40 protein-coding genes (1 of these 40 running past the window's edge) are annotated in these 57,671 nt (G+C 36.3%); 16 read left to right on the forward strand and 24 right to left on the reverse strand.

The window, feature by feature from the left end; genetic code table 11:
* Positions 1 to 138: 138 nt before the first annotated feature.
* Complete coding sequence (locus tag HHU12_RS15870) at positions 139 to 2,373, forward strand: TonB-dependent receptor plug domain-containing protein (protein ID WP_169657732.1); 2,235 nt, start codon at positions 139 to 141, stop codon at positions 2,371 to 2,373.
* Positions 2,370 to 3,182: a hypothetical protein gene (locus HHU12_RS15875; protein ID WP_169657733.1), complete on the forward strand. Its 813-nt coding sequence runs from the start codon at positions 2,370 to 2,372 to the stop codon at positions 3,180 to 3,182. Before HHU12_RS15870 ends, HHU12_RS15875 begins: the two co-directional genes overlap by 4 nt.
* A 2-nt stretch (positions 3,183 to 3,184) precedes the next feature.
* On the opposite strand, the gene HHU12_RS15880 is transcribed toward HHU12_RS15875, so the two are convergent.
* Both HHU12_RS15880 and HHU12_RS15885 read right to left on the reverse strand, forming a co-directional pair.
* Entirely contained in the window at positions 3,185 to 3,400 is a 216-nt protein-coding gene (locus HHU12_RS15880) for a hypothetical protein (protein ID WP_169657734.1), read from the reverse strand.
* The gene (locus HHU12_RS15885) at positions 3,397 to 3,588 is read right to left on the reverse strand and encodes a DUF6132 family protein (protein ID WP_169657735.1); all 192 of its coding nucleotides are present in this window, start codon (positions 3,586 to 3,588) and stop codon (positions 3,397 to 3,399) included. Before HHU12_RS15885 ends, HHU12_RS15880 begins: the two co-directional genes overlap by 4 nt.
* A 77-nt stretch (positions 3,589 to 3,665) precedes the next feature.
* Between HHU12_RS15885 and HHU12_RS15890 the strand changes: the two genes are divergently transcribed.
* Positions 3,666 to 4,640: a helix-turn-helix transcriptional regulator gene (locus tag HHU12_RS15890; RefSeq protein WP_169657736.1), complete on the forward strand. Its 975-nt coding sequence runs from the start codon at positions 3,666 to 3,668 to the stop codon at positions 4,638 to 4,640.
* Positions 4,641 to 5,231: 591 nt separating this feature from the next.
* Here the strand turns inward: HHU12_RS15890 and HHU12_RS15895 are convergent.
* A complete protein-coding gene (locus tag HHU12_RS15895; protein ID WP_169657737.1) occupies positions 5,232 to 6,032 on the reverse strand; it encodes a hypothetical protein in 801 nt (266 codons plus the stop codon).
* Positions 6,033 to 6,627: 595 nt separating this feature from the next.
* On the opposite strand from HHU12_RS15895, the gene HHU12_RS15900 reads away from it, so the two are divergent.
* A complete protein-coding gene (locus HHU12_RS15900; protein ID WP_205959896.1) occupies positions 6,628 to 7,917 on the forward strand; it encodes an alpha-L-fucosidase in 1,290 nt (429 codons plus the stop codon).
* Positions 7,918 to 8,076: 159 nt separating this feature from the next.
* Positions 8,077 to 8,565, forward strand: a complete 489-nt coding sequence (locus tag HHU12_RS15905; RefSeq protein ID WP_169657739.1) for a DUF6174 domain-containing protein — start codon at positions 8,077 to 8,079, stop codon at positions 8,563 to 8,565.
* Positions 8,566 to 8,658: 93 nt separating this feature from the next.
* Here HHU12_RS15905 and HHU12_RS15910 read toward each other — a convergent pair whose 3' ends face one another.
* A complete protein-coding gene (locus HHU12_RS15910; RefSeq protein ID WP_169657740.1) occupies positions 8,659 to 10,713 on the reverse strand; it encodes a M13 family metallopeptidase in 2,055 nt (684 codons plus the stop codon).
* 266 nt (positions 10,714 to 10,979) lie between these two features.
* Between HHU12_RS15910 and HHU12_RS15915 the strand changes: the two genes are divergently transcribed.
* From HHU12_RS15915 to HHU12_RS15935, 5 genes are all read left to right on the forward strand, one after another.
* Entirely contained in the window at positions 10,980 to 12,554 is a 1,575-nt protein-coding gene (locus tag HHU12_RS15915) for a SulP family inorganic anion transporter (protein WP_169657741.1), read from the forward strand.
* 553 nt (positions 12,555 to 13,107) lie between these two features.
* Positions 13,108 to 14,745, forward strand: a complete 1,638-nt coding sequence (locus HHU12_RS15920; protein WP_169657742.1) for a DUF6377 domain-containing protein — start codon at positions 13,108 to 13,110, stop codon at positions 14,743 to 14,745.
* A gap of 198 nt (positions 14,746 to 14,943) precedes the next feature.
* Positions 14,944 to 17,085, forward strand: coding sequence for a glycoside hydrolase family 97 protein (locus HHU12_RS15925; RefSeq protein WP_205959897.1), 2,142 nt, complete (start codon positions 14,944 to 14,946; stop codon positions 17,083 to 17,085).
* Between the two features lie 202 nt (positions 17,086 to 17,287).
* Positions 17,288 to 18,418, forward strand: coding sequence for a BamA/TamA family outer membrane protein (locus HHU12_RS15930; RefSeq protein WP_169657744.1), 1,131 nt, complete (start codon positions 17,288 to 17,290; stop codon positions 18,416 to 18,418).
* A 252-nt stretch (positions 18,419 to 18,670) separates the two neighbouring features.
* Positions 18,671 to 19,072 carry a hypothetical protein gene (locus HHU12_RS15935; RefSeq protein ID WP_169657745.1) on the forward strand — a complete coding sequence of 134 codons (402 nt, stop codon included), beginning with the start codon at positions 18,671 to 18,673 and terminating at the stop codon, positions 19,070 to 19,072.
* A gap of 205 nt (positions 19,073 to 19,277) precedes the next feature.
* On the opposite strand, the gene HHU12_RS15940 is transcribed toward HHU12_RS15935, so the two are convergent.
* The 5 genes from HHU12_RS15940 to glgP all read right to left on the reverse strand — a co-directional run bounded on the left by HHU12_RS15940 (position 19,278) and on the right by glgP (position 27,441).
* Positions 19,278 to 21,881 (reverse strand): two-component regulator propeller domain-containing protein, encoded by a 2,604-nt coding sequence (locus HHU12_RS15940; RefSeq protein WP_169657746.1) that lies wholly within the window; start codon positions 21,879 to 21,881, stop codon positions 19,278 to 19,280.
* A 580-nt stretch (positions 21,882 to 22,461) separates the two neighbouring features.
* Positions 22,462 to 23,514: a family 16 glycosylhydrolase gene (locus tag HHU12_RS15945; RefSeq protein WP_169657747.1), complete on the reverse strand. Its 1,053-nt coding sequence runs from the start codon at positions 23,512 to 23,514 to the stop codon at positions 22,462 to 22,464.
* Between the two features lie 489 nt (positions 23,515 to 24,003).
* Complete coding sequence (locus HHU12_RS15950) at positions 24,004 to 24,981, reverse strand: Ig-like domain-containing protein (RefSeq protein WP_169657748.1); 978 nt, start codon at positions 24,979 to 24,981, stop codon at positions 24,004 to 24,006.
* A 344-nt stretch (positions 24,982 to 25,325) separates the two neighbouring features.
* Complete coding sequence (locus tag HHU12_RS15955; protein ID WP_169657749.1) at positions 25,326 to 25,673, reverse strand: hypothetical protein; 348 nt, start codon at positions 25,671 to 25,673, stop codon at positions 25,326 to 25,328.
* A gap of 109 nt (positions 25,674 to 25,782) precedes the next feature.
* Positions 25,783 to 27,441 (reverse strand): alpha-glucan family phosphorylase, encoded by a 1,659-nt coding sequence (gene glgP / locus HHU12_RS15960; protein WP_169657750.1) that lies wholly within the window; start codon positions 27,439 to 27,441, stop codon positions 25,783 to 25,785.
* Between the two features lie 1,000 nt (positions 27,442 to 28,441).
* On the opposite strand from glgP, the gene HHU12_RS15965 reads away from it, so the two are divergent.
* Together HHU12_RS15965 and HHU12_RS15970 are read left to right on the forward strand one after the other, a co-directional pair.
* Positions 28,442 to 31,474: a PD-(D/E)XK nuclease family protein gene (locus HHU12_RS15965; RefSeq protein ID WP_169657751.1), complete on the forward strand. Its 3,033-nt coding sequence runs from the start codon at positions 28,442 to 28,444 to the stop codon at positions 31,472 to 31,474.
* A gap of 102 nt (positions 31,475 to 31,576) precedes the next feature.
* The gene (locus HHU12_RS15970; RefSeq protein WP_169657752.1) at positions 31,577 to 32,833 is read left to right on the forward strand and encodes a tol-pal system protein YbgF; all 1,257 of its coding nucleotides are present in this window, start codon (positions 31,577 to 31,579) and stop codon (positions 32,831 to 32,833) included.
* A gap of 174 nt (positions 32,834 to 33,007) precedes the next feature.
* Here HHU12_RS15970 and HHU12_RS15975 read toward each other — a convergent pair whose 3' ends face one another.
* From HHU12_RS15975 to HHU12_RS16010, 8 genes are all read right to left on the reverse strand, one after another.
* Positions 33,008 to 33,775, reverse strand: coding sequence for a LytR/AlgR family response regulator transcription factor (locus HHU12_RS15975; RefSeq protein WP_169657753.1), 768 nt, complete (start codon positions 33,773 to 33,775; stop codon positions 33,008 to 33,010).
* A gap of 12 nt (positions 33,776 to 33,787) precedes the next feature.
* On the reverse strand, positions 33,788 to 34,822 hold the full coding sequence (locus tag HHU12_RS15980; RefSeq protein ID WP_082795944.1) for a sensor histidine kinase: 1,035 nt from the start codon (positions 34,820 to 34,822) through the stop codon (positions 33,788 to 33,790).
* A 100-nt stretch (positions 34,823 to 34,922) separates the two neighbouring features.
* Entirely contained in the window at positions 34,923 to 36,248 is a 1,326-nt protein-coding gene (locus HHU12_RS15985; RefSeq protein ID WP_169657754.1) for a TolC family protein, read from the reverse strand.
* Between the two features lie 13 nt (positions 36,249 to 36,261).
* Complete coding sequence (locus HHU12_RS15990) at positions 36,262 to 39,297, reverse strand: efflux RND transporter permease subunit (RefSeq protein ID WP_169657755.1); 3,036 nt, start codon at positions 39,295 to 39,297, stop codon at positions 36,262 to 36,264.
* Positions 39,297 to 40,352 carry an efflux RND transporter periplasmic adaptor subunit gene (locus HHU12_RS15995; protein ID WP_169657756.1) on the reverse strand — a complete coding sequence of 352 codons (1,056 nt, stop codon included), beginning with the start codon at positions 40,350 to 40,352 and terminating at the stop codon, positions 39,297 to 39,299. Before HHU12_RS15995 ends, HHU12_RS15990 begins: the two co-directional genes overlap by 1 nt.
* Before the next feature lie 357 nt (positions 40,353 to 40,709).
* Positions 40,710 to 41,510 (reverse strand): polyphosphate kinase 2, encoded by an 801-nt coding sequence (gene ppk2 / locus HHU12_RS16000; protein WP_169657757.1) that lies wholly within the window; start codon positions 41,508 to 41,510, stop codon positions 40,710 to 40,712.
* Positions 41,511 to 41,580: 70 nt separating this feature from the next.
* A complete protein-coding gene (locus HHU12_RS16005; protein WP_169657758.1) occupies positions 41,581 to 42,228 on the reverse strand; it encodes a ribonuclease H1 domain-containing protein in 648 nt (215 codons plus the stop codon).
* A gap of 450 nt (positions 42,229 to 42,678) precedes the next feature.
* A complete protein-coding gene (locus tag HHU12_RS16010; RefSeq protein WP_169657759.1) occupies positions 42,679 to 43,197 on the reverse strand; it encodes a GNAT family N-acetyltransferase in 519 nt (172 codons plus the stop codon).
* A 211-nt stretch (positions 43,198 to 43,408) separates the two neighbouring features.
* On the opposite strand from HHU12_RS16010, the gene HHU12_RS16015 reads away from it, so the two are divergent.
* Positions 43,409 to 43,555: a hypothetical protein gene (locus HHU12_RS16015; RefSeq protein WP_169657760.1), complete on the forward strand. Its 147-nt coding sequence runs from the start codon at positions 43,409 to 43,411 to the stop codon at positions 43,553 to 43,555.
* Positions 43,556 to 43,766: 211 nt separating this feature from the next.
* Here the strand turns inward: HHU12_RS16015 and HHU12_RS16020 are convergent, their stop codons facing one another.
* A complete protein-coding gene (locus tag HHU12_RS16020; RefSeq protein ID WP_169657761.1) occupies positions 43,767 to 44,390 on the reverse strand; it encodes a response regulator transcription factor in 624 nt (207 codons plus the stop codon).
* 200 nt (positions 44,391 to 44,590) lie between these two features.
* Positions 44,591 to 47,554 carry a sensor histidine kinase gene (locus tag HHU12_RS16025; protein WP_205959898.1) on the reverse strand — a complete coding sequence of 988 codons (2,964 nt, stop codon included), beginning with the start codon at positions 47,552 to 47,554 and terminating at the stop codon, positions 44,591 to 44,593.
* Positions 47,555 to 47,908: 354 nt separating this feature from the next.
* Here HHU12_RS16025 and HHU12_RS16030 point away from each other — a divergent pair, with 354 nt between their 5' ends.
* The gene (locus tag HHU12_RS16030; RefSeq protein WP_169657763.1) at positions 47,909 to 49,228 is read left to right on the forward strand and encodes an MFS transporter; all 1,320 of its coding nucleotides are present in this window, start codon (positions 47,909 to 47,911) and stop codon (positions 49,226 to 49,228) included.
* A 110-nt stretch (positions 49,229 to 49,338) separates the two neighbouring features.
* Here the strand turns inward: HHU12_RS16030 and HHU12_RS16035 are convergent, their stop codons facing one another.
* Positions 49,339 to 50,967, reverse strand: coding sequence for a M43 family zinc metalloprotease (locus tag HHU12_RS16035; protein WP_169657764.1), 1,629 nt, complete (start codon positions 50,965 to 50,967; stop codon positions 49,339 to 49,341).
* A gap of 132 nt (positions 50,968 to 51,099) precedes the next feature.
* On the opposite strand from HHU12_RS16035, the gene pyrH reads away from it, so the two are divergent.
* Together pyrH and frr are read left to right on the forward strand one after the other, a co-directional pair.
* The gene (gene pyrH / locus HHU12_RS16040; protein ID WP_169657765.1) at positions 51,100 to 51,807 is read left to right on the forward strand and encodes a UMP kinase; all 708 of its coding nucleotides are present in this window, start codon (positions 51,100 to 51,102) and stop codon (positions 51,805 to 51,807) included.
* 84 nt (positions 51,808 to 51,891) lie between these two features.
* Positions 51,892 to 52,455 carry a ribosome recycling factor gene (gene frr, locus HHU12_RS16045; protein WP_062618432.1) on the forward strand — a complete coding sequence of 188 codons (564 nt, stop codon included), beginning with the start codon at positions 51,892 to 51,894 and terminating at the stop codon, positions 52,453 to 52,455.
* Positions 52,456 to 52,580: 125 nt separating this feature from the next.
* Here frr and HHU12_RS16050 read toward each other — a convergent pair whose 3' ends face one another.
* The 4 genes in view from HHU12_RS16050 to HHU12_RS16065 are tightly spaced (at most 32 nt apart) and all read right to left on the reverse strand, a layout consistent with a single transcriptional unit that may run on beyond the window.
* Complete coding sequence (locus tag HHU12_RS16050; RefSeq protein ID WP_169657766.1) at positions 52,581 to 52,919, reverse strand: DUF2149 domain-containing protein; 339 nt, start codon at positions 52,917 to 52,919, stop codon at positions 52,581 to 52,583.
* Positions 52,888 to 53,493, reverse strand: a complete 606-nt coding sequence (locus tag HHU12_RS16055) for a MotA/TolQ/ExbB proton channel family protein (protein ID WP_169657767.1) — start codon at positions 53,491 to 53,493, stop codon at positions 52,888 to 52,890. The genes HHU12_RS16050 and HHU12_RS16055 overlap by 32 nt, the downstream gene beginning before the upstream one ends.
* Positions 53,477 to 54,109, reverse strand: a complete 633-nt coding sequence (locus tag HHU12_RS16060; protein ID WP_169657768.1) for a hypothetical protein — start codon at positions 54,107 to 54,109, stop codon at positions 53,477 to 53,479. Before HHU12_RS16060 ends, HHU12_RS16055 begins: the two co-directional genes overlap by 17 nt.
* Positions 54,110 to 54,141: 32 nt before the next feature.
* Positions 54,142 to 57,671, reverse strand: partial view of a cobaltochelatase subunit CobN gene (locus HHU12_RS16065; protein ID WP_169657769.1) — the 3' portion only. 682 nt of this gene lie beyond the right edge of the window; the window shows 3,530 of its 4,212 coding nt (coding positions 683-4,212); its start codon lies beyond the right edge, outside the window; the stop codon is at positions 54,142 to 54,144.

The following is a 57,671-nucleotide window of genomic DNA, read 5'->3' on the forward strand; positions in this document are numbered from 1 at the left end:
GAAAAACATTACTATAAATGTGGTAATTTTAGTAACGGATGTAGCTAGATCAACCTAAAATAGCCATCACCAAAATAATTTATATTTTTCATTTTACAGAGAGAGTAGGACATGCTCTCTCTGTATTTTTTTATCTGAATGCGTTTCTTCCCGATTACAATCTTATTCCTCTTTTATGTTCATTTTATTGCGGGACAGACGAAAGTGATCATAAAAGACAAAAAAAACTTACAGCCCATTCAGCATGTAACAGCGATATCTTACAGCCAAAAATTAATAGGAGAAAGTGATCCAAATGGAATATTGATATTAGATTCTTCTATTTTGAGAGATACTTTATTTCTTACCCATTGGGATTATAAAACTTTGCCTATTTTACTTTCTTCTGATTCCACAGTATATCTTATTTCGAAGACGGATACTTTGGAAGTGGTGGCAATAGAAGGTAAAGCAATAGAAGAACAAAAAGCCATACAGTTCACAAGAAATGAAATTGTGAATCTCTCTCCCTCTTTTCTATCTTCCTTTAATTTAGAACGCAATCTTCAAGTACTTCCTGGAGTGACAGTGACCAATGATACACAGTCTGGCTTATATGTAAGAGGTTCTCACAGAGGAGAAAGCAGGGTTTTGTTCAATAATATACCTCAGTATTCTTCCAATCACCTTTTTGGTTTAGCAAGCAACTATCAAGAGGATCTATTAGGAAAAATAGCTTTTCATAAGGGGTATTTTCCCTCCTCAATGTACAATGGAATAATGAGCTTCCTTACCGTAGATGTGGATGATCAAATTCCTGAAAAAACATCTTTGAAATTAGGGTTGGGGACATTGAGTTCTGAAATCTATTCGAAAGTAAGAATCAATGAAAGTACAAAAATAGATGTTGGTTATCGTAGAGCGTACTTAGATTGGATAGGCGGTTATTATAATGATATACAGAATGAAGACTTGATTCCAATTTACACCTTTGATGATTTTAGTGTCAATGCCGTTAAAAAGCTCAATAAAAATGATAAACTAAATCTCACTTATATTTCATCTTATGATAATATAAAATCAACTCTTAACAAGAACTTGATAAATAGTGAATGGTTTGCTCAGACTGTAGCGATGAATTACCTTAAATTAACCAAGTTCGGAGTGTTTGAGTTTTATGCCGGATTGAATGCAAATCAGTTTAGTTTTCAGCATTCTCATGAAGCAGATAATGATAAAACTTCAGCAGATAATGATTTGAATAGTTATATAGCTGGGACAAAATTCTTCAGAGATATTAATGAGAATTTGAAAATAGAATCTGCAATAGAATATCAACAAGTGAGGGGGAAAGTAAAGAACTACTGGGAATTGCCTTCTAGTAAAAAAAGGGAGTTTGAAAATGATATTTCATCTGTACATCAACACAATTTTTCAACACATTTTTACTATCAAATAAGCTCGCTTTTGAATGTGGATGGAGGTGTAAATTTGAATTATTATACCAGAGATCAATTTCAGGACTTACAGCTAGCTCCTCGATTATCTTTTAATTTTACGACAGAAAATCACCTCATCAATCTATCTTATACTAAGAGTTTTCAGAACATTCATTATCTGCCTTATATCGGTTTTGATATGCCAATTGATATGTGGGATTGGACCAATGAAAATATTGCCCCTTTGTCATCAGATAACCTTCAGTTAGATTATAGTGTCACTCTTTTACCGGAGGTGAAATTAACGGCGGGCATTTTTTATACCTATAAAAAGAATGTGATTGATTATAAAGATGGGGCTGAGTATTTGTATAACGATTGGGATAATGAGCAGATTACCCAAGGAATTGAGCACATCAAAGGAGGGGAAATTGAGTTGAATTCTTCTTTTTTCAATCTTCCATTGAGAGCATCTTATACTTATCTTGATGCAGAAAGAAGTAACCCGGAGCTTTATAATGGAGCACCTTATCAAAACGCTTATTCTCCAAAGCATCAGTTTACCTTTGCTGTCAACAAAAAGCTCACGCAAAGACTTTCTTTCAATTGTAATTGGTATTATTCCACTGGACAAAGAATTACAATCCCAACATCATTTATCTTATCAACTCCTTCAAATCAGACGGGTACAACGGTCATTCCAGTTTATCAAGAAAGGAACAATTTTGAATTGCCGGCAAGCCATAGGATGGATGTAAGTGCTAATTATTTGATTCCAGTACGTTCCAATCAATTACACCTGACATTAAGTATCTTCAATGTCTATAATAATAAAAATGCCTATTTTGTTTCTTTTGAGAAAGTCACCAGAGAAAACGAACCGTCCCTTATACAAGGGAGGAAAAAAGCATTAATACCATTTCTGCCATCTTTTAAAATCACTTATCAATTATGAAATTAAATATATGGATAGTGCTGTTACTTCTTTTGGGGTGCAGTGCTGAGGAGGAATGGATAAATATTCCGTCTAACAGTGAACGTTTTTTCTCGGTCGAGGCTTATCTGACAGACAATAGAAAAATAGAAATTACAGTAATTAATAATATCCTTCTGACAGATGAACTGATCGTAAAACCGGTGTGGTACGCGGATGTTTTTGTTTCGAACAACGAACAAGAATATGCACTGAAAAACTTAACTTATACTAGAAGCGCAGATAACCGTTTTATCAATTACGTTTCTGATGATGATATCTCCTTTGAAGAAGGAACACTCTCGCTCTCCATTGATTACAAAGATTCTATTTTTCTTACAGCAGAGGCTTCAGTGTTATCGCCTGTTACTTTAGATTCTGTATTATTATATGACAGCCAGAATGTGGGTTTTTATTTTGAAAAAGGAGAGGATACAGAATATTACAAGACGTTGGTTTATGTGTATTTGAAAGATACAATGAAGGAAGTGAATCAAATACATCATATTGATGCTACCCAAAACACATTGGTGATCAATGAAACGATAGACGAACTTATGGATGCGGATTCAGCTTATTATATTTTATCAAAAATATCGAAAGATCATTATATGTATGAGCGGTCTGTACGAAATGCTATTTTGGCTAATATAGAACCAACTGTAAAAGCAGATACCATTTATTCTAATATACAAAATGCAAAAGGGATCTTTACTTTTATGTCGAATGATACCATAAAAGTAGATTTATCGGAAATAGAATTAGGAGAAAGAATAGTGATCAGCAATTGATCCTAATCACACCCACAACTATCATTTCCACTACCACAACAGCTTTTTGCAGATCTGCAACCCACTTTCATTACGCCCATCACAATACTCAAGAATGCCCCAATCACTATCCCCACAATATCCTGATCCATTAATGATGGAATAACCACAGCAATGCCCAGTACCAGCCAAAGGATTCTTGTAATGGGCCAATTATATTTTAATGTCTTGAAATTCATTTTTTCTTTTTAAATAAATCAATAAACAATACTCCCATAACACTTCCGTAGAGTGTACTGTTTAAAGGTTTGGAAGTAATAGTACACGTACCGCTCAAACAGCCGATTTGACTGTAATAAAGGTAGCCCAAAAATGCTCCGGCAAGTAAGCCGATCAAGTGAAATTTGTATGTTTGGAATAATTTCATTTTGATTTCTTTTCTACAAAAATACGGTTTACAAATGGTATATTGTGTAACAAGTATCACATATTGAGGATTGAACTTTGAAGAAATATACAATAAAAGAACACGAAACCACCGACTTGTATCAGTTTTTTGCAGATGAATTTGATGGTCAATGGGATGGAGAGCGTTTACATGTGAATCATGAGGATGTAAAAATAGATATTACCTATTATGAAGATATTTTTGGTGTGTCGGTTGGTATTAATGAGGTTTCATTCAAGGAGGATACGATTATTTCGATAGAACAGGATTTGGCACCGCTATTAATTGTTCGTTTTATTATCAATTCTGAATTCAATTTACCGCAAAGAGATAATATCAGCGTTGGGCCCAATCATCTTAATGGCGTTTTATTGTCTAATACTGAAACACCCATTGAAATAAAATTACTGAAAGGAGAGGTGATACGATGGATTGCCGTTCGTGTGCGGATTGAAGACTGGGTGAAAATAGTAAATGGGCGTTTTACACAGTTAGATCAACTTTTTAAAAGTAAAGAGCCTTGGGTGATTGCAAAGCCTGTTACTACTTTGATGGAAAAGAACCTGCATGAAATTCTGGCATTAAGGGAGAAAGATTATGGGCATAGAGTGTTGTCAATAGCCAAAGCAATAGAACTATTGGCGTTGTTATTTACACAACTGATCAAAGAAGATGAGCAGGGAGAAGAGTTAGGTTTGTTGCAGGAAGATTATGAGGTGATTTTAGAAATCAAAAAACTATTGGAAAAGGATTATGTCAATCCGCCGAAAATTGAGGAGTTGTCGAAAATGTTTGCACAGAGCGTAACCAAATTAAGGCAAAACTTCAAAAAGGTAACCGGTTTGCCTATCCATCAGTTTGTGATGAAAGAAAGGTATGCAGAGGCGTATAAAAGAATCATTAATTCTAAAGATGCGATTACAGAAATTGCCTTGGATTTAGGATTTAGCAATTCAGCCCACTTTTCAGATGGCTTCAAAAAGCAGTTTTCTATCTCTCCTTCAAAACTCCGTTCAGAAATGCCGGATTAATCACAATCTGATATTAATTAATCATTTTTTGATATGCTGTAGTAGACAATGTTATTACCTTTGTGCACCAATCAAGATAGTAGTAAACAAGTTTTAGTGAATCAGATAGCATAGTGTAATTTACTTCTATTCGAGGTAGAATTAAATTACCAGCAATTAAAAATGAGAAAAACAGCTTACGTAGTGTAGGCTGTTTTTTTGTTTATATCCAGAGCTAAAAACAAAGATGTGTTGTTTTTCGAAAAGAAGATGACGGATTTTAAAATCCCTTTTCCCATTTTATGCAGACATTTGTAAAGTCAATAGAAGATAGTATAAATACCAACAACTAAATTGTAAACTGATTTGACTAGTACTTGTCAATAAAAATATTTGCAATTAAAAATGAGGAAATACAGCCTGCAGATTGTGGGCTGTTTTTTTTTGTGTAAGAACAAATTCAAAATTATCTAATACTAATTCTATTTATTATTTTGCGATTACTTCCTTCAAAAAACTTTCAATAGAACCACTATTAATACGTTTTTTAGCGTTGTACTCACAAAAAATAAATTAGAATTAACTATGATTTATTTTTGACTTTGTACTTATTTAATTTTTCTCCTCCTCAGTCACAGTGATTTCTTCCACAATATCTCCATTTTCACCTAAGTATCCCCAGTTTCCAGCCGAAGCTTCTTTCTCAAGTAAGTATTTGATTCCTATAGATTGAAATACATCGTTATAATAATAGAGATTGCCAACAATCTTTTTTGTGAAAATAAAACGGACCTCATTCCTTTCCACATGAGTTTGAGCACTGATAAACTCATCATTAGTATCCAGATTGACTAAAAGGAGTTCATCATTGTGGTAATTATTATATTTTTTTGCACTGTCGAAGAAATGAAAAAGTCTGCTGCCTGTAAATACAGTGACAATGATTCCTAAAGATAGGTTGAACCAGAAAAACCATTTTGCCTTTTTGAAGGAGTAAATAAGGAATATAATCACACAGGAGAAGAAAATAATGAAAAATATAGACAGCTGTTCTTCATCTTGGAAGCGATGCTGTTCATAAGCTTCAAGAAGGTTAGGGGATTGATCAATAATTTTCATTACAGGACCTGACAGCACGTACATACTGCCCCCAATGATCAGTAAAGCAATAGTGATGATAAGGGCTTTGTTGCCACGTACACTATTTTTGGAAAGTATGGCACAGGCCAAAAATGAAATAGAGCCTATTAAGATCAGCGTAGCAAACACGATATGACCTGTAAGGTAAATATGCTGACTTTCCCTCTCAAGCAGGAACTGATACCCATCTGAAAATAAAAAATGGAGGATTAATGGACAGCTGATAAGGATCAGCATGAAAAAAAATGAAAAAATAATTTGTCTAAGTTTCATGATTTGGAATACGGTAATGTGAATGTTTCTAGCTCCTGAAGCACTAATTGATTTTTAATAAGTTGAATAGTTTGTTAGTCTATTTACACTATTTATAGCATTTCTTATTTGTAATTTGCTTTTAGTCATTGAAGCTGTAGAAGCTAGTCTTTAATTTCCTTACTATAATAGTCTGTTTTAATTTATAATACAAATTTATTGGGATTGTGTGCTTTGTAACCCGATTTTTCATCCTTCAATTTGAAATGAAGCGTCCAAAACTAGAATGTTGTTTTTTGAAAGTAATCTGTTGTTTTTTAGAATTTAGTCTTAAAAGTAATGTGCACCTTTGTATTATCAATGTAGACAAATAATGACGTAAGCACGTTATCGAAAATACATAACAATTAAAAATGAGGAAATACAGCCTGCAGTTTGTGGGCTGTTTTTTTTATTTAATACATTTTTCAATTATTTAAATCGGTTTCGTTTTTATACCGGTGAATATATCTGCTTTTTTGAACTTGAAATGAAAATCAAATTATTATCAAAGATGAGAAACCTAATACTACAATTTTTATTAACCCTTTTACCCTTATCAATATTCTCACAGGAGATGAAAAGCTACGATGAGAGAATGCAATGGTTCAAAGATGCTAAACTAGGTGTCTTTATACATTGGGGGTACTATGGCGTAAATGGTATCAGTGAGTCTTGGTCTATGTACCATCAGAGAATTACATGGGAGGACTACATGAAGCAAGGGGAACAATTCACAGCAGAGAAGTACGATCCGAAAGAATGGGCCCAACTCTTTAAAAGCATGGGTGCTGATTATGTAGTGATGACCTCTAAACATCACGACGGTCTGGCACTTTGGGACTCAAAATATTCCAAACTTGATGCAAAAGATCATGCAAAAGCCGGAAGAGACCTTTACACTCCTTATGTAGAAGCTGTTCGTGTAGCAGGAATGAAAGTAGGGGTTTACTATTCACTTTGTGATTGGTCACACCCTGATTATTCGCCTATTACATTCCCAAGAGATGAGAAAACGCTGAGAAAGCTTTATCCTCAAGGGAAAACGGAGAAATACTGGACGGAATGGCAAAGATTCCAGTATTTCAACTTTAATCAGATGAGAGAATTATTTGATAATTATACCCCTGATTTAGTTTGGTTTGATGGTGACTGGGAGCACAAATCACATGAATGGCCTTCAAGAGCCATCAAGGATTCTTTATTAACATGGAACCCGAACGTGGTGGTCAATTCAAGATTAAATCAATACGGCGATTACAACACGCCAGAGCAAGATCCTCCTATTTTAACTCCCGACCGACCATGGGAACTGTGCATGACGATGAATACAAGCTGGGGCTATTTCCCAACCGATACTGATTATAAATCATCAAAATATTTGGTGGAAACATTAGTAGAATCGATTTCTAAAGGAGGTAATTTGTTGATTAATATTGGCCCGAAACCAAATGGTGAAATAGCTGAAGAACAAAGAACTCGTCTGGAAGATATTGGCCGATGGGTACAGAAACATGATGAGGCCGTACATGGAACTGTAGCAGGTTTGGAATACGGTCATTATTTTGGTCCTACAACTTTATCTGAAGACAGAAAGACCATTTATTTATACAACTTTCAGAAACCAAGTGAGTTTGTGACTTTGAAAGGAGTGAAAAATAAGGTGAAGAAAATTAGAGTAGTCGGCTCTGACCAAGAGTTGGAATATAAAGTAAATGACTCTGCCCCTTGGAACGAGATTCCGGGTATTGTTCAGATTTTTACACCTGAGAATATAGCAGATGAGTATGTAACGGTGATTGCTGTGGAGATTGAAGGAGAAGTGGAATTATATAGAGGCATTGGTCACGCTATTGAGTTGAATTAATAGGCGTATTACATATAAATATATTGTATCAAGAGGAAGGGTGATCTACAACGATTATTCTTCCTTTTTTTATTAATTATTAGGTGGAAAATAGAGCTACTTTAAGGAATGTGAGTACCTTTACACTAACTTTTAAAAACTTAACTAAACTATTAGATCATGAAAAACTTACTATTATTCACAATTGCTTTTCTCTTTTTCTCATGTAATAATGACAAATCAATTTTTGATTTTGATCAAGATACTTATGATAAAAACCTAGCATTATGGACCGAAAGCGATATTAAAGATTATTCATTCACACAGCAAATGTTTTCATCGTCTTTTGGAGGACAACCGAAAGTCAAAGTAATGATAAAAGACGGGAGCTATGATTCTTTTACAGTCGAGCCGGGAATGGAAGGTTTTAATCTGGAATTCTATAAAACAGTACCAGAACTATATGCTTTTATAGAACGTATAGCAACAGAAAGCAAAGCAAAAATTAATGATGCTGAAGACCCTATGGAAGGAGTTGTCATTGAAGTAGAGTATCATGATACTTTTTATTATCCAACCAAAATTTATTGCGGAGGAATTTACCCTGATGGGTATGTAGGTGGTTTGAGCATCACAATAAATGTGAGTGATTTTCAATTAACAGAATAAAATAAAAGGGAAAAGCAACGTAAAGTATCGTTACTTTTCCCTTTTTAAGCAGTTACACAACTGCTTAAGTCCTCCTATTTTAGAAAGGATTGATTACCAAACCTTCGCTCTTTCTGCAGGAGCAACATACATAGAATCACCTTCTACGATGTTGAATGCTGTATAGAAAGGATCGAAATCTGATAAAGGACCCACTGCTCTATATTGACCTGGAGAGTGAGGATCTGTTTGAATCTGAGTTCTCAAAGCCTCTTCTCTTGATTTTGTTCTCCAGATAGTAGCCCATGAAAGGAAGAAACGTTGCTCAGGAGTAAAACCGTCAATGTTACCAGGCTTTTCAGGTTGTAACGATAAATAGCGTTGTAAACCATCATAAGCAACAGCAACACCACCAAGGTCAGCAATATTTTCACCTAAAGTAAGTTCGCCATTGATATGCAAGCCTTCGATTGGCTCATAACCGTTGTATTGTTTTACTACCATCTCAGCTTTTCCTTTGAAAGCCTCGTCATCACCAGAAGTCCACCAGTCTTTCATTTCACCGTGAGCATCAAAACGACGTCCTGAATCATCAAAACCGTGTGAGATTTCGTGACCAATTACTGCACCGATACCGCCATAGTTTACAGCTTCATCTGCTTGGTAGTTGTAGAAAGGAGGTTGTAAAATTGCCGCCGGGAATACAATCTCGTTGTATAATGGGTGATAGTAAGCGTTTACAGTTTGAGGAGTCATACCCCATTTCGTTTTGTCAACAGGCTTACCGTATTCCTTCATGTTTTTAGCAAATTGGAATTTGCTGCTGTTTACAATGTTTTGGAAGTAAGCATCCTTAGAAATTTCAAGACCTTCGTAAGTTTCCCATTTGTCAGGATAACCAATTTTCACATTGAAAGCTTCTAACTTTACAAGTGCCTTTTCTTTAGTTTCAGGAGTCATCCAGTCCACACCTTTAATACGTGCAGCAAATGCTTCTTTGATATTGGCTACCATTTTGTCTGCTTTCTGCTTCGCTTCCTCAGGGAAAACCTCTTGAACATAAAGTTTACCTAAAGCAAAACCTACAAGACCATTTGTAGTACCCAATACACGCTTCCAACGAGGACGGTTCTCTTCCAAACCTCTCATTTTCTTACCATAGAAATCAAAGCTTTCATCTACAAAGTTGCTGCTTAAATAAGGAGCGGCCTCATGTACAATGTGCCATTTCAAGTACAACTGAATAGTTTCCAATGAAGCCTTAGCAATCATATCATCTAATACCTCAAAATATGGAGGGTGAGTGACAATAACGGTTTCAGTAGGTACGTTGATATCTTTTAAATACTGTTCCCAGTTGATGACCTTACACATTTTTTGGAGTTCAGCCACCGTACGTAAATTGTACATTCTTGTAGGGTCTCTTTCTTCAACAGGTGTCAGGTTGAACTGTGCTAAAGCATTTTCAAACTCAAAAACTTGTTGTGCCGCTTTTTCTGCATTAGGGATCGTCAATAAGTTAAACATATTTGTGATATGCTTTACGTACTGCTCTCTAGTCACCTCAGAGGCTGAATCTTGTTTTGTGTAATAGTCTTTGTTTGGAAGACCAAGACCGCCATAGCCAATATAGAAAGATTGAATTTCACTGTTTTTCAAATCCTGGAATACACTTGGTCCAAAAATCACATCAGTTTGTGATTTGTGTAATTCAGTTAAAACAGCCTGAAGTCCATCTTTAGATTTAAGACCGTCGATTAAAGTCATGAAAGGAGCGAGAGGCTGTGTGCCAAGCTTTTCAATAGTAGCTGAATCCATACCACTTTTGTAAACATAAACAGCTTTCATTTCGTCGCTGCCTTCTTTTAGTTTACCCGAAGCAATAGCATTGTTAAGGACGTCTAGCGTTGCTTTTTCATTACGCTCACGCAACTCGTCAAAGCTACCCCATCTACCTCTATCGGCAGGGATTTCAGCTTTTTTCATCCATCCACCGTTAGCGTAAGTATAGAAATTTTGACCAGGAGTTACTGAAGTGTCCATGTTCGATAGATCAAGAGCCTTTTCTGATGCAACTTCCTCTTTTGCAGTTTGGTTACCGCATGAAGTATACATCAAAGCACTGACACCTAGTGTGACACTAAGAGCTTTTGTTAATAGAGTTTTCATTCTTATGATTTATATTTCAATGTCTGTTAAGCAAATGTAGAAGATTTTTTTATATGATAAAGTTCAAAAACTAATATTATCTAGCTTTTTGTTTAAACAAATATGTGTAAAAGAGACGTTTTTTCTTATTTTTATTAAACAAAACTAATGTTGCAGTAATCGCTAAGCATTTGTAAATAAAATAGTTAAGTGGTTGAATGCTGATAAGTGCTAAAAAAACATATTTATTCGCTTTTCTTCTGCTATTTCCTTAACCATATACTAACATGATGAATCAACAAACCAATTTTTTTTCAGATTTAAAATATGATCTCCCTGCAAGTATAGTGGTGTTTTTAGTAGCCATGCCATTATGTTTAGGAATTGCACTGGCTTCAGGTGCTCCACTTTTTTCTGGTATCATTGCAGGTATAGTAGGAGGTATCATTGTTTCTCTGGTCAGTGGATCGGCTTTGGGTGTCAGTGGTCCGGCGGCAGGGCTGGCGGTCATTGTATTGAATGCCATTCATGATCTGGGTACTTTTGAAACGTTTTTGCTAGCCGTTGTTTTTGCGGGAGTGTTTCAAATTATTTTAGGGGTTTTAAAAGCCGGTGTCATTGGTTACTATTTTCCCTCTTCCGTCATCAAAGGAATGCTGAGTGGTATCGGTTTGATTATTTTCCTGAAACAAATACCACATGCCTTGGGCTATGACGAGGACCCGGAAGGAGATTTTGCTTTTTTTCAGGTAGATGGACACAACACCTTCAGTGAATTGTTTTACATGTTTGAAGCCATTACGCCGGGAGCAGTAGTCATTTCCATAGTATCTCTTACTATTTTAATTCTTTGGGAGAAACCCATCATCAAGAAAACAGTTTTATCAAGAGTGCCAGGACCTTTGATTGCCGTTGGCCTTGGCGTTATTTTGAATGTGATTTTTGATGATATTCCTGTCTTAGATATAAGTGAAGAACACTTAGTGGCATTGCCGGTTGCAGAGAGTCTCACTGATTTCTTTGCTCAATTTACCACTCCAGATTTCTCACAGCTTGCCAACAGTCAGGTTTATATAGTAGCATTGACCATTGCCATTGTTGGTAGTTTGGAAACTTTACTTTCTGTAGAAGCCACTGATAAGTTAGACCCTCAAAAGAGAATTACACCTACTAACCGAGAATTAGTAGCTCAGGGAACCGGTAATATTATTTCTGGTTTAATAGGAGGGTTGCCTATCACCCAAGTGATTGTCCGCAGTTCAGCCAACATTCAGACGGGTGGCCGTACTAAAACTTCCGCCTTCCTGCATGGTGTTTTCCTATTGATTTGTGTAATGGGAATTCCAAAAATTTTAAACTTGATTCCTCTGGCTTGTTTGGCCTCCATACTTTTAGTGATTGGTTATAAACTGACCAACCCCAAACAGTTCATCACTCTCTATAAAAAAGATTTCTCATTATTCTTGCCATTTGTAGTAACAGTGATTGGTATAGTATTCACAGATTTACTCAAAGGTATTGGCTTGGGTATGGCTGTTGGTATCATTCATATCCTCTGGAATAACTTTAAGGTGCCTTATCATCTTAACCCTGATTATTTGAAAAGCAATGAGCCAATTCATATTCAATTAGCGGAAGAGGTGAGCTTCTTGAACAAGGCGAGTATACTGAGAACTTTGAAGATTATGCCGAATGAAAGTGAGGTGATTATAGATGCTTCAAAGAATCTATCCATGCATCCTGATGTGGTAGAAATCATTCAAGATTTCAAGAAAAATGCTCTAACCAGAAATATTAATGTGAAGTTGGTAGGTTTTGAGGATGAAAATGACCTTGAAGTGGAGGAAGAAGAGATGACATAAAATGCTTTGAGCCAAAATATCTGTTTCATTAGGTCTATTTTTAAATGATAGTGAATGTTTTTTTTAAATGATAAAACATCGATTAAACATCAATACGCATTACTATAAGTGTTTACTTATAAAGTGGCACCTCAATAAACGTAAGGAGCACGATTAAAAAATATTTAATGATTAAGATTGTAATGTCTTGTAAGTATGAAAATGAAAAAATCGAATTAAACGCTTTAAGTAGTTATTGAAAACTGTACTTAAAGTTCATTTCAATTCACTTCTTTTTCGGTCAATGGAAAGCATTTCATTGACCGAATTTTTGAAAATATGAAAATGAAAATGGTTATAGATAGTTTCTTTTAAATACACTTTTAGGGTAGTTATTAGAAAGTAGATTAGAACAGATACTTGGTAAAAAGAATGTACAACAATGAAAAATTGTTAGAGGAAAAAAGAGATCTTATGGATCTCTTTTTTTGTTAACAAGTACTAGGCTGTAGGTGGATTTTGTCTGTTAGTTTACTTATTTTACTTTCAACATGTAAATGAATAAAAATAATATATGCGATCAGCGACACTCCTTTTCGGAATATTGGTTTTATGTTCTTCTTTTGCATTAAATGCGAATGATAAGCAGCTTTTGAATAGGTTAGATGAACTATTGGAGCAAAGAGAATCTTATTTTGAGAAGAGAACCGATGAAATAAAAGGTATCAATCAGTTATTGGAAATTGAAAGCAATTCTAATAGAAAGTATGAATTGATAAAGAGGATCACACAGAAATACCTTCCTTATAATGCTGATTCAGCACTTTATTATTCAAGAAAAGGCCTAAAACTGGCCAATGAGTTACAGCAAGAGCATACAATAATTGAAGCAAGACTACTTTTGGCCCAAGCTTATATCCTTGTGGGGCTGTACCACGAATCAGTGGCTATTTTAAACGAATACGAAGGAGTTGCATTGCCTGAAGCCTATCAATCGCAGTTTTTTTCCATCAATGCAGTGTTGTATAACACGCTTTCTTCATTAAGAAATACTTCTTCGATTAGAAGCACTTACCGTCAGAAATGGGAAGGATACGAAACCAGCTTGATGAATGCTTTACCGGAAAATGATTTGGGGCATCATTTAGCGAAAGCAGAATTATATAAAGAAACGGGAAGGCTGGAAGAGGCTATTGTTATATTGGAAGGTATTCTGAAAGGTGTGAAAATTGAAGATAGAGTGTATGCTTCTACTGCCTATACATTGGCAGACGCTTATGGAAGAAAAGGATTAACAGATAAAAAAATCGATTTTCTCACATTATCATCTCAGTCTGATATTCTAAATGGTGTTAAAGAGCATACTTCTTTAAGAGAATTAGCCATGGAGCTGTATAAAATCAATGAAATCAGCCGGGCATATCACTATATAAAAGTGGCCTTGGATGATGCGGTGGAGAGTAATGCACAGTTGAGGCGGTCTGAAGTATTGGAGATTTTACCTTTGATTGATCATTCCTATCAAGAAAATAGAGAGAAGGTAAAAAGGTACATTATGATTTTTACGGTCGTGGTTTGCATCTTGTTGATCATTCTTATTTTCGGTTTGATTTTTATTCAGAAGCAGAAGAAGGAGTTAGAATCTTCAAATGCACAGGTCAAAGAAACCAATCAGCTATTGAGTCAGCTTAATGACGAATTGCAAAGCAGTAAACAGGAAATTGAAAATGCCAATAAACAGTTGATGAACGTCAATAATATTCAGGAAGAATCTATTGCGAGGTATCTAAAATTGTGTTCGACTTATATTGGCAAATTGGATGATTATAGAATGCAACTCTTGAGAAAAGGCAATAAATCCAATAAAGAAGATCTCTTGAGAATCCTAAAGTCAAAAGAAATAGTGGATCAGGAATTGAAAATTTTCTATAAAGATTTTGATCAGTCCTTTTTAAAACTTTACCCCAACTTTGTAGAAAGTTATAATGACCTAATGGTAGATGGTGCAAAAATCACATTAAAGAAGAATGAGCTGCTGAATACAGAATTAAGAGTTTTTGCGTTAGTAAGATTGGGGATAGAGGAAAGTACACAAATTGCTGAATTTTTGAGATACTCAATCACAACTATTTATAACTACAGAACAAAAGCACGTAACAATGCGAAGGCTGGAAGGGAAGATTTTGAAAAACAATTAATGAAAATTCAATAACAACCCTTTTTTATTGGCCCTGATTCCGCAAAATATATAAAAGTGTTACTACTTTTTAAAGGTTTTTAATTGGTGTTATATTGTTGTTTTTCAGTATTTTAATTAAATTAATCAACTACTTTTTAACAACTTTCCCTTTTGAGGGTGTAAAACATACACTAAGTTTGTGATATCGAAATGAAAAACAATCACGCAATTATGAGAACATATTTATTAGCTATCTTAATGGCAGTATTTACCTTACAAGTAAATGCTCAATCTTTACAATCACCTAGTGGTAATTTCACTATGACGTTTGATGTAAATGGAGAAGGTACTCCTACGTATGCATTGGACTTAGACGGTGAAGCGATCATTAAAGAAAGTAAGCTTGGTCTTCAATTAAAAGATGCTGAAGATTTAATCAAAGGCTTTAAAGTAGTAGATACTAAAGAGTCTTCTGCTGACGAAACTTGGGAGCCTGTATGGGGTGAATCAAAAGAAATCAGAAACCACTACAACGAGTTAGTAGTAACATTAAATCAAAAGTCAACAGACAGAACAATGGTGATCCGTTTCCGTCTTTTTGATGATGGTTTAGGTTTCAGATATGAGTTCCCAGAGCAAAAGAACTTAGTTTACTTCGTAATCGAAGAAGAAAGAACGCAGTTTGCAATGGCGGGTGACCACAAAGCATGGTGGATCCCTGGTGACTACGATACACAAGAGTATGATTATGTAACTTCTAAATTATCTGAAATTAGAGGTTTAATGGAAAAGGCATATACAGGAAACGTTTCTCAGCAAGGTTTCTCTCAAACAGGTGTACAAACTGCATTGATGATGAAATCTGAGTCAGGTATTTACATCAACCTTCACGAAGCGGCATTAGTAGAGTACTCATGTATGCACTTAGATTTGGATGATAAGAACATGATTTTCGAATCTCACTTAACGCCAGACGCTGAAGGTGTAAAAGGTTACATGCAAGCACCTCGCCCTACGCCTTGGAGAACAGTTATCGCTTCTAAAAATGCAGGTGATATCTTATTATCAAAAATCACTTTGAACTTGAACGAGCCATGTGCTATCGAAGACGTATCATGGATCAAGCCAGTAAAATATATGGGTGTATGGTGGGAAATGATCACAGGTATGAGCTCATGGGCTTACACTGATGATGTGCACTCAGTACACTTAGGAGTAACAGACTACTCTAAAACGAAGCCTAACGGTAAGCACGCTGCAAACACTGAAAACGTAAAAAGATATATCGACTTCGCTTCAGAGCACGGATTTGATGCTTTATTAGTAGAAGGATGGAACGAAGGATGGGAAGACTGGTTCGGTAAGTCTAAAGACTACGTTTTCGATTTCGTAACGCCTTACCCTGACTTTGATGTGGATGAAGTACGTGAATATGCGAAATCTAAAAACATCAAAATGATGATGCACCACGAAACTTCTGGTTCTGTAAGAAACTACGAGCGTCACATGGATGCAGCATACCAATTCATGGCGGACAACGGTTACAACTCTGTAAAATCAGGTTATGTAGGACCAATCTTGCCAAGAGGTGATCACCACTACTCACAGTGGATCAACAACCACTACTTACATGCAGTGAAAAAAGCGGCGGATTACAAAATCATGGTCAATGCTCACGAAGCGGTTCGTCCTACAGGTTTAAGCAGAACTTACCCTAACTTGATCGGTAACGAATCTGCAAGAGGAACAGAGTATGAAGCATTCGTTGGTAACAACGTTGATCACACTACAATCCTTCCATTCACAAGATTAGTGGGTGGTCCTATGGATTACACTCCAGGTATCTTCGTAACAGACATCAGCGAGTACGATCCAAGCAGAACTTCTTATGTAAGAACTACAATCGCTCGTCAGTTAGCATTGTACGTGACAATGTACTCTCCATTACAAATGGCAGCGGACTTGCCACAACACTATGAGAAATTCATGGATGCGTTCCAATTCATCAAAGACGTAGCAATTGACTGGGACGAAACATTGGTATTAGAAGCTGAGCCAGGTGACTACATCACTTATGCTCGTAAGGAAAAAGGTGCTGACAACTGGTTTGTGGGTAAAACAAACGACGAAACACCTCGTACTTCTACAATCAAATTTGATTTCTTAACAGAAGGTAAAAAATACATCGCAACAGTATACGCTGATGCTAAGGATGCTCACTTCAAAGACAATCCTCAAGCATACGAAATCAAGAAATACGTTGTGACGAGCAAATCTAAATTATCTCAATTTACTGCTCCAGGTGGTGGTTATGCAATCAGCATCACAGAAGCAAAAGATAAGTCTGAGTTAAAAGGTTTGAAGAAATTATAGAAAAATCATCCTGCTCTTCCTTGGGGTTAACTTAAGGTCGTGGCAGGAGATTTATTTCGAAACGTAAAGTAGAAATTTAACCTAGCTGCATTTTGTAGCTAGGTTATTTTTTTTATAACATAAATTAAATTGAACGTTTGAATAGTAATAGTTAATTTTGTAGTATCCAAAGTTAAGATGCTAATGCATTGATACACATACTATGAACAGACATTCTATTTTAGGTTTATTTCTCATTGTTACCTTCTCATTTGCTACTTATGGACAGGAGAAAAAAGATAAAAACCTCAAGTTTTCAGCTTTAGGGGGACCAGGGTATTCACCTGATTACGGTTTATTGATTGGTGGTACAATGCTTTTTACCTTTAAAACGAACCCCTTAAATCAAGATTTACGAAAATCTGTAGTTCCTCTTCACTTTACTATTCTAGAAGAAGGTTATAATGTACAGATTCACCCTCAGTTATTTTTGAAAGGAGGTGATATCAGAGTGTTTTCAGATATTGAATACCTCAACAACTACAATCATTATTACGGTTTTGGCTTCGAAGAGAATAGATATATTCCAAGGGGTAAGGAAACTACTCAATACTTTCAAAACACATTTATTTTTAGAAATGATGTCCTTTTCAGAATCAACGATTCTCATTTTTTCATAGGCCCCTCTTTAGATTATACCGATAGAAGGCTCACAGATGTAGCGGAAGGAATAAAAGACGACTGGATCTATAATATACAAGGAGGTACAGATGAGGGAATCAATTTCAGAAATGTAGGTTTTGGTCTCCGCTTAACTTATGATACCAGAGATATTCCTGTCAACGCTTATTCTGGCGTGTATTTTAATGTCAGTTCCCGATTTTACAACAAGAGTTTGGGGAGCACAACAAATTGGGGTGTTTTCACTGCCGAATACAGACAATATAAAAAGCTTCCAAAATTAGGAGAACGAAAAGTGCTGGCATGGACAGCAAATGTAAGGTCAACAATAGGCAATGTGCCTTTTACAGATATGTCTTTGATTGGTTCTCCTTATGATTTGAGAGGTTATTATAAGGGGCAGTTCCGTCATAGAACAGCCGCATATATGTTGGCAGAATTCAGGTCGATGTGGAATTCCCCTTCCAAATTTGTCAATAAATTAGGCTATACGGTTTGGGGAGGAGTAGGAATGATTGGCCCAGATCTGCTAACGCCTGAAGGCATCCTTCCTAACTTCGGAGTGGGCCTAAGGTATGAGGTACAACCGAGAATGAATTTCAGGATTGATATTGGTCACGATCCTCTTCAAAAACAAACGCTGATCTATTTTAATATGACTGAAGCCTTCTAATTTTTTAGAAATACGAAAACCACTGCAACCTTATTTTGTAGTTCTAGCTGATCTGTTCGAAAAAGGAGAAATAACTGTTCCGTTTCAAGAAACTCTGTTCGTTAACGAACATTAAGTATTTGGTGTATTGCTATATATGTGTATTTAAATAGCTGAAAATGAGTTTTTTGTAATTTTATGGCACAAAGATGGAATCTTATAAAAGTGTAAAACAAAACGTAATCATTACAAAAACTTAAAAAAATTACTCTTATGAAAAAGTTATTTATCTCTTTAGTTATCGCATTATCTTCAGTAGTTTCTTTTGCTTCAAACCTTGAAAATTCAAGTGAAACAAATACAGCAAAATTATCAGAAATGATTGCCAAGGCTGATGCTAACGATTGGGAAACTTATAAAAAAGCAGCGCTTTTATCGATCAACTGGAATGCTGATTTGGAATTGGCAAAAGAATGGATTGATACATCAATCTCAATCGAAGAGAACGCAGAAAACTTAGAAGTATTAGGTGACTACTATGTTAGAGTTGGTGATACTGAAAAAGGTTTAGCTACTTACATGAAAGCACTTTCTACAGACATCACTTCAATTGATGTAAAACATAGAGACAGCCTTCAAAGAAAAATCTTAGTTTACTCAAAATTAAATAAGTAATTCATATTACTCTTGCCATTAAATAGGGAGAGTAATTAAAGATAAAAGCTATTATAAATGAATAGTTTGTTGTAATAGTGCCAATAGAAAGTTCGTATATTAAAAATTACTTGATCATTAGTTAGATGAAGTACATCCCTTCAAGGAGCAATTCTTGGAGGGATTTTTTTGTGTCTTATGAGTGCAACGTATTGAAAAAAGTGCACTAAAACTCTCTTACAAATTTATGCAGATCCACTCCTTGTTCAAGGTTTAATTTCTTTCTTAATCGATAACGGCTTGTATCAAGGCTTCGAGGTGTGATATGCATCAGTTCAGCAATCTCTTTACTGCTCAAATTGATACGGATAAAGGATAAAATTCTAATATCATTAGCCGTGAGAGAAGGGTATTGTTCAGTGATTGACTTAATAAAATCTTGTTGGATTTCTGAAAACAACTGATGGAAAAGCAGGTCTTTTTTCTCTTTGTTTACTTCATTGTCAATCAATTGTGACCACTTTTTGGCCTCATTGCTTTTCATTTTATCCAATCCAGCCTGCACTTTTACCAGAAAAGCATCTTTATGATTGATGATTTCCATGTATTTCAGCAACTGTTCTTCTTTCAGTGAAATGATTTCTTTCGCATTTTGCTGTTCCAAGTATTCCTTTTCAGAAGTAAGTTTTTTGAAGTAAATGGATTTGACTAGTTTTCTAATCAAATAAGAAATCAATATACTCAACAGCAAGATAGGAATGAGCAGAAGTGCCGTTTCATACCAATATTTTTCGATACTGAATTTCAATTGGCTCTCTTTTATTTTTCCTTCATTGAGTATGCATTGAAGCAGAACAGTGTATTCACCACCTTCAAGTTTCTGTTTGGTAAAAGAAGAGGAAGTATTTTCCCAATCCGACCATTCCTGATCTACTGGCAGTAGTTTATATCTGAATTGTGCCCTGTCGGAAGAGAGTTTATCAATTTGGAAATTGAAGGTAATGTCCTTTTCTCCTTTACCCAGTATTATTTCATGAAGATAGGGGTAGCTGTATTTTTTCTTTTCATTGGTGATTTCAAGTGAGGTGATAATAGGCTGTGCTTCTTTTTTGAAGAGAGATTGATATTTCACATCGAAAGTCACTACTCCTCTGTCTGTTGCTAATCGCAATAAATCATCTTTAAAATCTAAAAACTCAAACCCATCATTAATGTCAGGATTGAGGGGTTTCATTAATGAAGCATAAGAATGAACACTTCCATCAGACAGTACTTCCAGCAGGTTTAGCTTCCCTTCCTGAATAAAACTGACGTAATTCTCTTTTTTATTAAATGCCAGACAAGCTATATCCCCTTCAGTGATAGTGTTGAGTAAAGGGTGGTCCAGTGGCTTGAATTGCTCTTTTTTATAGGTGAAGAATTGTTGGCCATTCCAGAAAATCAGGCGTTTATTGGTCTTGAAAATTCTGTTGATCCCTTTTTGTGAAGTGACACTGATTGTAGCATCTATATTTAATGTGATTTTTAGAAGATCCTTATTTTTAATTTCTCCCCAAATACAATTATTGTTCTTATCATAATACAATTGTGCAAAGCCATATACATCCGGCTTACTTACATACCACAACTTCCCTTTATCTTTTGCATAAACCATCAGTCCGTCGTAAGTAGAAACCACATAGAAAGGAGTACCTTCAAAAGTGGCGATGTCTGTAACACCTGTTTCAATATCAGTGTGTTGGAGTTTATTATTCTTATACCATGAAAGGCCGGCGTTATGACTGATAAAAAGAGCATCATCAATGACTTTAGTATTCCAAATCTGCCCTTTTATGTCGTTTTGTAATTCAAATTTTTGGTGGATATCAGACACGAAAAGTCCTTTATTGGTACTAAGAACTGTTTTTTGTTGATAATCTGTGATCGAGTAGGTTGCCGCACTTTTAAAAAGAGCAGTAAAAGCACTTTGCATTTCCAGCTTTGCAATGCCATAATCCAGGCCTAACCAGATATTTCCTCTCTTGTCTTTGGCCATTGACAAGACCGTATTGTCCAATAAACCATCTTCTTGATTTGCTTGATTCGAAAGCTGACCTGACTGATCTATCCTTACAAAACCATCCGTTACGGTGCCTATGCCTATAGATTGATGATCATAAGACAGTCCGGTAAAAAAGGCTTTGTTTTGCAGTGCCGTTGGTAAGGAGATTGGAGTAGCTTTTTCACCATCATATTGATAAATTTTTCCATTATGAAGAGGAATATAAAGAGCATTATTGTGAACAAAAAGATGACGTACCTGCTGATTGATAAAAGCATCAATTTTCTGCTGAAATTCCAATTGCCTTTTAGAAATATAGCCTATTCTACCATCTCTGAAGAGTATCCACACTTTATCATTCCATTTCACAGAAGCACTGATACCTTCATAATGAGTGATAATCTTTGTTGTTTTTTCTAATTTATGATAAAGAATAATTTTATCTTCTGTTTGAAAAACCACTGTATTTTCCACCACTTCAATATTCCAGATCTGTTCATAATCAAGAATACCGATGGATGTAAATTCAAATTGTCCCTCTTTTGTTTTTGAGAAATAACCATACTCTTTACCGCCTGCCCAAATCACACTTTCATCAATACATAAAGACCTCACGCCCTCTTTAGAAGGCAATTGTACTAAGCCCCATTCGCTATGATTATGATAAAGCATTCCTTCCGAATTTCCGAAATATACAATGCCATATTCATCTACTTTTACGTCCCAGTTTTGTCTACCTGCCTGATAATCATTTTTATCATAGTTGATAATATGAGGTGTTTTTATCATTCCATTAGAAGAAAAAAGCGGGAAGGAAACAAAAAAAACAAGGCTTAATAAAAATATTTTTCTAACTGAAAATGAGAAAGTAGTGTAGTGTGCTTTTCTTGAAAAAAACTGATACTGTGGGTATGAATCGTTAAAAAAAGACAGTTCCGAAAAGCCTGTAATCATTGGAGTTAATATTAAGTATAAATCAAAAATTAGTCATTTCATGTAGGAAGGAGGAACCTTCTTGTCAAATATACTTAAGTACTTGGAAAAAAGAAAAAATCATAGTTCCGGGAGGATTATATCAAAACTTTCATTGCTTATAAGTACAAAATCAAAATTTTCTATGATTTATTTTTGATTTAGTGCATAAAAAAATAAAGTACCTCCATAGAAACCTACAGAGGTACTTTCATACATAATTATCTAACCTGAAGTTTGAAGTATAGTTTTGGCGTTATTAAAGGTTTAAGTCGAATCGTACATTCTCTATTCGTATAGTAACATGTTGGTATGAAAATGAAAAAAATCAGAGTACATCAAATCACTACAATAAGAGCATGTATTAATCATGCTCTATGTGATCAGTCGAATAATTTTATTTTAATTGGTATGCTCTTACATAATCTATTTCGAACAATACCTGATCATTGAAGATCGTGTTGTCAATTCCTTTTACACCACCCCATGAACCACCGATGGCAAGGTTGATGATTAAGAAAAACGGCTCATTAAAAGGCCAGTCACCACTGTCTCTTAACTGTGCAGTTTCTGCAAAAGTCTTGATCAATTCACCATCAATTGAAACGTGGATACGGTCAAAGCCATTGATTTCGTCTTCTACCCATTCCATCGTTACGATGTGGTAATCATCTGACATATTAGTGTCATATGTTTTTCCACCTTTCTGGTTTTGGCCGTTCATACCGTTTTTGTTTTTAGTATGCAGTGCACAATGGAAAGAATTAGGATCGTAACCCACATATTCCATAATGTCAATCTCACCAGCATGAGGCCAAGCACCGTAACCTAGCATCCAAAGTGCAGGCCAAGTACCTCTTCCGTCAGGCACTTTTAATCTTGCTTCAATCTTACCGTATCTGAAATCTTTTTTATTTTTTGATACAATACGAGCTGAAGTATACTCTTTTCCTAAATAGCTTTCCTTTCTTGCTTCAATGATTAGTTTGCCATTTTGAACACGAAGGTTTTCCTCACGGTCTGTGTAGTATTGTAGTTCGTTGTTACCACCGCCAGAGCCATTTACTTCATAAGACCAGTTGTCTTCGTTCAATGCAATTCCATCAAACTCATCTGCCCATACTAACTCGTATTCTAATGGAGTGACTTTTACATTGACAGTAGTTCGCTGATCACCATATGTAGCAGAAATAATAGCATCTCCGCTACCTACAGCAGTAATAACACCATGAAATACAGTTGCAACATCTTCATTATTTGATGCCCAAACTACAGTGGCGCCAGAGATAGTAGGAGCCTGTACTACTTTTACAGTAGCCGTTTGTCCCACTTTTACTTCTAGGGAAGAATGATCCAGTTCTAAATTGATGCCATCATCATTGGTAACATCATTGTTATCACAGCTTGTTAGGCTAAACAAACTCAATAACGTTAGGATTAAATATTTCATTTCTTATTATAATTTTTTGTTGGTTGTTATCTCAATAATAATAATCAACCGTTGATAATGTATGCTATAAAATAGGTTTAAAAGTATTGAAGTACTATTGAAGTAATTTTAAGTAACTCAAAAGCACCTTGCATGCAAGATGCCTTCGAGTAAGTACTAGGGGTAGAAGAAAAGGAATGTTTTGAATGAAGAATTATGTTTCTTGTTGTGGCTTAATAACCACCATAAAAACCATTTTCCGAACCATAATTCTACATTCTTCATTCTTCATTAAAAAAGTTCCATAACTTTTGTCCTAGTACTTAAGTACTGTGACAAAAGTAAAGGTACATTTTATCTTATCTTTTTTATCCTACTCTTCGTTAGATTTTTATCGCGTAACTAAGGCTATGCTCTGCAAATCTGCCTTGATTAGAATAAAAAATATTAAACTAAAATCATCCCTTTTCTTCTGTCACAGTACTTATTTATACCAATAACCCAAATTGCTTATTTTGTTTTCTTATAGAAGAACGCCGCGTCCATGTCAAGTGTAGTACCTGTAACTCCACCAGCTAATACTGCTAAGACATTTAAATTTGAAATAGGGCTGCTTAAGTTCAATCCTTGGTCGATAAGGTGTTGCATAGGGATCTCTACTGAGTGCCATTCACCATCTCTTGCAAAGTCAGTGTAAGGAGCGATTCCTTCTTGTGCTACCGATCCAACAACAACTTTGATCTCTGAAGTTCCATCAGCAAACATTAATGTATAAGAAGTGTTTTCTTGAGTACTTTTGAAAGCAGCGTGGAAAGCATAGTTTTCAGGATTTGCGTGGATAGCAGTCATATCAATTTCACCATAAGATGAGCTTGCAAAGAAACCTGCACCAGACCAACCTACAGTACCTACTACAAAGCTGATCCATCCTTCATCTAAGTTATAGAAGTTGTTGCCTTGAGGAGTACCATTGTTGAAAGTACCATCCCAGATGTATAAGAATTTTGTGCCTTCATCAGGACGCAAGTCAGCCGCTACTCTATCCTCGATAGATTCAAAAGAAGACTGATCCATTTGTACTACAAAATATTCATAACCTTTTAAAGTTGCAGGAAGACTAGGATCTGGCTCGCTTACTTCTGGCTCAGCTGCAGTCACTGTAACCGCACTAGAAGCTGTAAAAGCACCATGTGAAGCAACGATTGTAGCTGTACCTGCTTTTACTGCAGTGACTGTACCATTATCTACAGTGGCAACACTTGCATCAGAAGTACTCCATGCTACATCTCCAGTTACACCTGCTGGCTCAATGCTAGCTGTTAAACTTACCGTTTGACCTTCTTCAAGTTCAACAGTAGGTTGATCTATTGTAATTCCTGTTGCTGAAATAATATCATTAAGAATTTCTTCTGCTGCATTTTCAGAACAGCCGATTAATAATGAAGTAAGAGCGAAAAAAGTTCCTATTAGAAGTGCTTTGAATTTCATATTATAACGAAGATTAATAAGTAATACTGAAAAAATTTAAGTGTTCGCTAATCTTTTCACCATTAGAATAGATTGATAATTATCTAAGATTCATTTCATAATTTACAGCTTTGCATTAGCTGTATTGATTAGCGATTGCTTGTTACAATATTAGTTGTTAATAACTGTGTATTGAAAAAGTTGATGTCGACTTGATCATTACAGCTTATTTTCGTTATAGTCTAAATTACTACAACATGGTTTTGTAATTAATTGATAATTAGTGTTTTATTTATTTTGTAGCTTTAGAATCATTTAAATAAAAAGATGTACTTTTAACACTTTATTTTTGTAGAGTGATAAATTTATCCTTTTATAAAATGTCTCCATTGGTATTTTTTTCTTGTAAATAGGTAGTTTTCCTCCTGTTCATGTTGATAAGCTTCTCTTTCGAAAGAGATATTTCTATACGCTTTATCAACATTTTTGTGAATAACTAATCGAATTATAAACTCAATCACGTACCAGCAGTAAAAAAATACAAACAACATTTCTATCTGCTGTTTGAAATGAATCTTTTCATGTTGAATCATTCTATACCAACTGTTGGTATGTTGATAACTTTTAAATTCATGACGAACGAATAGAAAGGGATAAAAGGCCAATGCGGTAAATCCCTTAAATGGAATAATATTGTTGAAAATGATGATCATACTTAAGCACGCAAAAATAAAAAAAGCGAGCTTACCGAAGTAAACTCGCTTAATATTAATAACAAATTGCTTGAAATAATATTCCTTCTTTTCAGAAGACTATTAATTCTTACTCATTGTATAATTTTTCGTAGTACTGTAACGCCATACGGTTAGCGTCGAAGTAAGGAAGAACGTCACGCATAGAGTTTTTCACACGCTCAGTCCAAGTGTCAGGCTCATCATAGTACATAGGAATGATTTCATTCTCTAAGATGTCTAATAAGCTGTTCAAATCTTGCTCGTCTTGCTCGTGGATAGGAGCGTTCAAGTCAGCTAATGGAAGAACGAAAGAGTTCTCACCGTTAGCGAATTCAGGGATCCAACCGTCATCAGTAGAAAGGTTGATACCACCGTTCATCGCTGAAGTCATACCTGAAGTACCAGAAGCCTCACGAGGTACACGAGGGTTGTTTAACCATACGTCAGAACCTTGCTTCAACTTACGAGAAAGTTTTAATTCATAACCTACTAATACAGCCATGTTGCTGTAAGACTTCGATAAGTGAACTAATTGGTTGAACGTAGAAACCGCACCGTAATCCATTGGGTAAGGCTTACCTGCCCAGATGATTTGGATTGGCTTGTCAGGGTTGTTCATGATACGATCGAAACGCTCTTTGTTTCTAGTGATCAAGTCCGCACGCTTATAAGCTGCAAAACGACGAGCCCAAACGATAGTAAGTCTCTTAGGGTCCATTAATTTACCCGTTTGATCCGCTACTGTTTCGAATAATTTCGCTTTTAAGTAACGCTTACGCTTGATTAACTGCTCATCTTCCTCTTTGTGAAGAGCGTTGTATAACTGCTCATCAGCCCAGTAAGTACGGTTTTGAGCGTTTGTGATAGAAGTAATACGGCAGATGTCACCATATTTGTTCCACATATCGTTAGATACTTCACCGTGTAATTTAGATACACCGTTTGCTACTCTTGATAGACGTAAACAAGCTAGTGAGTGATCGAAAGTATCGTCTTGGATACCTGTAATCTTACGAACTTGGTCTAATGGAATACCATTGAAGTAACCTAATTTATTTAAGAAGTGGATGTCGTGTTTCTCGTTACCAGCTTCTTCAGGAGTGTGAGTAGTGAATACTAATAATTCTTTCACTTTCTCCATATCACCGTCAAACTTGTTCGTTAAGTGGAACGCTGCCGGCAATGCGTGTGCTTCGTTGAAGTGGTAAACTTCCGCGTTGTATTCCAACTCGTCAAGAAGTTTAGCTCCACCTAAACCTAAAAGCATATATTGAGCTACTTTTGCAGAAGCATCAGCGTCATAAAGACGATGAGAGATAGACTGCGATAAGTAGTCGTTTTCAGGAAGGTCAGTTGTTAAGAAGAACATCGGTACAGTGTTGAATACACCTGGACGTAAGTACTTCGCAGTTACCCAAACTGGGTGACCATTTACCTGAATAGTGAATTTAATGTTTGTGTCTTCTAAGAAGTTGTTGATTTTTTCTTGGAATAAGGCATCCATTTCCTGGTTACCTTTACGTACTTGGTCATAGTAACCATATTTCCAAAGAATACCAATTCCAATAAAGTTTTGGTTCAACTCATAAGCAGAACGCATGTGCGAACCCGCTAAGAAACCAAGACCACCAGAGTAAATCTTGAATGGTTGGTCAATAGCGAACTCCATACAGAAGTAAGCTACACGTTTTTTATATTTTGGGTCGTAAGCATAAGGGTGCTTAAAATCTTGCTCGAAACGTGACATATGAAATATTAAATTAAATTGTATTATTGTTTACATGCATTAAATGACGTCTTTATGACGTTTCTTAATGCATGTGCAATTTTTATAAATTATTTATGGATTAGTATGATGTAGGTCATCAAAATGAGAAAGATTTTATGTAACCGGTTGCGAAACCGTTAGAATGTTAAGAGTTAAACTAAAAATATAACTTTATTCACATTTTTCATGTAAAAAATTATCTTTTTTATAAATATTTAAAAATATAAAAGAGACTGATGTAATAAATAAATTAATATTTATATAATATCGACCATTCTTTTTAAATGTTGTTTTACTGTGGAAGGTAATTCAGTCATTATGTTGAGTATAAGTGGTCTCGCTCAATGTGTTTTTTGTTGAAATGGAGGAGGGGGAAATCAACCTGAGGTTAAATAGGTATGAACTTCTCGTTATAAAAAAAATAAGTGTAATTCTACCCTTATTTCATTGTTCTTAAAAAATGAATGTAGTTCAAAGTCAATCTAAGCTGAAAATTAATTTTGCATGAAAAAAAGGGTGAAAATGTTCTTTTCAGCCGTAAGGTAATATGGCATTTTAAATCTTAATTCTGAAAGGCGCTTTTAGGTGTTTTTCGGTTTAATTTTCTGATCTGAAAATACGCACCTATTAATAAAGCAAGCGCTCCCATACCCAACCAAGTGATCAGTGAAATCAATTGTATACCCAACCATGTAATCATTTTGAAAAAGGGGGTAAATAGAAATACCAAACTTATAATAAAGAAACCAAATATTACTTTGAAGATATTCATAGCAAAAAGAAATAAAAGAGTTATCGATGAAATAATGAAAGTTGTATTGTACTATTAGAAACAGTAGTATACCCAATGTCTATTCTCGTCTACGTACCTGTACAGAAAAAGTTGTCGATCATAAAAAATGTATAGAAAGTAGTGATCTTCTTTTGTGATCTATGATCTGTTTGTATTTTCGTTGCAATACTTTTTAAAACCTTACAGATGTCACAAGATTACAGCCTTCCATTTCTAAAGTCAGTTGCTCAACGCATTTATACTGAACATCAGCAACAGCTCACCAAAATTATAGTGGTGCTTCCTTCTCGAAGGGCTGGTATGTACTTTAAACAGTATTTCGGTGAAGTGATTCCTCAAACTACCATAGCTCCTGCTGTACTTTCTATGGAAGGTTTTGCCGAACGCTTATCGAACCTTGTGAAAGCAGATAGTGTGACATTGCTCTTTAAATTATTCTCCCTTTATAGAAAAAAAGATAAAACCATCACCATTGAGAAATTCGGTGCTTTGGGGAAATCCTTATTGAGGGAGTTTAATATGATTGACAACAATCTTACGGAAGAACAGGCCGAAAAGATGTTTGAGCACCTGAAAGAGGCAAAAGCGATTGAACACTGGGCTGAAGCTTTGGGTGAGGAAGAGGAAATGATTGAGCAGGTAAGGAAAGAGCTTTTTGCAAAGAAAGAGACCATGGCAGATTTCCTTGAGTTTTGGGAGAATCTATCGTCAACTTACTTTGAGTTTAAAGAGGTATTGAAAAAAGAAGGTTATGCTTATGGTGGTTTAGCTTTTAGAGAGGCTTACAATCACCTTGAAAGCAGAATTGATTATTTAGGAATTAAAAAAGTAATATTTGCGGGTTTCTCCCAGATGTCAGGCGTGGAACAGGCCATTGTGCAGAAGCTGACAGATATAGGGAAAGCACAGACTTTCTTTGATGCCGACAAACAATATTTCAGCAAATACCACGAAGCAGGTCATTATTTAAGACGCTACACGGAAGGGTTTGCGAAACAGCATATCGATTTTCAGAAAGATTGGTGGAGCACGCATCCTAAGCAGGTGGAAATTAAAGCCATCAGTAATGTGGTGGGGCAAGCAAAATATGCAGGCGAGTGGTTGAAAAGTTTACTGGATACTCCTGAGAAAAGAGCGGAGTTTCAAAAAACACTCAATCATACCGCCATTCTTCTTCCTGATGAAGCCTTGTTGCCGTCACTTTTAAGATCACTTCCTGAAATAGATTTTGGTGGAGAACAGACGTTGGCGCAAATGACCAACATCACAATGGGTATGCCTTTCTTTAAAACGCCATTGTTTGATTTGTTGAGAACGATCTTTCAGTTGCAGGAAAGAATGAAACTTTCGGAAGAAAACCAAAGATGTGCTTATTTCAAAGATGTTCAGAATGTATTGCGACACCCTTATTTCCAATACACAAGTTCTTTGAAAGAGTTTGAAGAGATTTCGACAACAATTCTGGATGAAATCGTAAAGCAGAAAATGGTTTGGGTGCCTTTGGAGAAAATCAATGATTGGGGCGATAAGCATCCTATTTACAGAGCCGTTTTCCAATATTGGGGTAATGACTATCGTAATGCCTTAAGTTCTTTTGTAGAATTGATAAAAGTTTTGGCTGAAATTCTAAAAGCCAATCCTGATACATTGGGTGTTTCTTCTGCTGAGACATTAGAAGAGTCTTTTGAAGGAGAATTGCTAGTGCAGTTTTATAAAGTCATCCGACGTCTTCAGGACACATTGCCACAGTTTGCAAAAGAAAGCGGTCAATTGTCTATTTCTGTTTTCAAATCATTGCTTTTGGAATTGTTGCGCTCATCCAATGTGCCATTTACAGGTGTGCCTATTGCTCCACTGCAGATCATGGGTATGCTAGAAAGTAGAGCGTTGGATTTTAAGAATATTCTGATCCTTTCTTGTAATGAAGGAAATTTACCAATCAAAAAAGCCGTAGAGGCCATTATTCCTTTTGACACAAGGGTGCAGTATGGTATGCCTACTTATATGGATAATGAAGCCGCCTTCGCTTATACTTTTTATAGATTATTCCATAGAGCAGAAAACTTAGTTTTTGCTTATTTGGATGGTAATGCTGGAGGGGATATTGGAGAGATGAGCCGTTTGGTATTACAGGTGAAAGAAGAACTGGCTGAAATTCCTTCCAATCAAATTTCTCTGAAAACAGATGTATGGTTACTGTCCAAAGCAGATAAAGCCATGGCACTTCCTGTTACCATTGAAAAAGAAGAAGTATTACAGCGAAGAATTAAAGAACGTTTAGCAGGAGGTGTCAGCCCTTCAGCTTTGAATTCATTTATCAGAAATCCACTTACTTTTATTGATGAGAAAGTGTTGAAGTTGAAAGAAGAGGAAGAGGTGGAAGAAGATTTGGACAACAGAACATTTGGTAACTTGATTCACTTGGCTTGTGAGTGGGGATTAAGAAGAATGGCAGGTCTGAAAGATGATGATGAAGACACACCTTTTGTATTGAGAAAAGAACATTTTGAGAATGCTATTTCTGATACCACTTTTATTCTTAAACTGATTCAAGATGTAGCCAAAGAAGAAGGGGCGGATATGAGCAGAGGGCAGAATTTATTGCTTAAGGCCGTTGCTCAAAACCTATTGGTTCGTTTCTTCAAAAAGCAAATTGAAGAGATTGAAAAATCAAATGATAAAGCCATCACTATTGTTGGGTTGGAGAAATTTGTGGACCATACTTTTGAAGTGGAAGTAGACGGAGAGAAATTCCCTGTAAAGCTTTCTGGTATGGCAGATAGGATAGATGTGATCGATGGTCAGCTGAGAGTAGTAGATTATAAATCGGGGGGCTATAATCCAACGGACTTGGGTGTGAAAAACTGGACCGATTTATTGGAAGATGAGCATAAAGGCAAGTTCCTGCAGTTGGTGGTTTATAGCTACCTTCTTACAAAAGCGGGATTGGACGACTCAAATTTCAGGTTCCAGCAAAAGCTCAATAATGCAGGTGTTATTATTCAAAAAGAAAAACTGACAGCAATAGATTTAAGCAAAGGTGTGGCCTCAGGATTTTATTTTTTCAGAAAAATAAATGAAGGTTTGAAGACCTGTAAAGTGGATCAGCCTATAGGAGAAATCCAAGAATTAGACTTTTTAGAAAAAACCGAAAAACTGATAGAGGAAATCGTGAAAATGATGCTTGACACTGAAAAACTATTGGAAGATGTAATCTGAATTATAAAAAAACTTAAGTAATTAAAATTAAGGAGTGGATCTAAGAAGTAATTTGTTTCTTGATTATAACTTGGGATGTTCTATTGAGGACGATCTATTTATATGCTAATTATACCTAATACAAAACATACAATACAAAGATACCTTACGCTCTTTGTTGCATTGATTACCTCTTCCTTTTGTGCAAACGAGGCTAGGTCACAAACTTCCTTGCCGTCCTTGGATGAAGTAGATATGCTGATGACTAATCTTACTGTACAGTTAGAGATTACGTCGGGTATTGATGCTATGTATAATTTTGATTTCAAGGTAGCCGAAGGGCAGTTTAATTGGCTCAAAAGTCATTACCCCGAACATCCTCTTCCTTATTTCCTATTAGGCCTTTCACAGTGGTGGAAAATCGTTCCCAATATTGAGAACACCGCTTATGATAAGGACTTTTTTGTATATATGGATTCCGCAATTTATTATGCAGATAGGATCTATAAAAAAGACAAAGAAAATCAGGAAGCCCTTTTTATCCTAGCCGGAACTTGGGCCTTTGAAGGACGCCTGAATGGAGAAAGACATAACTGGGCCAAAGCCACTTTTGCAGTCCGAAAAGCACTTAACTATTTCGACCGCTTGAAAGGAATGCCCAAAACACCACTCACCCCTGAGTTGCTTTACGGCGATGGATTATACAATTACTATGTGGAGTGGATCAAAGAGAATTATAAAATGCTCCGCACCGTTCTGTGGATGTTTGACAGTGGCGACAAAGCACTGGGAATTGAGCAGCTGGAAACATGTGGAAAGGAAGCCTTTTATACGCGTATCGAAGCCATGTATTACCTGATGAAAGTACATTCGTCTAGTGGCGGAAAAATGATACGTGCATTACAGATTTCAGAATATTTATATAAAAAATACCCCAACAACCCTTACTTCCAAAGATACTACGCACGTTTGTTGTATTACAGCGGACGCTACCCTCAGTTGCATACTGTCAGTAAGTTGTTACTTGAAAGAGTAGACGCAGGCATGATGGGTTATGAAGAAATGAGTGGAAGATACGCCGCTTTTTACCTTGGAGCCTATTACAGAGATTACCTGAGTAATCCAGAAAAGGCCAATTATTATTATGAAAGAGCCGTCAAATTTGTAGAAGATATTGGTGACTATGGTTCGGGTTACTATCACTATTCACTTGCCGCACTAGCACAGTACGCAAGGCGTAAAAAAGATTGGGAAACTGCGGATTATTATTATTCTAAAATCCTGACTTATGCTGCCGGAAGGAAAAAGCTGCAAGAGGAAGCAAAGCAATTCAGAAAAGAAAATAAAAAGCGGAAAAGAGCTGAACGAAAAAAAAAATAGCCTTGTCATAATGGAAAATGATAAGGCTGTTTTTTTTGAATGAAGAATGAAGAATTAAGGTGGTCCGTGCTGTGGCCCATGAAATGTTTTTCATGAAGGCCTAATAACCACCATAAAAATCATATTACGAACCATAATTCTTAACTCTTAACTCTTCATTCTTAACTCAAAAAACTATTGATCAATCCACATTTTAAATGAATTCGCTTTCAACCTACTGATCATAATTTCCGGTTGTTCACTTGTAGTCAGGAAAACGGCTAGCTTACCACCAAAGTGATTTTCAAAACTTTTGATACTTTGAATATTGACAATACAGCTTCTGTTAACACGGAAAAAATCTTTGGGATCTAGTTGTGATTCCAAGCTTTCTAAGGTGTGATTCAGAATATGTTCTTTACCGCTGAAAAGTACAGCAGTGGTAATATTGACTTCACTTTTTAAGTAGGCAATTTCACTGACATCCAGTTTGAAAAAAGCTTGAACTCCATGAATCAAAAAACGCTTCCTGTATTCTTTTTTCTCCCCTTGAATAGCGGAAAGAATCAATTGGTAATCGATCTGTTCCGACTTGTTGGGTGTCTTGCTTGCCTCCAATTTTTCAATGGATTTACTCAGTTTATTTTCGTCTACTGGCTTTAAAAGGTAATCAACACTATTGACCTCAAAAGCCTGAATAGCATATTGATTAAAAGCGGTGGTGAAAATGATGGGTTGAGGGATATGAACTTGATCAAATATTGAAAATGAAATACCATCCTTTAATTGGATATCCATAAAAATAACATCACAGTTTTCCGCTTTGGGTGATGAAAACCACTCGACTGCTGTACTCACTTTGTCTATTTTATCCATTAAATTCCATTCAGGTCGAAGTGTTTGAACCATCAGTTCCAACATTTCGGCATTGTACATCTCATCTTCAATAATTAAGTAGTTCATTTATTTATGGTTTTATAATAAGGGTAATTTCACTTTAAAATGTGTGGTTGTTTTCTCAATAATCAAAGGTTGGTCAATCAATATGGCAAATCTCTTTTTAAGGTTTTCCAACCCTTTTTTGGTAGAATAAGCTGAAGCTTTTTCATTCAATGAATTTTGAATCACAATATATTCCTCTTCTTCAAAAATTTCAATATTCAAAGGCGAATGTTCATCGGCAATATTATGTTTGATGGCATTCTCAATCAGTAATTGAAAAGTCATAGGAGGAATTTCCTTGCTCATGCATTTTTCAGAGATATTGATGTCTAGAAAAATACTATTCTTGGCTCTTTCTTGATGTAGAGAAGTATATTGTTTTACAAATTCAATTTCTTCTTTCACCAAGATCGTCACCCAATCAGAATGCTGTAAAGCGTAACGGCTAATACTTGAGAAGTTCTGAATAAAGTCTTTGGCTTCCTGTTCTTTCTTTAAAACAATAAGCGATTTCAAAATACTTAAGTTATTGAAGAAAAAGTGAGGATTCAATTGATCTTGGAGTGCTTTGTAACTCATTTCTAATTTCTCCACTTTCAAGTTTTCTACTTCCAATACCATTTCCAGCCCTTTTTTGATGATTCTGAAAAGCAGGAATAAAAAACTGATAGAGATAAAGACAATAATTGAAATCAGAAGAAAAAGTACGGTGGCGATGATGGTATCCCTTTCATAATTGGGAAATTGAATAAGATACATCAAACCGGCCATAATAATCACAGCAACGATGGATGAATAACCCAATTGACTTAAAATTCTCTTTTTGAAATTTTTGGGAGAAATGGGGATTTTTTGTTCTAGCTTTTTATCAATCCAAATAATGGATTCTACTAATATGACATAGAATAAAGTTCCAGCCGTAAAAGGAACCGTAATACTCATTCCTTCAGGAGGACCGCCCATCAATTGCAGTAATAAATAATTGGATAGAAACCCCAGAAGAATAGTAAGCAGTATTCTTTTGATGATGTATTTTGGGGCATATATGGTGTCTTCGTTGTGAATCATACTTTTTTAGAAATGCACTCTACCAAATGTAAAAAACTTTCGGTAGAGTGCGAACATGTAACGAACATTACATGCTTTTCATTGTTGGAAATAACGATTACTATCTAATCGGCGGGTTATGAATCTGTCCTGTTGCTCTTAACCACTTTGTTTTTAATACCTCATGATTTTTTAAGGCTAAGATCAATTCAAACTGCATTCTCAATAGTTCTGACTGTGACTGTAATACCTCTGTTGTTGTATTTAAACCTGATGAAAAACTGATTTTTGTTTCTTCCAAGCTTTCTTGTGCTTGGGTAATATTATCTTGAGCTATCGCAATGGATCTTCTATTTTCCTCTAGTTGATAACCGATTTGTTTGATTTCAATAGAGATCATTTCTGATGCATTATCACGCTCATGAATGGCTTTTTGAGTTTGTAGTCTTGCAACTGTCTTTTTTTCTTGGCTTTCATTGAAATGGAAAATTGGAATTCTCACTGTACCACCTACAACTGCAATTGGGTCAATATTGTCCAGTCCATTATTACCGTACAAATACATACCGCCGGCCATTACACCCACTTGAGGAAGGTAATCGGCTTGTGTTACTTTTTGCTCCAGCTCATTTATTCTGATATGATTATCTAATAGTTTAATTTCAGAACGTTGTGCCAATCCAATATTGACGCCTTCTTGAATATTGATAGAAGAAGATTGAAAGGCCAATTCATCTATAAACTCATATTTTGTCTCATCTTCAATTCCAATAATCTGACTAAGGAAAAGAATAGCTAATGTGACTTGATTTTCGGCTTTGACCTGCTCTAATACAGCTTGGTTTTTCTGTACACTCACCTTCAGTTTTTCACTCAATGGAAGTAGACCTTCATTGTACATCAATTCCATTTGAGATTCCAAACTATCCAACATCTCAACATATGTTTTGGTCAGTTTTACCCCTTCTTTAACGGCAATTACATTCCAATACGCTTCATCTGTTTTTTCAATCAATTCTGCATAAGTCAAGTTGTAATTTTCCTGACTCATGGCTTTACCTAATTTCGCTTGCTCGTTGACTGCTTTTATTTTTCCACCAGTATAAATAGGTTGAACAGCAAAAACACCGGCAGTTAAAATACCAGGACTTTCCACACCAATAGGAGGGATGGCAGGTCCTTCAGGAATAGCCATGCCTGGGAAAAGATCAAGGTTCAAAGTTGGCATCATAATACCTGTTGCTGATCCTTCAATACTCGGTAGATAAGCTTTCTTGGCTAATTTATAATTAGATTCCGCTTCTTGGATTTGTAGAGCGGCCGTTTTCAAATCACGGTTATGTGATAAAGCCATTTCTCTACAACTTTCTAATGAAAGGACTTCTTGTGCTTGAAGGCTAGGAGTGATCATTAACCACCCCATTACCATCAAAACCAATTTATTCATTTTCATAATTTTCTTATTTAACTTCAATACGATACATAGAGGCATACAGCACCGGAATCACCATCAATGTGATCAATGTACCTCCTAAAAGACCGGCCATAATAGTCAGTGCCAATGCACCGAACATAGGATCTGAAAGTAATGGTATCATCCCTAGAATAGTGGTCATAGAAGCCATCATTACAGGACGCATTCTTGACATTGCGGCATCGATAGTCGCCTCCAATCTGCTTTTTCCTTCATCAAGTCCAAGGTTGATTTCATCCAGCAGTACAATGGCATTTTTGATAATCATACCAATCAAACCTAATGCTCCAATAATGGCCATGAAGTTGAAGAACATGCCTGTAATATTGAAACCAATACTCACTCCAACAAAGGCGAAAGGAATCATCATAAATACAATCAGTGATTGCTTCAGGTTATTGAACAAAGCAATGGTGATAATCACAATCAAACCAATGGCTAATGGGAAGTATTTGAACAAGGCTTTGTTGGCATCGTCTTGAACACCTACCATACCTCCGTATGTGATCGAATACCCGTTAGGTAAATGAATTGCTTCGATGTCTTCTTTGATATCATTAAGAAGTTCTACACCTGTAAAACCTGCTTTCACATCACTTTCAACACTGATACATCTTGTTCCGTCAATCCTTTTGACCGCAAAATCTTCTAAGTCTACCTTTATAGAATCAGTGATATGTGCCAATGGAACACTGAATTGAGAACGCTCACCCCATACAGGTACATTGCCAATATTTTCAATATTCTGATCCAATGCGGTTTTACTTTTCAGTACAATTGGAATTTGGTTTTTACCATCATAAAGGGCTCCGATTGGCATTCCGCTGGATTGAATCTGTAAAGAACGTCCCATATCCAATCTTGTAATTCCTAAGCGTTGTGCATGTTCCAATGAGTATTGAGGTGTGATTCTTTTGGATTTATTGCCCCAATCATCCGTAACATTTTTGGACATCGGACTATTCAATAAAATCAATTTGGCTTGGTTGCTTAACTCTCTTAAAACGGCAGGGTCTGGACCTCTAAACTCCACGGCTAATTCAGAACTTTCAAAAGCGGCTCCGTACTCCAATAATCTATAATTAGCATGTGGATAATTTTCATCCAAGAACTGTTGCACTTTTGGAATTACTTCAGCAACACTCTCAACAGTAGTTGTTTCAATAATAAATTCACCGTAGTTCATACCTCCATTTGACATTGGTCGCATCAAAGTGAATCGGGCAGGAGGTCTTCCTAATGAAAGTGTGATATTTTTGATATTATCAAACTGCTCGATTTCTCCCTCAATTTCTCTCATCTCTTTTTCCACGGCCTCAAGGTTACTTCCTTCAGGGAGTTTGTATTCGATGACGAACTGATCATAAGGAATCTTAGGCATGAAATCGACTCTCATAAATTGCATTGCGTACAGCGATCCTACTAAAAGAACTGTACTACCAATCAAGAATGAGTTTTTATATTTTAATGAAAACATCAACGAAGATTTGAACAATCTATAGATGGAGTTATCATAAGGAGTCGGTTGATTTTCCTGTCTTTTATTTCCTTCTTTTCTGTAGAAATATTTCGCCATAAAAGGCGTTTGAATCATGGCAAAAATCCAGCTGAGTAATAATGAAATCACTAATACGGTAAACAGCGAACTTAAAAATTCCCCTGCGGAGTGAGGTGCCATAGCTAATGGGAAGAAAGCAAGAATAGCAATCATGGTCGCACCCAATAAAGGCATGGCTGTTTTCTTAGCCGTATTGACAAATGCTAATTTCGGATCCATACCTTTTTTGAGGTCTACCAAAATACCATCTGCTACTACAATTGAGTTGTCGACCAACATACCCATCGCTAAGATGATAGCGGCCAAAGTAACTCGGTGCAATGGTAAGTCGATCATCAGCATGACGATCAATGTACCCAAGATGGTAAATAATAATCCACTTGAAATTAATAAACCAGAACGGTAGCCCATGGCTAAAAGTAGAATCACAATCACGATGATAATGGAAACGACAAGGTTAAATACGAAGTCGTTTACAGCCAATTCTACTCTACTGGGTTGAGAATAAATTTCTTTGATTTGAATGCCGGCAGGAAGTTCGTCTTGAATTTCAGCCATACGCACATTCAATCGGTCTCCTAATTCAACAACATTGATTCCTGATTCATTTGAAAAACCAAGTGCCAAAGCCTGTTGACCATTGAAATATAAACCTTCACGTTTTGGAGCAAGGAAGCTTCTTTTGATCGTGGCAATATCTCCTAAACGTACCGTACCTCCTTGTGGAATCTGGATAATAAGGTTTTCAACATCACTGATATCATCAAACTTATTTTCTACATTAATACGCATTGATAGTGCCTCCACATCAAGATTTCCAGCATTAGCAATCTCACTTTGGTTTCTCATTTCCAAAGCGATATAGATCGGATTGATCTTCATGCCCGCTAATTTTTCCTGATCAAACAATACCTCAATCGCTTCCGTTTGTGTACCAAAGATTTGAGCTCTTCTGATTCCGTCTACTTTTAAAATTTCTCTTTCAACAAGTTCAGTATATTTTTGAAGTTCAGGCAGTGTATATCCATCAGAAGTAATGGCATACAACATACCGTAAGTATCAGCAAAATCATCGTTGACGATAGGAGTGTAAGCACCACTTGGTAAATACATTTCTACGTCTTTGACCTTCCTTCTCAAGTGGTCCCAAAGCTGTGGTAAATCATCTGTATCTACTGTTTGTTGGATATCAATTTGGATCACCGATAGACCAGCAGACGAAGTAGAAGTTACTTTATCGATGTTTTCCAACTTCATGATACCACGCTCTAAAACGTCGGTCACCTCCAATTCCACTTCATGCTGTGTCGCACCAGGATATGGAGTAATCACAATGGCAGATTTCAAAGGAATTTCAGCGTCTTCTAGTTTACCTATATTGAGGTAAGAAAATACCCCACCTATCAGCACTGCAATCAACAATGAAGTGATGAGTGCTTTTTGATCTAGTAATTTTTCTAACATTATAAAAGCCCTCCTATGTTTGATTTCGATGGTTGTTGAATGGGTGCTACAGCTTGATTCTCGATGAGATCATACACACCTGCTACCACAATTTTTTCATGTGTAGACAAACCCGACAGTACTTCCACACGTCCGTCATTTAAGGGTTTCCCGAGGACTACAGTTCTTTTCTTGAGTATATTTCCCTTTTGAATTACCCAAACAGAAGTTTCTTTGTGACCATCAAAAACAGATGATAATGGAATAGATAGTTGATTATTTTTTCCTTCAAAAGAAACGTGTGTTGTCCCCAACATTCCTGATTTAATGCGTTGGTCAGCATCTTTCAAAAGGAAAGTCAATTCATACAAATCATCTCTTCCTGCTTTTTCGCTGATGGTTTTGAATTCCAATGGAAGATGCTCTAAGTGTAGACTTTGAATGTCCAATTGAGCTTTCTTGATATATTGTACTAAATGAAGTTGTGAAGAGGGAACTTTGGTCGTGACTTCCAATGTGGAAACATCAATCATAGCAACTACAGGAACTCCTGGCCCAACAGTGGTATGATCATTAATAAATTTTGAAGAAATATAACCTGAAATAGGGGCTCTTAGATCTGTATCGTAAAGTTGATTTTGAGCATTTTCAAAAGCAATTTTAGCCAACGTTACACCCGACTTCATTTTGTCGTAAGTATTTTCAGGAAGTTTATTGCTGTCGTATAATTTTTGATAACGTGCCAACTCCTTTTGAGCCTGTTCGTATTGTGTTTTCGTCTGTTCTAATTGTAAAAGATAATCACGTTGATCCACCTGAGCGATGATTTGTCCTTTCTTGACATAATCACCTTGTTTCACTTTAATTTTTTGAACAGGGCCTCCAATTCTAAAAGACAGCACCACTTCGGTTTTCTCCTTCACTTGACTATTAAAAGTGATATCAGACTTCATGTTCTGATCCGCTACAGTCTCTATTTTTACGTATTTTATTTTTTCTTTAGATGTCTCTTCAGCAGTAGAAGTACATCCTATTATTAAGCTTCCCATAAGAAGTATTCCGAGTAGTTTTTTCATGTTTAATAATTTTTGATGAGTCAATGTGACAAACCAAAAGTAGGCGTGTGAGAGGCTGTATTTATAGAGAAGTGAGTGAAGTGAAGATATTGGGATGTGAAATGATGAAATGGGAAAGTGAAAAAATGAACTAAAATTAAAAAGAAACCCTGTTAGCTAAGTGTATTAACTAACAGGGTTATATGGTAAGTGTGATGACAAAAAAGTGTTTCGTACACCATAGTTGAAACTATGGGCAAGTGATAAGGCAACCTAACCAAGACTGAAGTCTTGAAGGTTGATTACGGAGGCAACACTTTAGTGTTGTCGGAGTCAGTATCACTAGCCCATGACTTCAGTCATGGGTATACGATATGATTAGTATTTATCTGGCACAAAAGTCTGATCATCAAGCGGAGGTCTTACATATCCTTCCTTATTGATAGGAGGTAAGTCAATTTTCTTGTATTTGATTTCCTCATAAGGAATTTTTGATAGTAAATGACTCATGCAGTTTAATCTCGCTTTCTTTTTATCATCCGCTTTCACCACATACCAAGGAGACTGTTTTGTATCTGTATAAGCAAACATATTATCCTTTGCTTTAGAATATTCTACCCATTTGTCTCTTGATTCCAAATCCATCTCAGAGAATTTCCATCTTTTGATAGAAGAATTAATACGCTCAGAAAAACGTTTTTCCTGTTCATCATCTGAAACGGAGAACCAATATTTGATGAGAATGATACCAGAACGAATCAGCATTCTTTCGAACTCTGGACATGTCCTTAAAAACTCCTGATATTGATTTTCAGTACAGAATCCCATTACATGTTCAACACCTGCTCTGTTGTACCAGCTTCTGTCAAATAAGACAATTTCACCACCTGCAGGAAGATGCGGTACATAACGCTGGAAATACCATTGTGATTTTTCTCTTTCTGTAGGAACACCCAATGCTACAATTTTAGCCACACGCGGATTGAGTTTTTCAGTTATTCTTTTGATCACACCACCTTTTCCGGCAGCATCTCTACCTTCAAAAATGACAACTACTTTCAAGCCCTCTTTCTTTACCCACTCCTGCATTTTTACAAATTCTGTCTGCAGTTTTTCTAATTCCTCCTCGTAATAGTCTTTCTGTAGTTTTCCTTTTTTGGTATACTTGTCTTCGCTCATAATGGTAATTTTTAGTTGTAGGTAAAGGCATGTAGACTATCTGTAGAAAGATGTACCACATGCACTGCTATTATTTTCTTCCGAAGTCGGCAGGGATTTCACCCCAAGCTTTGGTTTCCCACTTTCGGATTGGATTCATATAAGAATTATTTTCTAACCACTTCAAAGCCCTGTCTACTAAAACAAACAGTTCTTCATTTTTGTGATTTCGGTCTAAAGTGGTTTTGATTTTCTTATCACGGACCCACTTCATGGCCGTACGGCTATCGGTGTACACAATCGTCTGATCATAATTGTGCTGTTTTAAGTAAGCCAAAGCGTGTACTATTCCCAGAAACTCACCAATATTGTTGGTGCCGTCCTCGTAAGGGCCCATTTTAAATAACTCCTGACCTGTTTCAATCCACACGCCACGGTATTCCATAGGGCCTCTAGCACCACTGCACGCCGCGTCTGTGGCAATACTGTTGTTTGTAATAGGCAATCCCACCGAAGGGTCATAAACCTGCTTAGGCTTTTCTCCTGCTTTTTTCTTTACAATGTATTCAGACGGGTTACCTTTAAAGGCTATTTCAGCTTCCCTTCTAGAGTCAAATGATTTGTATTTGGCTCCTTTTACTCCTTGCACATGTTTTTGACAATCTGCCCATGATGTATAAATACCAGGAGTTCCTCCTGACCATACCACATAAAACTTTGGTTTCTTACTTCCGCCCATTCTTACTTTTATCAGTTATTACATTGTAAACTAAATTATCATCAACTTTCAATAGGCATTTCTACAAGTTTAATAAGGCTCCCTTTCAAGCTACCTTCTTCTTCATTTTTGTCTTGAAACAAAAACGAAGCAAAAAATTCAAGGCTTAGAAGTCAAAAGCTAAATTTCATTCCTCTCACCTAAATGATTTTAAACTCGCTATGCTCAAACAAGAAAATCATTTTTAACGGCTCAATACATAAAATTCTTAACGCTTTTCCCTTCAAGGCCGGGGGAGCACTACCAAACTAAAAATGGTAGAAAGTCTACTGGTGCGAATATTAAGCGTAAGCGTCATTCGTGTCTTGCAGATCATCAGAAATCTCCTGATTCCTAAATACCACTAATATTCGAAAACCTAGTTTACAATATAGTTATAATACGAAGTACTAAATTAACCACAGAATATCCCTAGTCAAAATGAATTTCATATTGAATCCATTTTTCTTTATGCTCTTCAAAAAAATGACTGAATGTCATCCCTAGTTTTTGGATCACATTTACTGAAGCGGTATTATCTTGATGGGCTCTTGCTACTACTTTCTTGATGCCATGTTCTTTTGCATACTCAAAACAACCCAATGCAGATTCGGTAGCGTACCCTTTATTCCAGTGTTTTTTCATAAAGCGAAAGCCAATATCAACTTCATTTTTTTCTTCAGAAAATTTCAATCCACAGAAACCAATATACTCTTCACTGTCTTTTAAAAATACAGACCATCGCCCATATTCATATTTCTTATAGTGGTCATAATTTTCTATAAAAGCTTTTGCCTCTTCAGTACTTTCAAATGGAGTATCACCTGTAAATTGCATCACTTCTTTGTCTAAATTCATGGTGTAAAATGGGAGGGCGTCTTCAATGGAAAATCTTTTTAAGAAGAGTCTTTTGGTGGAAATGATGGTGTTTTGAAGTTTTTGTTTGTGCATAGAAGTTTAAATTTGGTCAGATAACAAATATTTAATGGTCTGAAATAGCTTAATTTATAGCCGTTAAGCTACTTTTTTCGGATAATATTGAAATTTCTTCTTCTTTTTTTAAAAAGAATTTGAGCAATAGGGATATATCAGTTAAATTTGCACGCTCATATTTCTAGGAATATGTCTTAATTTGATAATTGATATTTTATAAAATATAGTCATGGGATATACAAAACTTATCAGAAAAAGTAAAAGAAATAAAACGATCGCTAAAACTCGCGTTACTACAATCCAACGTTTGAGCGCTAAGCCAGTGATCAAGAAAGTAGACGTAGAAGCTATCAAAGCTGAATTCGCTGCTAAGTAATTTCTTATTACTTCGACTAAAAAAGGTCTGATGTTTCGAACATCAGACCTTTTTTTTATTGTATGATTTTGGTTTGTTGGTTGTGTTTGGTTAGTTGTACATTTTGGTCAGACACGTTTTTTAGACGTAGTTAGTCTGATGCATTTTTTAGGTTTACCTGTTCAGATTCGTTTTATCACTTTTCTCGGTCAGACACGTAGGTCTGCCCCTACTAGATGAAACCTTCGCTTTTTGCTTTTGTTACGGCTTCGATCTTGTTTGAAACTTGAAGCTTCAGATATATATTTTTAATATGGAATTTTACCGTATCTTTTGACACTGAAATTTGGTCCGCGATGTCCATATAACTTTTTCCTTCTGCCAATAAATTCAGCACATCGGTTTCTCTGCCTGTTAAAGGCGACTCACTTTCTCTTCGGAAAGATTTTACAACCAATTTTGCAATATGTGTAGACATTGGCGCCCCACCTGCAGAAACTTCGTCTAATGCTTTTAATAGTTGAGTGTGATTGCTGTTTTTAGTGATGTAGCCCGTTGCACCTGCACACAATGCGTCAAATACATATTGACTGTTTTCGTGTACAGAAATGATTAATATGTCAGTTTTAGGCAATGTCTGTCTTATTTGTCTTGTCCCTTCAATGCCATTCATTCCAGGAAGATCGATATCCATCAACACAATTTCGGGCTGATCTGATTTTAGGTTTGACAGTGCATCTTCACAATTATCATAAGTGCTGATAACAGAGTAATCATTTGTTTTTGTTTCGATTAGAAGTTTAAATGCTTCTTGAACATCTTGATTGTCTTCTACAATGATGATTTTTTTTCTCATGACATTATTTTAAGAAAAAAAAAGAGGTGAAACAATATAGAATCACCTCTTTTTTGGTTTTCAACAATAAGAATGAGTTCCCCAACTCGTATAGTATTTAGGGGTTAATTAGGAATTGTACTGCTTAACGATTCATTTTATTCAAATTTATCATATATAGACGCTCGTTGTACTACCCATAAGGGTAGTATTAGCATTATTCAATCAAAATCTATATTAAATTGAACGATAATTGTAGTTCCTTTCCCCACATTCGATTCTATATTCAGCGTTGCAGACCCCAGTTTGTTGATCCTTGCTTTCATGTTTTTTAGCCCGTTTCCATTCTTTTTCATCTGATCATCAGAAATTCCCACACCATTGTCTTTAATACTGAAAGTAGCTACTCTGTTTTTGATATTTAAGGATAAGTAAACGTGAGTGGCCTGTGCGTATTTTGCAATATTGGTCATGGCTTCTTTAAAAATGAAAACAAGTTGCAGACTCCAGCTTTGCGGAAGTATCAGCCGATCATGCCCTGAGAGTTCTTTGTGTGTATGATAACGTATGTCCAAATCATCAAAAAACTCTTCCCCAAAATCTTTAATGTAGTCATATATAACCCCTAACTCATCATTTTGGGCATCAATTGACCAGATAAAATCCCGCGTTCCTGTATAAAGCTGTTTTGATTGTGTTTCTATTCTGGAAAGAATTTTCTCAATTTCCTCATCTTTACCCTTTATTTTCATCGATGCCAAATCAGATAATACAGTAATACTCGCTAGCTTGTTACCCATTTCATCATGAAAATCCTGTGCAATTTCTTTACGTACCCTCGTCAGCTTTTCTTGTGCAACGGTTTTTTGCTGCAGTATCTTTTTCAACTCGGTAGCTTTTCCTTTTTCTTTTTTAATAAGAAGATTGGCATAGTAGACCACCGAAATTAAAATGAGAATAATCACTCCGCCTTTAAAGAAAGGGTACTCCCAGAAATACCCATTTACATCTAGAGTGGCTTCATGAGGGACAGACCATTCTGATCCAGTTGTTTTTCCTCTCAAGTAAAGTTTGTAGGTGTCAGGAAATTGATTGCTGATGGTAAGACTATTTTGATAGGGGAAATCAATCCAGTCACTATTTTTAGATAACTTGTATTGCAGTCGCAGTGAAGCCATTTCAGACAGCACACTGATATTGATAGGCAACTGAATAGCTCCTTGTTTGCTGTGTGCACTATAATTCTCCTGTTTCCACAAAACCACAGGAGGGTCATTATTTTTCACTAGAGAATGATTGGGCATACTGATCATACCTCTGTGTGTACCGATCCATAGTCTGTGGTCTTCTGACTCAAAGATACAAGTTACCTGATCAGAGAGTAAACCTGAAGACTCATCAAATTCACGGATCAGGATTCCATCTTGAAAAACCGCCAACCCATTTTCAGATCCCACCCACAGCTGCCCTAGGTGATCGAACTTTAGCGTCAGACAATTCACATTATCAAGTGATTTGATTTTCTTTAGCGTAGCCGTTTCTAGTGATGAGAGGTCAAGAATATATAAACCGTCAGTGGTGGCAATCCATAAATAGCCATTGGGATCATTAATATTGAAATCATTGATCCACTCCCAGTCTTTGAAGGTAGAATGCCATGATTTTATTAAAGTGAGTTTATAATTTTCTGAATATTCATAAAGTGAAAGCGCCCCTTTTGTTGTCACCCATACTTTATCATTTTGAACAATAGCATTACTGAGGTTTGGAATTTCGATTTTACCCCCAGGAAAACGCCAAAACACTTTACTCAACTCGTATTTGCCCAGTTCATTCTTTTGAAAGACTTTCAGTGAATCTTCCTGAAGAAACCATAATCCTCCTTTATTTTTTCCCGCATATTTACTCCACATAATAGGAATGGAATCAAGTTCACTGGTAAAACTTTTATGATAAGTTGAAAAAACATGTAAGCTATCTTCAACATCGTATACAATATCTTTAAGAGGGTAATTTTTATAGATGGAAATATCGTCTTTTTTGGTGTTGAGAAGGTAGGATTTACCTGTGGATGAGAAAATAATATTAGAAGAGTCGAATTGATTAATGGAAAGTATATGAGGACTTTCAATGTCTCCAATATTGATATAATTCATATCCAGATTTTCAACCATATAAATACCATCACCCTGAGTGGAGAGCCATATTCTATCTTTTGGATCTACGTATACTGCCGCTGTAGAGGCTTTACTTTTTAGTTTCTTTTCGAGGAAAAATTGCGTTTTTTTTGTAGGATGAATCACAAGACATTTCTGCACATTGGGGTTAGCGTGAATTGCCGCAACGATCACACCATTGTTGAGCTGATACATTGTACTCACGTAGCATTTGTTCGGCAGATCATATTCGGCAACTATCTTCCCGCTAGGATTGAGTTTATAGATTTTACCTCTTGTCCCCGCCAACGCTCCTCCGTCTCTCGTTTTATTAAAGCTAGAAATGATTTTATCCCCTAGTGATTCCTGAAAAAAGGGCTCCTTCAAAGTAGTATCCTCCAAGATTCTTATACCTTTTGATTCTAAACCAAAAGCGAGCATTTTATTTTGATATCGGGCCATGCCCAGAGGTACACTGTGTGTATTAAAGTTTATAGTTGTCGGGTTTTTAATGGAAGACCGATCAAAAACGAGATGTAATGTAGAGTCAGAAGTGTAGAAGAACAAACTTTTTGATTCTCGTGTTTTTTCATTGAAATAATAACCTCCACCCCATTGCCAGCCATAAATTTCATCTTCCATACGCAACCCTTTATGCAACCTTTCAGCTTTTCCTTGTTGCAAGTAAGGGTAAGTTTTGATGGAGTCTGCCGATTCATCAAAAACATGTATACCGCCTCTCCATGTAAAAAGGTAGAGAGAGTCTGAATAATTTTCATTAAAGCCAATAACGAATGGTGATTTCAGACCGTCTTTTATTGTGTAGTTTTTAAATGATTTTCCATCAAATACAGAAAGTCCATCATCCGTACCAATCCATAATTTCCCTTTGTATTCTTTCATCAGGAAAGAGTAGTTATGCGCCAGTCCGTCGTTCTTGGTCCAGTGGTGCATAAACAGTTCCTGTCCCCAAAGCGGGGTGGTTGAGATAACAAAAAGTAGAATGAATATTGGTCTGAACAAGGTCATTAATATGTTAAAAAAAATATTTTTCAAAGAAGTGATAGGACTGCAACCCGTTGTAATATAAAAAGATTTAATCGAATGAAATAATAATGCTTAAGATCATTAGTTTGTGTTACAGTCTTAAATATATTTGTTAGGAAATGAAAATGAAAAATATAAGCCAGGACAAAAATAAGTGCTAAGCCAAAAATAATTGATCATTAATTCTTGATTATTTTTTGTGAGTACAACGCAAAACAAGAATCAGAATTAGTAACAAATAATTTTATCATAGTACTGACATCAATCAAACAACATATAAAACCTTTGTTCCTGCTTATAAACAACCTTTAAATATAGCTACAAAAAAGTACCATTATGTTAGAAATACAAAAGAAATTAAAATCTTCCTTTTTCGTACTTCTTAGCCTTCCATCCACGGCAATGGGTTTTGCATTATCGATTCAAATTGCAGCGCTAAGTTGGATTCTAAACACCAAATACGGATTTGATATTCATGAAGTGGGAATTGTGTGGGCAGCAGGCCCAATAGCAGGAATTATTGGTCAGCCTTTAGCAGGTTTGGCTTCTGATAAAGTTTGGTTTTTAGGAGGAAGAAGAAGGCCTTTTATTCTGATAGGAGGTGTCTTGACGGCATTAATGTTACTGGCTTTACCCAATATTCACGTGATTTCAGAGGCTCTGGGTTTTGAGCCTACGAAAGCGTTGGAAGATCTCAAAGAAGGACAATTTCCTGCTTCTATTTATGTAGCGATTGCAGTAGCATTGATTCTTGATTTATCGATCAATATCAGTTTTAACCCCACTAGATCAATAATAGCCGACGTTACCAATGAAGATACTGTAACCAAAGGGTACACTTGGATGCAAACTATCTCGGGTACATTTGGTGTATTGGCCTACTTCTTAGGATCTACTTTAGGTAATATCTCACTGATTTATTTTGGTGTTTTTTTAGTATTTATCTTCTCAGTATTGCCAGTGTTCTTTATTGAAGAGCCTAAAACATTAAACAGTGCTGAAGAGGAGGAAGATGGTTCTGGAAGATCAGAAACGGATACAACAGGGTTTGTTAAAGTACTATTAGCACATGCTCCTACGTGGTTAGGTATTCAGACTATGTTTGTCTTTATGTTTGCCTATGTACAGCAAGAATATCCAAATCTTGGAGATGAGGAAGTGGGAAGTGTAATCAACTGGTCATTCTTAATTTTTAATGCTGTTGCTGCCATTTTACCTGCATTGGTATTGGAGCCTATCACAAAGAAAATTGGTAGAGTGAAAACACACGCTATTTGTATTGGTATTATGGCTGTAGGGTATGCCGGAATGATCTTCTTAGGCAACAATTCAGTATTTATGATTTATACCATGATGGTGATTTTGGGTATTGGATGGGCCGCTACGGTATCATTGCCGTTTGCGATCATGTCTGAGAAAGTAGCCAAAGCAAAAATGGGATTCTACATGGGTATTTTCAATTTATCAGTAGTATTACCACAGTTGGCCGTTTCAGCATTTATCGGTAAAATCCTTTCTGATGCAGAAGACAAAACGTTGATGTTCTATATCGCATCTGTTGCGTTGGCAATTTCGGCTGTAGTTTGGCTGACCGTCAAAGAATCGAAAACTACTGGTGAGGCTTCTTCAATTAAATCAGGAGGGGGACATCACTAGAAATAATAAATTCAGAACTATATATAAAGAGCTGACAATTTCGATTGCCAGCTCTTTTTTATTGTACAAAGCTTTAATAAAACTGAAACTGTTTCAAGAAGCTTTATCATCTATCTTTTAATACATCTTTGCGTATAAGTCCCTTTATCAGATCTCAACAACATAATATAAGTGCCTCTAGGTTGGCTAGAAAGATCAATGCTTACAGTGTTGTTTTTATCATAAATATATTTTGTCAATATCTTTTTTCCATAAATAGAAAGCACCTCAACAACTCCTTGCTGATGCATATATTCTGAAGGATTGAATGTGAAGATACCCTCAGAAGGATTAGGGAAAATAGTAAAAGAGGAATCAACAGCAGGAGGTCTTATCCCCACAACGCCATCTTGAATGTAGATTTGGTTTGATGGATAAGAATAAGCATTATTATTGATCAAGTACACCCTGTAAGAGATCTTTTTTGATACTTCAGAAGGGTCGTAATAATAATTATAGCTGTCGGTTGTAAGGCTGAGGGCAGGGCTGATGATTTGATACCCTTCGTTATCAATTTGTTTTTCAACAATAATCGCCTTCGCATTATCCACATCTTCCAGTGTCCACGTTAAAGCGTGAAAGTCTTTCCCTTGTGTAGCGTTTAAGTTGATTGTTCCAGTAGGGGAATCTGCATTCAAGGTTGCTCTTTGAGGTGCACTATCCATCACAATGTCCACTCTCGCTTTTTGATCTAAACTAAACATGGTCATACAAGCATCATCTGTATAATCCATGAAGTTTTGATATTGAGCTGAATTGAACTTTTCAGTTTCACATAGATATGTCGTAACATTAGAGTTTGTGCCATCACAAACGGTGATGCTGCCACTTGCATGATTGCTGGAGATATGGGGAGTGTCATCACAAAAATCATGATTTAAATACTCTCCTTGATCATCTACAGCACAACTAGAATTGCCCCCAGTTCCCCATATATGTAACAACCCGAAGTAATGCCCTAATTCATGTGTCAATGTTCTACCAAGGTCATATGGAGCCCTAAGGTTATCGTAGGTTTTAAATTCATTAGACCCAAAAAAATTAGGATCAATGACCACTCCATCTATGGTGTTAGAAGCAATTTCACCACTGCCCACAATTCCGTCAGCGAATTCAAGGTAATTAGGGAAGAAAGCATATCCAAGATCACCGCTTGATAAAGGAATCACCCAAATGTTGAGGTATTTTTCAGGATTCCAAATATTTTCACTGATTAGCCTGTTGGCTTGAATTGATGAATAGCCTCCTGATCCCACAATTCTATTGACCCCAGGTTCTTCTAGTTCATTACCATTAGGATCATAAATAGCCATTTTCAATTCTATATTGAGTTTAGAAATGCTATTTTGAAATTCTTGTAAAGTTTGCTCTTTATTGGGATTTTCTAGCTTCAGGTCTTTATTGGTAGCATTGATCTGCGACATAATTTGATCATAAGACAGGTTATTGCCAGTATCAATACTTTCGTTGCTCCGGTGAACAATATGCACAACTACCGGAAGATTTAGAAGTGTAGTTCTATTTGTTTTTTTTATTTTTGCTTGTGATAGATAAGGTGTTGTTCTAAATTGTGTAACAGGCGTGTGTGTGTGAGTACCGCTCGAGCATTGTCTAACAGGTCTTTGAGTTTGACCATTAACAGTGAAAGCGGTGAAAAAAAAAGCACAAAAAGCCAGTTGTATTTTATTTATTGATAACATGTTTAAACAGGAAGTTGAATAAAAAATGCTAAAATATTGTCTTGCAATATGATAAGTTTTTACGAAAGGTACATATTTTCTCCCATCATTTGCATGACTTTTTTATATTTGCAAAACTTCAAATAGCCATATATGAAATATAAAAGAGTTCTTCTGAAATTGAGTGGCGAAGCCTTAATGGGTGAGCAACAGTATGGAATTGATCCAACACGTTTGGTTCAATACGCACAAGAGATTAAAAAAGTAGTAGACCAAGAGGTCGAAGTAGCCATTGTGATCGGTGCAGGAAATATCTTCCGTGGTATGCATTCCGACAAAATGGGAATTGACAGAGTTCAAGGTGACCACATGGGAATGTTAGCGACGGTCATCAACGGTATGGCTTTACAAAGTGCATTAGAAGGAGTGGGTGTTTACACTCGTCTGATGTCAGGAATTCAAATGGATCAGGTGTGTGAGCCTTTTATCCGTAGAAGAGCAGTACGTCACTTAGAAAAGAACAGAGTAGTGATTTTCGGTGCTGGTACTGGTAATCCTTATTTTACAACAGACTCAGCAGCTTCACTTAGAGCAATTGAAATTGACGCTGATGTAGTATTAAAAGGTACTCGTGTAGACGGTATCTATACTGCAGATCCAGAAAAAGACCCTACAGCTACTAAGATTCCTCAATTATCTTTTGATGAAGCATTAAGCAAAAATCTTAAGATTATGGATTTAACTGCCTTTACTTTATGTAAAGAAAACAACCTTCCTATTGTAGTGTTTGATATGAACAAGCCTAACAACTTGTTTGAACTCATGTCAGGCGAACCAATTGGTACAGTTGTTTCGGAATAAGAAATAAATTAGAGCGTGTTTGTTGCGTCATCGAAAGTTGGCAAACATGCTCTTGTTAAATAATCCCTTAAAAAAAATAGAAAAATGGAAGAGGAAATAGGAATGTACCTTGATGAGGCAAAGGATATGATGGACAAAGCCATCAGCCATACTGAACATGAATTACAAAAAATTCGTGCAGGTAAAGCTTCAGCTTCTATGTTGGACGGTCTTATGGTAAGCTATTATGGCGCTCCAACTCCTATTAACCAAGTGGCATCAGCAACTACGCCAGATGCACACTCTGTAGTAATCAAGCCTTGGGAAAAAAATATGTTGGCTGAAATCGAAAAAGCCATCCGTGACTCAGACCTTGGTGTTAATCCTATCAACGATGGTGAGCAAGTGCGTATCAACATGCCTCCATTAACAGAAGAGCGTCGTCGTGAACTTGTAAAGAAAGTGAAAGGCGAAATCGAAAAAGGTAAAATCAGCCTTCGTAATGCTCGTAAAGAGACAAACGACGGATTGAAGAAGTTATTAAAAGATGGTGCTTCTGAAGATGCAATCAAAGATGCTGAAGCTTCAGTGCAAGATCTTACAAACAAGTATACAGCGAAGATCGACGCGATCTTTGTAGCTAAGGAAAAAGATATTATGACTGTATAAGTTATCTTTTCTTGTTGTATACAAGAAAGAAGTCTCACTACTTTAATACATCTAATGTATGAAGTAGTGAGACTTTTTTTATTCATCATCAGCCCACTTAAGTCATGAGCTAATGATGAAATATTCTAATCCTCAATATAAATCACCTCTCCAGATTCCAACTGATACGCCGTACCAATCTTCTTTCCTTTATTACCAGACTCTTTCTGGTCTTGATTTTCAGAAGGCTTATACTTTGTGATTTCTTTTCCTTTTTTGGTGATGATTTCCATCTGCTCTTTCCCTGGGTTCTTTACGATGGTAAAATCTTCATCGGAGAAAAATTCTTGCATATTGAATCTCGTCACAAAGGCAATCATCAAAGCTACAGCGAAAACCATGGCTACATCAAAAAGATTGGCTACGGATGCTACCGGATCGATATCGTCCTCATTATTTAAGAACGGATTTTGTCTTCTTCTCATTTTCTTCTTGCATTAAATCAACAATAAAAACTAAAGTAGCATAGTCCTCAGCAAACCATTTCTGCTGAACATTTTGCAATACAAACCCAATACCACCGATAATCAAACCGACAACAGTAGTGGCAAATGCCATCTGCATATTATTCGCCATAGAGGCAATATCACCCGATGAAAGTCCTACTAATGCAGGTCCCATTGGAATTAAAGTACCCATCAAACCTACTACAGGTCCCATCTTCGCCAAGTTTTTCAACATACTTAAAGACTTTCTTCCTTTGGCTTCAAACTCCGCAACCACCCTTTCTCTTCTGACCATTGAGTCTTCAAAAGTGAATAGCTCATTGATGCTAGCAGCAAGCACAGAATCAGAAGCAAAATTAGGCTGAATTAATTCCTTTTTTAATTCTTCAATGTAGGGCTTAATCGTCTTTTTCTGTTTTACTCTTTGGATAAAAGCATGGTAGTTTTCTCCCAATTTTACCAAAGAAAGCACGAACATTACAATCAGTGCGACGACGGTTGGAAACATCAAACCTGATGAAATCCAAAACAATATTTTATTTACGTAATCCATGTTTTTTTCGAATTGATAATAAATAACCGATCAATGCAAACACTCCGAAAATCATCAGTACGAAAAGCGATGATTGTACATCAAAGTCGGAGTTTCCTCCATGTAGTTTTTGAGGATTGAATAAGGTGGAAATCAGCAATAGCTGTAATATGCTGAAGACGGTAACCACTACTGACTTAATTCGGATCAGTGATTGATTATTTCTGAATGAAAAATAAAAACCTAATCCAATAATTAAGATCGAGATCGCATAAGCGATGCTTACAGCCTTAAAACTCCATCCATTAATTGAATCAAAAATCAGTATTTCAATAATCAAAATGGAGAATAGGGAAGTGGGTCTCGGTAAAAATGAAAGCACTTGATAGAGCCCTTTGATCACCTTGGTATTGGAATAGCGGGACATTAAAACACCCAAACTCATTTCAATAATCAAACTTCCAAAGAACAACATTACCCATTGTTCTGTCATTAACTCTTCAAACCAATAGCTCTTACTCTGACTGATCAGTGTATTGAAAGAAAGTAATGCTGCACTACTGAGCAAAAAGTATCTAATGACCGACGGCAGCGGTCGAGACTGCCATCGGTCTGCAATCATTAGAACAAAACTCATGGAAAGTATTAAAAAGAAAACACCTTCCATAGTTATTTTACTTTATAATAGACAGCTATTAAAAGGAGTAATAAAGCGATCACGCCCAAGGCGATGCTGATTTCAGAATTACTCAAACTTTCTTGATTATCTTTTGGTTGATCCACGGTTTCTTCTTGGATCACCTCTTTTTCTAATTGAATACTTTTCTTTTCTTCTTTTGCCTCAGTTTGTTGTTTTGATGGCAACTCTCTGACTTTTGCGATTTGTTGTTGGTAACTTTCTTTCAGTTGTTGATTGGTAGAATTTTCTACAATAAAATCTTTCAACTTCATGTTGTCACAAACAAACTCACTACAACCTGCATTGTGCTTGTCAATCATTTCCTGATGTACTTCCACCAACTTCTCAATCTGAGCTTGACTCGCTTTCCAATAACCTTTACGGATTGTTTCCAGCATTACAGCAGTCACTTCTTCCAGAGCATAAGGGTTTTCTTTCTCGAAGAAATCTTGTGTCTTTAAGTTGTATTTATCTTCTACCAACACTTCCATCAAGTCATCCCAAAGGTGATTCTCGATTTCGTTAGGTTTCATCACATTCCAACCGTAAGTATTACGGATCGTCTCCGCTACATTCTCAGCACTTGTTGCCCCTTCCTTCATCATCCCTTTCAAGTATTTAGGATTCAATAAAGTTGAACGAGCCTCTACCATCAAGGCTTCTTTTACACTTTGAATTTTGACGTTGTTGGCATTTCTGTAATCATTGAAATAAGCATCAGGATCTTTACCTGTGGTATGTCTTACGGCCATACTTAATCCTCCCATAAACTCATACACGTGATCCAAACTCAAACCACCCCAAGTATTACTTTGTCTTGGTTGAACCACCACATCAGTATTTTGAAGAGCTGCTTCGAAAATGCCTTCTGCAAATTCTCCCCAATCTTCTTCACCATAAACCGCACCCATGTTGTTGATATAAGTAGAAGCAATTTGATCTTCTGATTCCCATCGATCTCCTTTTTCTACCAATCCCATGATGTTTGTTCCGTAGTTGCCATTCACACCGCCAAACACTCTATCTGCTGCAAAACGTTGTGCTTTTTGAGGAGACATCCCTTTTTCCTTTAAGAAACGTTCCGCCTCTGCCACACCTTCTTTTACAAAGTTGGTGACAATCTCATCGGCATTAGCCGCTAACTTCACTGCTTTATTAATCAAGAACATTCTTGAAGCTGCCAAGTCTCTAAATTGACCCGCAGTTTGCACCACTACATCAATTCTAGGACGATCCAATTCTTCTGAAGGAATCAACTGCACATCCATTACTTTTCCAAAAGGACCACGAACAGGCTCAACTCCTAGTAAGTATAATATTTCAGCAAAAGTTGCCCCTTCTGTCTCGATAAAACTACTTGCCCAAAGCGTAAAACTCACTTTCTTCGGGTACTCTCCGTTTTTCGCAAAATGTTGCTCCAATAATTTCTTCCCTAAAGATTTTCCTAACTCCCAAGATTCTTTGGAAGGTGTCGCTTCCGCATCAATAGAGTAAAGGTTTCTACCCGTAGGCACTGCATAAGCATTGGCAATCGGATCTCCACCTGAAGTCGGCAAAATATGACCACCTTTGATGCCGTTGACCAAAGCGAGTTGCTCTTGTTGGGTACTGATCTTAAGGTTTTCCTTCGACTTTAAAACATTCTCCAAACCAACGAATACGTTTTCAACATTTTGAGCATAAAGCATCCCTTTACGAGCAATCGCACTTTTCTTTTGTGCTTCCGCTCTTTGTTTCAACAATTCGTCTTTCGGAATATCCAATTTCTTTTTGACCTGAGAAGCACCACTTTTACCATCCACTTTTTTCTTGGCGTGAGCCATAGCATGCATTTTTGCCTTTTGTTGCTTTTCTTCCCAAGCCTTAATCTTATCCAATCGTTCTTGTTTGATCAATTGATTTTTGGCTTGCGCAATGCTTAGCCTATTGGATAAAAGTTTTTGTAAAATCGCTTTTGTCGGCTGACGGTAATGCTTATCAAAGTAACGTGCATCTTCTGATTTCTTTTGATCAATAATTCCGTCGGCAACATCCAACTGTGCCAAGCTGTAAGCAATCGGGTCTAATGACATCAATAAAGCCGTCTCATTTAACTGCTTTTCAGTGTAAGATCTGCCCAAGCTGTACAAGCCATTGGCAACTTTTGAATTACCAATTTCCTCCACATATTGAGAGATCGCGAATAATGTAGAATCACTTACGTCACCAGAGAAATCCAATTGAAGATCTTCATCAATTTTCATCTGACGAGCAATTTCAACAGCAGAAGTTTTATATTTTTTCTTAAGGTTAGGATTTTCTACGCTGTAAAACTTATCTAGCTTTTCCTCTAATTTTTTAAGATCACTATAAATTTCACCTTCTGTAAAAGGAGCCGTCATGTGAGTGACAGTAGTAGCATAACTTCTTCGCTTCGCAATGATGCCCTCACCAATATTACTAATCGTATAAACATAGAAATGTGGTGTACTTCCGATTAAAGCATCACTCCAATCATTAGAAGATAAACCTACTTGCTTACCCGGTGTAAACTCTAAACTACCGTGCGTGCCAAAGTGAATAATGGCATCGGCTTTAAAGTCATTTTTCGTCCATAAATAAGAAGCTACATAAGGGTGGGGAGGAGCCGCTTTGGCACCATGCACCAATTTGAAACTGTCATCACCAAGACCAGGCATAGGTTGAGGTAATAAAACCACATTGCCAAAGTCCAATCTTGAAACCGCGATGTAGGCATTATCTTTTTCTTTTACAGAAAGGTATTCACCAGGAGCTTCACCAAATTTCTTGACTACCTCACCGTAAGCACTTTTCGTAAGATCTTTCGCCGTCCATAGTTGGTAATTTGCTGTATCTACTAAAACAGGATCAGCTGTCTTCACAAAATCATCAAATTTACCTTTCGCATACGGTCCTAAAACCAACCCATTTTTCTGGATCATTTCATGGAAATCCTTTTGATTCTTTGGCATATTGTCCACTTTGAAACCTTGTGCTTTCAGCATTTTCAAAGTGTTGTACAATGATTGTTCTACTTCAAGGTTGGAGGCCACCATCGCATTCATACCAGGACCTTTGAAATAGTAAATCGCAATTTTTTGTTCCGATTTTGGCTTTTGCTTGATGTCAATGTAGTTCTTACACATATCTGCCAAGCGGTCGATTCTTTCTGGAATTCCTTTAAACTTCAAGAAACCAGATTCATCTTTCATTTCTACCGCAAAAGCATAAGGAGCTACGGCACCATCCAATTCAGGAAGTACTACACTCATGCTCAACATTCCTCCTGACATTCCTTTCTGAGACTTTTCCCAATCTTCTTTTTTCTGGAAAATACTCAAAGGAGACAGTACCGGAATATTATGTTCTTTCAACCACTGACTTACATCTTCTCTTGAGTGACCCGCCAAACGACCATGAGGAAGGTAAACCACCAAATCAGGTGAAACCTCTTTCATCATTCGGATACGTTGGGTGTGAGAAGTAATTGTGATGACATTTAACCCTCTATCAAAAAGAG

It is taken from the genome of Flammeovirga aprica JL-4 (assembly GCF_012844305.1).
Classification (GTDB): Bacteria; Bacteroidota; Bacteroidia; order Cytophagales; family Flammeovirgaceae; genus Flammeovirga; species Flammeovirga aprica.

Coding starts and splice junctions, on each gene's coding strand:
- HHU12_RS16050 (WP_169657766.1), bottom strand. CDS start 52,919: ATGAGAAGAAGACAAAATCCGTTCTTAAATAATGAGGACGATATCGAT.
- HHU12_RS16005 (WP_169657758.1), bottom strand. CDS start 42,228: ATGGGCGGAAGTAAGAAACCAAAGTTTTATGTGGTATGGTCAGGAGGA.
- HHU12_RS16035 (WP_169657764.1), bottom strand. CDS start 50,967: ATGTTATCAATAAATAAAATACAACTGGCTTTTTGTGCTTTTTTTTTC.
- frr (WP_062618432.1), top strand. CDS start 51,892: ATGGAAGAGGAAATAGGAATGTACCTTGATGAGGCAAAGGATATGATG.
- HHU12_RS15990 (WP_169657755.1), bottom strand. CDS start 39,297: ATGTTAGAAAAATTACTAGATCAAAAAGCACTCATCACTTCATTGTTG.
- HHU12_RS15985 (WP_169657754.1), bottom strand. CDS start 36,248: ATGAATAAATTGGTTTTGATGGTAATGGGGTGGTTAATGATCACTCCT.
- HHU12_RS15930 (WP_169657744.1), top strand. CDS start 17,288: ATGAACAGACATTCTATTTTAGGTTTATTTCTCATTGTTACCTTCTCA.
- HHU12_RS15980 (WP_082795944.1), bottom strand. CDS start 34,822: ATGATTCACAACGAAGACACCATATATGCCCCAAAATACATCATCAAA.
- HHU12_RS16020 (WP_169657761.1), bottom strand. CDS start 44,390: ATGAGAAAAAAAATCATCATTGTAGAAGACAATCAAGATGTTCAAGAA.
- HHU12_RS15955 (WP_169657749.1), bottom strand. CDS start 25,673: ATGATCATCATTTTCAACAATATTATTCCATTTAAGGGATTTACCGCA.
- pyrH (WP_169657765.1), top strand. CDS start 51,100: ATGAAATATAAAAGAGTTCTTCTGAAATTGAGTGGCGAAGCCTTAATG.
- HHU12_RS15895 (WP_169657737.1), bottom strand. CDS start 6,032: ATGAAACTTAGACAAATTATTTTTTCATTTTTTTTCATGCTGATCCTT.
- HHU12_RS15910 (WP_169657740.1), bottom strand. CDS start 10,713: ATGAAAACTCTATTAACAAAAGCTCTTAGTGTCACACTAGGTGTCAGT.
- glgP (WP_169657750.1), bottom strand. CDS start 27,441: ATGTCACGTTTCGAGCAAGATTTTAAGCACCCTTATGCTTACGACCCA.
- HHU12_RS16025 (WP_205959898.1), bottom strand. CDS start 47,554: ATGACCTTGTTCAGACCAATATTCATTCTACTTTTTGTTATCTCAACC.
- HHU12_RS15970 (WP_169657752.1), top strand. CDS start 31,577: ATGCTAATTATACCTAATACAAAACATACAATACAAAGATACCTTACG.
- HHU12_RS15920 (WP_169657742.1), top strand. CDS start 13,108: ATGCGATCAGCGACACTCCTTTTCGGAATATTGGTTTTATGTTCTTCT.
- HHU12_RS16060 (WP_169657768.1), bottom strand. CDS start 54,109: ATGAGTTTTGTTCTAATGATTGCAGACCGATGGCAGTCTCGACCGCTG.
- HHU12_RS15940 (WP_169657746.1), bottom strand. CDS start 21,881: ATGATAAAAACACCTCATATTATCAACTATGATAAAAATGATTATCAG.
- HHU12_RS16015 (WP_169657760.1), top strand. CDS start 43,409: ATGGGATATACAAAACTTATCAGAAAAAGTAAAAGAAATAAAACGATC.
- HHU12_RS16010 (WP_169657759.1), bottom strand. CDS start 43,197: ATGCACAAACAAAAACTTCAAAACACCATCATTTCCACCAAAAGACTC.
- HHU12_RS15950 (WP_169657748.1), bottom strand. CDS start 24,981: ATGAAATTCAAAGCACTTCTAATAGGAACTTTTTTCGCTCTTACTTCA.
- HHU12_RS15900 (WP_205959896.1), top strand. CDS start 6,628: ATGAAAAGCTACGATGAGAGAATGCAATGGTTCAAAGATGCTAAACTA.
- HHU12_RS15905 (WP_169657739.1), top strand. CDS start 8,077: ATGAAAAACTTACTATTATTCACAATTGCTTTTCTCTTTTTCTCATGT.
- HHU12_RS15975 (WP_169657753.1), bottom strand. CDS start 33,775: ATGAACTACTTAATTATTGAAGATGAGATGTACAATGCCGAAATGTTG.
- HHU12_RS15945 (WP_169657747.1), bottom strand. CDS start 23,514: ATGAAATATTTAATCCTAACGTTATTGAGTTTGTTTAGCCTAACAAGC.
- HHU12_RS16030 (WP_169657763.1), top strand. CDS start 47,909: ATGTTAGAAATACAAAAGAAATTAAAATCTTCCTTTTTCGTACTTCTT.
- HHU12_RS15875 (WP_169657733.1), top strand. CDS start 2,370: ATGAAATTAAATATATGGATAGTGCTGTTACTTCTTTTGGGGTGCAGT.
- HHU12_RS15915 (WP_169657741.1), top strand. CDS start 10,980: ATGATGAATCAACAAACCAATTTTTTTTCAGATTTAAAATATGATCTC.
- HHU12_RS15870 (WP_169657732.1), top strand. CDS start 139: ATGCGTTTCTTCCCGATTACAATCTTATTCCTCTTTTATGTTCATTTT.
- HHU12_RS16055 (WP_169657767.1), bottom strand. CDS start 53,493: ATGGATTACGTAAATAAAATATTGTTTTGGATTTCATCAGGTTTGATG.
- HHU12_RS15995 (WP_169657756.1), bottom strand. CDS start 40,352: ATGAAAAAACTACTCGGAATACTTCTTATGGGAAGCTTAATAATAGGA.
- HHU12_RS15925 (WP_205959897.1), top strand. CDS start 14,944: ATGAGAACATATTTATTAGCTATCTTAATGGCAGTATTTACCTTACAA.
- ppk2 (WP_169657757.1), bottom strand. CDS start 41,510: ATGAGCGAAGACAAGTATACCAAAAAAGGAAAACTACAGAAAGACTAT.
- HHU12_RS15880 (WP_169657734.1), bottom strand. CDS start 3,400: ATGAATTTCAAGACATTAAAATATAATTGGCCCATTACAAGAATCCTT.
- HHU12_RS15935 (WP_169657745.1), top strand. CDS start 18,671: ATGAAAAAGTTATTTATCTCTTTAGTTATCGCATTATCTTCAGTAGTT.
- HHU12_RS15885 (WP_169657735.1), bottom strand. CDS start 3,588: ATGAAATTATTCCAAACATACAAATTTCACTTGATCGGCTTACTTGCC.
- HHU12_RS15965 (WP_169657751.1), top strand. CDS start 28,442: ATGTCACAAGATTACAGCCTTCCATTTCTAAAGTCAGTTGCTCAACGC.